Origin of the sequence: Enterobacter sp. BWH52 (assembly GCF_001037565.1) — a bacterium.
Taxonomy (GTDB): domain Bacteria; phylum Pseudomonadota; class Gammaproteobacteria; order Enterobacterales; family Enterobacteriaceae; genus Enterobacter; species Enterobacter hormaechei_C.
In genome coordinates this window covers 2286236-2341956 of record NZ_KQ089854.1, presented here as the reverse complement: position 1 = coordinate 2341956, position 55721 = coordinate 2286236, and the positions used below count along the sequence as shown (strand labels likewise).

The window sequence follows — 55721 nt, the reverse complement described above, 5'->3', positions numbered from 1 at the left end:
TTAACTGCGCCAACTATGATTGATCGTTTTCAACGATCAATTTTGGATAATTGATCTACCAAATCAATTATATCCCATTGATTCATATTGTTATTGTGTAACCTTATGAATGCCCTGGGATATAACCACGATGAAAAACATGATTCTTTGCCTGGCGGTGGCGGTTTTGCTCTCCGGTTGCGCTGGCGTTATTGAGAAACAGCAACCTGTTTGTTCTGGTACAGCCCTTATCGGCGGGCAGGAAAACAGTGTCCAGATTTACGGAGTGCGTAAACAAAACAATCAGACCCAGTACCGCGCCGGTTATCCCTTTAACTGGACCTGGGTTAGTGCCAACACGTTCATCAGCACCACCTGCCAATAACTCATTCTGTTTCAAAACAAACCTCGCTCCGGCGGGGTTTTTTATTGCCTGGAGAAAATATGCTTTATAACACCGGCACCATCGCCATTAACGGAAATACCGCAACCGGCACCGGCACGAACTGGACGGCACCCGCCAGTCAGGTCCGCGCTGGCCAGACGATTATTGTCATGTCTAACCCGGCTCAGATGTTCCAGATTTCATCCGTGAACAGCGCCACGTCAATGACGGTAACGCCTGCTGCATCACCGGCGCTGAGCGGCCAGAAGTACGGCATTCTGGTATCAGACAATATCTCGGTTGATGGGCTGGCGCAGGCCATGTCTCAGCTCATCAAAGAGTATGACGAGAACATTGGCGCGTGGGAGACGTTCGCCACCACCTCAGCAAACCAGAGCATCACAGTTACCATCAACGGCACCGCCGTAACCATCCCAGGCATCGGTAAACTGGCGCAGAAAGGGAGCAATGGTGCGCTTGCAATCGCTGACGGCGGGACCGGGGCAACAAAGGCAGAAGACGCTCGCACAAACCTCGGTTTAGGAAGTAGCGCGACAAAAGACGTTGGAACCTCCACAGGAAATATTATGGAAGTGGGTGCCTTCGGGTTTGGCGGGAAAGGGATGTCGATACCAAACAGCGTATCAACGGTGGCCGCACTGTGGGGGCAATTACTGGACAATGGCTCTCGAGTTTTCCGGCATGACAGCGCAATAAATTCTCAAGCCTCATATTCACCGTCGCTATATTTCGCTGCAGCTGATACGCATGCAATCATCAGCGTTGCTTACAGCACAGCGGTAGTGGGGGTATTAGCTAGAAACACCGCAGGAACCTCAGGAAACTCAACGTTTAACATGCTTTACGGTACCGCCAATACGACCCGAGCCAGCGACGGTACGCTTAAAGCAGCATCACCTGTGGTGAAAGTATTTTCGAACGGCTCATACCAGACTAATGAGGAATCAGAAGGCTGCACTGTAACCCGTCTGGCCACAGGTGAATATCTGGTGGAAGGCTGTGAGGGGCTGAACTCCGACGCTGCATGGGGCGGCATTGACGGCGGTTTTGACATCCCCACCGACCGCAACAAGCAGCCGCTCATTTGGCTGGACTATGAGGTTCATGCTGATGGTTCGGTACTGGTGAAAACCTATCACCGTGTGCATCCAGAAGCGCCAGCGTTCGCCAGGAACGAACTACAGGGTATCAATGAGGGCGATCCGGCCGACATTCCTCACGACCAGTATATTTCTGTACGTGTCCAGATGCCGCAAAACAGCATCTGGAATCAGCGTGCTGCTATTTCTGAGGCTCCTGATTCATCCACTGGTTAAACAGTGAATCTGCGGGCATATCCAGGCGAACATCGATCCAGCTGTTCGCCGGGACATCCATCAGCTCTCCTTTCGTTTTGATGATCTCTCCGTCATCGCCCAGCATGTATTTGCGCTTAAACAGGCGGATTGTCAGCTCGCCGTTGTCGGCTTGCTCTGCCTCAACCACACCCAACTCCCCCATACCGCCAGGGTCCATTGGGGGCAGTAGTTGCCATCCCTCAGACGCCAGGCCTGCCGAACCGGCGAGCACGTAAATACCTACGTCGAGGCGAGAAAGAGTTACTCCCTCGGCCTCAGAGTTCGCCGTTCCACAGCCGCACCAGGAGAAACCATCCTCTGCTATATCGGCGCGCTGGCAGGCTTCCTGGTTCGCTACGATTCGGGCAACCGGAGACGCAGCTTTCAGTGTGCCATCGCTCGCCTTTGTGGTATTGCCCGTGGTGTAAGCCTCCTGATATGACCATGACGAGCCACCGTAATACGAAAACCACGTTCTCCTCAGAATGTAAGCCTGATGAATGCGTGTCGGACGGCTTCCCCGGTTGACGACTATTGATGTAATACCCGTATTTGCAGTTAACCCAAGCTGGGTAAGACCATCATTGGAGTGAGAGGTGAAACAGGTAGGTGTGAATGCATCCATAGCGTCCAGTAGTGGTCCGTCGCCGTGGATAGACCCAATACCGAATGCGCCTACCTGCATCACGTTATTTGCGGCGGTACCTACGTCCTTTGTCGCGCTACTTCCTAAACCGACGTTTTATAGATTGCTCTTGAGCGGCCTGGCCGATAACTTCACCTGATTTTTTTGCAGAATTTATTGGGTGAAAAATATGCAAATTGGCTATGTAAGGGTGTCAACAAATGACCAAAATACGGATCTTCAGCGGCAAGCACTGGAACGGGCAGGATGTGAACAGATTTTCGAAGAAAAAATGAGCGGGACAGTGGCGAACAGGCCAGCACTCAAAAAACTTCTCAGGGCACTGAATGAGGGGGATACGCTGGTGGTCTGGAAGCTGGATCGCCTTGGGCGCAGCATGCGTAATTTGGTTCTTCTGGTGGACGAGCTCCGGCAGCGCGGTATCCACTTTAAGAGCCTCACGGACAGTATTGATACATCAAGCCCGATGGGGCGCTTCATCTTTCATATCATGTCAGCCCTGGCGGAAATGGAGAGGGAGTTGATTGTGGAGCGCACCCGGGCAGGTCTGGCTGCCGCTCGTGAGAAAGGACGAATCGGCGGCAGGCGTCCAAAGCTTACCCAGGAACAATGGGACCAGGCGGGCCGACTTATTGCGAACGGCCTGGACAGGAAGCAGGTAGCGATAATTTATGACGTTGCCGTATGCACGCTTTATAAAAAATTCCCTGCTTCAAAACAGGCTTAAATCTGCTCACATAGAGTTGCGGCAATAAAATTTACAAAACTCATAATCCGAAGCGACGTAGAAACTTAGAAACGAAACGGCGAAGCTTTAAACAGTCAGGGTAGGTCCTCTGTCTTGCATGCATACCCAAATGAAACTACTGTATATAAAAACAGTATACGAGGTGTGCACTATGGAATTTATTAGGCCTGCAGAACTGCGAGAAATTATTGCTCTTCCGCTTTTCAGTGACTTAGTGCAGTGTGGTTTCCCAAGCCCAGCGGCTGATTACGTTGAACAGCGCATCGATCTCAATGAGTTACTTGTTGCTCACCCGAGCTCAACCTATTTCGTCAAAGCCGCGGGCGAATCTATGATCGAAGCCGGGATCAGCGATGGTGATCTGCTGGTAGTGGACAGCTCCAGGACTGCTGAGCATGGTGACATTGTCATCGCTGCGGTGGAAGGGGAGTTCACTGTTAAACGCCTGCAGCTGCGCCCGACCGTGCAACTCAATCCTATGAATAGCGCCTACAGCCCGATTGTTGTTGGCAGCGAAGACACGCTGGACGTTTTCGGCGTCGTGACTTTCATCGTTAAATCTGCGAGCTGAACATGTTTGCTCTCTGTGATGTGAATTCGTTCTACGCATCATGCGAGACTGTATTCAGGCCGGACCTGAGAGGGCGACCAGTTGTCGTTCTCTCAAATAACGATGGCTGCGTGATCGCGCGCAGCGCAGAGGCAAAAGCCGCAGGGATAGCAATGGGCGAGCCTTTCTTCAAGCAAAAGGAGCTTTTCCGGCGTGCTGGCGTTGTTTGCTTCAGCAGTAACTATGAGCTGTATGCTGATATGTCGAACCGGGTAATGACGACGCTTGAGGAAATGAGCCCCCGCGTCGAAATTTACAGTATCGATGAAGCTTTTTGTGATCTTACTGGAGTGCGAAACTGCCGGGACCTGACTGAGTTCGGCAACGAGATCCGCGCTACGGTTCTGAAGCGTACGCACCTCACCGTTGGCGTTGGCATTGCCCAGACAAAAACACTCGCTAAACTCGCCAACCACGCCGCAAAGAAATGGCAGCGGCAGACTGGCGGAGTAGTTGATTTATCGAATATCGATCGCCAGCGCCGACTCCTTGCCCTGGTACCCGTAGAGGACGTTTGGGGCGTTGGCCGCCGCATAAGTAAGAAGCTTAACGCCATGGGCATTAAAACGGCTCTGGACCTCTCAGAACAAAGCACATGGATTATCCGTAAACACTTTAACGTGGTACTCGAGCGAACGGTCCGGGAGTTGCGCGGTGAGCCTTGTCTTGATCTGGAGGAGTTTGCGCCAGCAAAGCAGGAAATCGTCTGCAGTCGGTCATTCGGCGAACGCGTCACGGACTATGAGCAGATGCGCCAGGCTATTTGCAGCTATGCGGCCCGTAGCGCTGAAAAACTTCGGGGTGAGCATCAGTACTGCCGCTTTATCTCTGCGTTCGTGAAAACCTCTCCCTTTGCGCTTAACGAGCCCTATTACGGTAACAGTGCGTCCATGAAGCTTCTCACACCCACTCAGGATTCCCGCGACATCATCAACGCCGCGGTAAAGTGCCTGGACAAAATCTGGCAGGATGGCCATCGCTATCAAAAGGCTGGAATCTTGCTGGGAGATTTTTTCAGCCAAGGCGTGGCTCAGTTGAACCTGTTCGACGAAAACGCGCCGCGTGCTGGTAGCGAAAGGTTGATGGAAGTTCTGGATTATCTGAACGCGAAAGATGGAAAGGGAACGCTTTATTTTGCCGGGCAGGGCATACAGCAGCAGTGGCAGATGAAACGGGATATGTTATCTCCACGATATACTACGAGGTATTCAGACCTAATAAAAGTTAGATGATTCTTTAATCGGTCCATTCATCCGAACCTAATTACCGGCTATGAGTATTAACAATAATATGTCTACGACTATGCTTTTGTAATGTAAATAAGCCCCTGCAATTATACAGGGGCTCACGGATATGATGCCGGGTGCCTCCCGGTGAGTCATTGAACTAACCACTCGTGACTCGCTGCTTCAGAAATTCACGATGAGCCGATTGATATACAAATCATCAGGTTAATTAGCCCTGCCGCTGAGGAGGATTCATCATTAAACCGAATGTAACAGCAATGCTTAGCAAATGATACAGTATTTACTGATGTGTCTCATGATTTTTCGCAGTTTGCACGGTCAAAGTATTTTCAGATGGTGAAGGTTAAAACATCGATGTTCATTTTTTTACTTTAAGTCTTGAAACAAAGGTTAATGTTTTATCTTCTGGGCAAATCATTAGAAAAATTGCTGTGGGACATTCTTCTAAACGTATAATTCGATGCAGCATCTGGTAGAGTCTTTTTTTTAGTTTTTCTGCTCCATCTTTTTCAGACTCCCACTCTAAAACTGCCTGACCCTCTGAACCAACGAATGCATGGGGTGGAAGTTTAACGCCTCGGTTTGACTTACTTGAATAGTTTCGGTCATGCAAGAAATCCAAGATGAGAGGGTTGATATTATTATCTGAGGATTGGGCTTCAGCAACTATTAATACTGTGTAATGTAGGATTTTCATGGAAACCTTATGGTTGCTTCAGCAATAGAGTGATATTGCCATGGTGTTGAATGTCCATATCTTAATTATAAATGTCTGTATGGGGGTAAAAAAAAGCCTGCATTAAACAGGCTATAAAAATGAAACGTAGTTATAATAATTATTTCATGAATGTTGGTGTTGAATCCCTAGCGTCAAAGATACTTTTGCGCCGCATCTAATATTTCCTGAGAGGTAAGCTCTCGATCTGATGCCACATAAACCACTTCATGGTCACCTGTTAAAGAGGGAAAACCTGCTGACATTATCTGAAGGTTTATCACTTCTCCATTAGGATATTCTTCGCGTATTGATGTCACACCTTTAAGCACAGTGATAACTTTACTTGGCTTACCATTAAAAAAAATGATTACTTTTTTCATATATCACCATGTATTTTTAGGGTTTCTAGCCCCTGCAGGTGGTCGAAAGGGTTCTGTTTGTTCATTTTTTTTGCCTCTTTCGAAATAAAAACAAGCATTATACTGTCTTAACGTGTACTGTAACGGTCCATTTGAACTGGAGATGTCTATGTCTGCACGTAAAAACACTCAATTCCGCCGAAGTTATTTAGTAAAATGTCTTTGTCCAAACTGCTCAAAGGATTCCGAACATAGTTACAGTCGTGTACAAAAGGGGGCTCAGTTGGTGTGCCCATACTGCAGTGCTTTATTCAAATCTTCCCAGCGCTTCTAAAAAAATTATAAAAAAAATAAGAAGTGATGCTTTTGGAGGCTGCCTAACCTCTTACGCACTTTAGTATTTTATAAGCAGTTAGCTTCTGCTTTGAGACTGTTCATGCAGCAGTCCTGCATTTCATCACATCGGTCAGCAAACTTGATGGTAAGTAAATATGCTGGCCTGTTGTAATGATGTGAGTAACCGAACATCACCTTTCACTGATAAAGTCATGCTGCCTTAAGTAAACCATCTAAAAATTATCTATCGCAAAGTGTTACATTGGCAGCGATTGGACCTTTAGTTCCAGCTATGATAGCGAATTTGACTTTTTGTCCTTCAAATAGAGTATTAAATGTTTCTCCCAGCAGGGAAGAAGTGTGAACAAGAACATCTTTACTTCCATCGAGTGGGGAGATAAAGCCAAACCCCTTATCTTCGTTAAACCACTTAACAAGACCTATGATTCTAGATGACATACAAACTCCGTTTGAACATTTCAAACTGACAAGCAAGCTCATGATAAGAAACGTATGCTGGTATATGTATGGACTCAAGAGGAGGGATATCAGAGATAACACCTAGTTATGAGAACGGTTTTTGGAAAAGTTAGATTCATCATCGCAACGAATCAGCCAAACCATTAAGGCACGTGTTGAATGATTAAGCAAATTTTATTTTAGCCTTCTAGAGGTCCGTTAAAATAAGGTTAGCTATTATCAACTAATCCTGTATAGTCAAATCTGGATTACCATTAGGAAAATATTTGTCTCGTAAAATGACAGGAATTGTCAAAAGTTTTGACTTCAAGAGCGGAAAGGGATTGATTATCCCATCAGATGGCAGAAAAGATGTTTTTTTGCATGTTTCTGCATTAAGTAATAGTGAAAGCCAAACGTTAAACCCAGGTGTTCGTGTTGAATTTTATCGTATAAATGGACTTAGTGGTCCGATGGCTGCAAATATATTTCTTTCTTAAAGTAAGATAATATTGAGCTAAATATAAAGTGCACATCAAAAGTACGGCAGATTATATATCTGTTTGTTCTATCAATTTTCTCCCCTGATTTTTTACATTTCCAACATCACGGGCCACCGCATGCCAGATAAACATCTCAGCTGGCACAGTGCCGTCGGCGACAATCTCTTCTGCTTCTTTGCCCCCGACGTTCTGTCGCATCCATTCGCGCGCCGCTTCAGGTGACAGAACCAGCGGCCTGCGGTCATGGATATCGACCAAGCCTTTATCGGCTGCAGACGTCACGATGAGAAAACCCTCAGCTTCATCGCCGCGCTCGAATGGTGTGCTGCCGATCGCTGCCATGAATATCGGCTTGCCATCGGAACGGTGAATAAAGTAGGGCTGTTTCTTGTCACCTTCCTTCTTCCATTCAAACCATCCGTCGGCAAAGCAGATCGCCCGGCCATGCTGCCATAACGGCTTGAACATCCGGCTCGTGGCCGCAGTTTCGACGCGCGCGTTTGTCAAAGGTGCTTTATCCCACCACCCTGGCGCGTAACCCCACAAAACAGGATCGAGGTGCAATTGCTCGTCGCGTTCGCTCAGCAGCAACACCTTTGTGCTGGGTGCCACGTTGTAACGTCCGATTGGCTCAGGGTCGTATGCGATGTCGCGATCGGCTTCATCGGCCAGGTAAGCCAGATATTCTTCACGCGTTTGAGCTTGTGCAAAGCGTCCACACATAGAAACCTCGAACCAGATGTCAGACTTAAAGTATAGGGCAGGGAGAATAAGGGTGGCGCACTGGCTAAAGTTAGGGGCAAATTTAGGGGCAAAAATGCGAAATAGGGGCAAAAAAAGGGCACTAAAATTGTAGTTCTGGGTATCTTTAGGGAGAAACTATTATGCTATAACTAATTGATTTAAATGAAAAATCAAATGATATCAATGGGTTGGCAAAATCAGCGTAGCTTATTCAGGTTGTACTGTTCTTTCTTGTTAATCTCTTGATTTTCTTGCATCTATTCGTTACTCAGATCTCAAATGGGGCACAGGGTGAGGAAAACGATTTCAAAGCGTCAGCTTCGTGTTCATCTCTTCTATCCATGTAGCATAGATTTCATACACCATCTGCGCATTTACGTGCCCCATCTGGTTAGCGATAAAAGACGGGTTTGCGGCTACCGGTAAAAACCAGCATGCGAAAGTGTGTCGTGTATGGTACGGATTGCAGCGCCGAATGCCAGCACGATTTACAAATGAGCCCCACAGGAGAAGTTTGGTTAAGACTGAAGGGTTGTCTACACTTACAGCTTACGCAGTAAAAACGGAGGTGAAAATGACTGACCGTCCCGTTCAAGGTGACCATCCTGATTATAATCCCAGCCCGGATAACCCGGAAAAGGATGGAAGAAAACCGAAAGATGATCCTGGCTCAGCGCCTGAATCAGGCGATAAAGATCCAGAGTAATGACCAACCGCCTTTACGAAGGCGGTTTTAACACCCATTACGGCCTCTCTACGCGCACCGCTATTCACGTTATCCTCATCAACGTCGTCTGATAACCGCTCAGAATCCATCCCTTTTTTGCCGGATGAACGGGTGAGATAAAGCACGGATTTCATTCCCGCGTACCAGCGCGTTTTACAGTTCTCCTGCTACGCTTTTGAGGGGGACAAGGGAGCGCTTCTATGAAAAATAAAGACGAGCAGACAGGATTAGTTGGGCTGGCGATTGGTGCCGCCGTTATCGGGCTGGTTTCATCCCAGAAGATCATCAACCGTGAAAGCATTGTCGATGAACTGGTAAGGCTCGGCAGGCAGAAGGGGGATGGTGTCGAAGATGAGGTCTTTTTAAAAGCGGCTGAGTTAGTGAGAAAAGGGGTATAAGCGATGGCTGACATTCGTCATGCACAGTGTCATTGTGGGGCGGTGAAATTTACGGTTGAGCTGACGGACGGCCTGAATACCGCACGTCGATGTAGCTGCTCGTTTTGCAGGATGCGTGGGGCGGTCGTGGTTTCAGCGCCTTTGACGGGCATTAAGGTGACGCAGGGCGCGGACACGCTCACAGAGTACCGTTTCAACACCGGCACGGCGCGCCATTTCTTCTGTTCGATTTGCGGTATTTACACGTTCCACCAACGACGTTCCAATCCCAATGAATATGGTGTGAATGTCGCCTGTCTGGAAAATGTCACGCCATTCGACTTCCCGGAAGTGGCGGTAATGGATGGAGTAAATCACCCTATGGATGGCGACAGCGGGGTATTTGGCTATCTCTCTTTCCGTAAAGAACAGACGAAACAGCGATGAAAACTAGCCCGCAGATCGCTGCGGGCTAACGGGATTAGAACTGGTAAACCAGACCTAACGCTACAATGTCATCCGTACCGATGCCATTGTTCTTGTAGAATGAATCATCTTCATCCAGCAGGTTGATTTTGTAATCAACATAGGTGGACATGTTTTTGTTGAAATAATAGGTAGCACCGACGTCAGCATATTTTACCAGGTCTTTATCGTCCTGGCCATTGCCCAGGTCTTTACCTTTAGACTGTAAATAGGAAATGGCCGGACGCAGACCGAAATCGAACTGATATTGTGCGGTGACTTCGAAGTTCTGGGTTTTGTTTGCCACCGCATCTGCATTGTCGCCGTACGGCGTCATATTGCGGGTTTCGGAATACATTGCCGCCAGATAAATGTTGTTGGCATCGTATTTCAGACCTGCGGTCCATGCATCCGCAGTATCGCCGCCCGCAGTAGTGTAATTTACCTGATCGTTGGTACGGTCAGATGAAGTATATGCTGCACCTGCGCTGAAGCCCATGCCGAAATCGTAGGTTGCGGATATACCGTAACCGTCACCATTTTCATGACGTGTATCACGACCGTTGTTGGTCCCTTCATTGGTAGAGCAGAAATTCTCGTCGCAGTTATTACCTTCATTATTACCCTGATACTGCACCGCGAAGTTCAGACCCTGCACCAGACCAAAGAAGTCGGTGTTACGGTAGGTCGCCACGCCGTTTGCACGACCGGTCATAAAGTTATCGGCATAAGTATAAGAGTCGCCACCAAATTCTGGCAGCATATCGGTCCAGCCTTCAACGTCGTACAGGACGCCATAGTTGCGGCCGTAATCGAAGGAGCCGTAATCGCCCACCTTCACGCCCGCGAAGGCCAGACGCGTCCAGGACTGATTGTCAGAACCTTCGGTGTTGTTTGCCTGAATGTTATATTCCCATTGGGCGAAGCCGGTCATCATGTCGTTGATTTGGGTTTCACCTTTAAAACCCAGACGCATATAGGTTTGATCGCCATCTTTAGACGCGTCGTCAGAGAAATAATGCAGACCATCTACTTTGCCATACAGATCCAGTTTATTGCCGTCTTTATTATAAATTTCAGCTGCGTGAGCGGCTCCAGCCATTAACAAAGCGGGGATCATCAGTGCCAGTACTTTTCTTTGCATTTTGATTATTCCTTTGCAGTTATTTTTTTATTGCTTAGTGAACTTTCCGGGCTGGAAAGGTGTCCCATGCTAAATCACTCTGGCGGCGGATGAATAAAATATAATTGTTACGGGTTAAGTAAAATCTAAACTAAATGATGCGGTTGAAATAATGATAAACGTCATGAATGGATTATTATAATCAATACAAAATAAAAATTATTAATTACGCGGAAAACAAGGTAATCTCCACGCCGTTATATGCCTTTAAGATTATTTCATCCATAATTCACGTGAATATTGTTCAGAACATTGAGGCAATTTTCACCGATCTTCTGGATTCGCCCGGTGCACGTGCATCGGGCTTTTTTATAGCAAAAAAATGCCCGGACAAGCCGGGCATACAGGTTATTCACTGGTCGATTTTTCGGCTTTTCCTGCCAGTTGCGCCAGAAAGTCATAACGCTTCTGAAGATCCGCTGCCGCATCCTTCCATAGCTGCTCTGCTACTTCAGGCTGCTGGGCGTTCAGCCTGCGGAAACGCTGCTCCTGAAGTAAGGTTTCGGCAAGGGCGTCTGACGGCGGACGCGAATCCAGCGCCAGCGGCAATTTCCCTTCATCGGCACGGCGCGGGTCAAAGCGGTACAGTGGCCAGAAGCCGGTTGCGGTGAGCTGACGCATCTGGTCGTGGCTGAGTGCCAGATCGTAGCCATGCTCCTCACACGGACTGTAGGCGATGATCAGCGACGGGCCTGGATACGCTTCCGCTTCCTGAATGGCTTTCACCGTCTGGTTGAGCTGCGCCCCAAGCGAAATTTGCGCGACGTAGACGTGCCCATACATCATCATGCTGACGCCCAAATCTTTACGCGCCTTGCGCTTGCCGTGCTCACCAAATTTCGTGACCGCTCCCAATGGCGTTGCTTTCGAGGCCTGTCCGCCGGTGTTGGAATAACACTGAGTATCGAGCACCAGAATATTGACGTTTTCGGTCAGGCTCAGGACATGATCAAGACCACCGAAACCAATATCGTAGGCCCACCCGTCGCCGCCGATCAGCCAGATAGATTTTTCAACCAACGCGTCAGCATCAGTCAGGAGTTGTTCAGCCCCTTCAACACCCTGAAGCGCGTGGCGCAGTTCAGCAACCTGCGCGCGACGAACGTCAGGTGTGGCCTCCGCATGCAGGGCATCATTCAGTTCTGCCGGGATCTTATCGGCAAACTGTGCCAGCAGACGCATTACGCGGGCGCGGTGCTGATCGACCGTCAGACGGAATCCCAGACCAAATTCTGCGTTGTCCTCGAAAAGCGAGTTTGCCCACGCCGGGCCGCGACCGTTTGCGTCGGTAGTGTACGGCGTGGACGGCAGGTTACCTCCGTAGATCGACGAGCAGCCCGTCGCGTTGGCAATCAGCATCCGGTCGCCGTAAAGCTGGGTAAGCAGTTTGATATACGGTGTTTCGCCGCAGCCGGAGCACGCCCCGGAGTACTCGAAGAGCGGGGTGATGAGCTGCGAGGTACGAATGTCAATGCGTTCCAGCTTGTTGCGATCGATTTCGGGCAGGTCGAGGAAGAAATCATAATTCACTTTCTCTTCTTCAACATGTTCAAGACGCGACATCATATTGATGGCTTTGATTGACGGGTCCTGACGATCTTTCGCCGGGCACACCTCGACGCACAGGTTACAGCCGGTACAGTCTTCCGGCGCCACCTGAAGAACATATTTCTGACCACGCATATCGCGGGATTTTACATCCAGCGAGTGCAAACTTTCCGGTGCGCCATCTAACGCTTCTGGTGACACCACTTTGGCGCGAATAGCCGAGTGCGGGCAGGCCGCCACGCAGTGGTTGCACTGGGTGCACAGCTCTTCTTTCCAGATAGGGATCGCTTCGGCAATGTTGCGTTTTTCCCAGCGGGTCGTGCCCATCGGCCAGGTGCCGTCAGGCGGAAGCGCAGAGACGGGAAGGGTATCTCCCAGTCCGGCAAGCATCGCCGCCGTGACGGTTTTGACGAAATCCGGGGCGGCGTCAGACACCACTGGCGGCCGGTTGGGACTGCTGGCATTGACCGGCTGCAACGGCACCTCGAACAGCGATTCGCGGGCCAGCGCCAGCGCCTGCCAGTTGCGCTCAACCAGTTCCTGACCTTTGCTGCTGTAGCTTTTGGCGATCGCCCCCTGGAGTTCCATCAGCGCGCTGTCGCCCGGCAGAATATTGGTCAGGTGGAAGAACGCCATCTGCATAACCGTATTGATGCGCGCCGCCAGGCCGCATTCGCGGGCGATCTTCGCGGCGTTAATGACATACAGGCGCGCCTGTTTCTGGTTAAGCACTGCCTGCACTTCCTGGGGCAGGCGTGCCCAGACCTCGTCGGCGCTGTAAGGGGTGTTGATCAGGAAAATACCGCCGGGCTTCAGGCGCTCGGCCATCTGATATTTATCAATGAACTGGAGCTGGTGACAGCCAACAAAATCCGCCTGAGAAATCAGGTATGCCGAGCGGATCGGGTGTTCGCTGACGCGCAGGTGGGAGACGGTCAGTCCGCCCGCTTTTTTGGAGTCGTAGACGAAATATCCTTGCGCATACCACGGCGTAGAGTTGCCGATAATTTTGATGTTGTTCTTGGTCGCCGAGACGCTGCCGTCGCTGCCCAGACCGTAGAAAAGCGCTTCCAGTTTCGCATTCGAGGGCAGGGTGTTTTCCGGCAAAGGGAGAGAAAGGTTAGTCACGTCATCATAAATGCCGACCGTAAAGCGCGGCTTCGGTTTTGCCTCGCGCAGTTCAGCAAATACCGCAAGGACGCACTCCGGCCCGAACTCTTTTGAAGACAATCCATAACGCCCGCCAATGACGCGCGGCAGCGTTTCGCGCTCACCGCGGTTAAACGCCTCAGCCAGAGCGGTCATCACATCCAGATAAAGTGGCTCAGCCTGTGCGCCAGGTTCTTTGGTGCGGTCCAGTACTGCCACGGCATGCGCGCTGTCCGGCAGGGCTGCGAGCAGGTGTTTCGCTGAGAAGGGACGGTAGAGGCGAACTTTGAGCACGCCAACTTTTTCACCACGCGTCAGCAGCTCATCGACCACCTCTTCGCAGGTGCCGATGGCAGAGCCCATCAGGACGATCACGCGCTCGGCCTGCGGATGACCGTAATATTCAAACGGCTTATATTCGCGGCCCGTCGCAGCGGCAAAATCGTCCATCGCCTGTTCAACGTGCTCATACACCGCGTTGTACCACGGGTTTGTCGCCTCGCGGGACTGGAAATAGGTATCCGGGTTCGCAGAGGTACCCCGGATCACCGGATGTTCCGGATTGAGGGCGCGAGCGCGATGCGCATCGATGTCAGCCTGCGGCAGCAGATTCAGAATGGTGTCGTCCGGCAGTGGAACGATTTTGTTGATCTCGTGGGACGTGCGAAAACCATCGAAGAAATGAATAAATGGCACTCGGCTTTTCAGCGTAGCGATATGCGATATCAGCGCGAAGTCCTGTGCTTCCTGTACGCTGCTGGCGCAGAGCATAGCGCAGCCGGTCTGACGCACGGCCATCACGTCTGAGTGGTCGCCAAAAATAGAGAGAGCGTGAGTGGCTACGGTGCGTGCGGCAACGTGCAACACAAACGGCGTTAATTGCCCTGCCAGCTTGTAAAGCGTGGGGATCATCAACAGCAGCCCCTGAGACGACGTAAACGAGGTCGACAGGGCACCGGTCTGCAACGCACCATGCACGGTGGCAATGGCCCCGGCTTCGGACTGCATCTCAACAACCCGCGGGACATCGCCCCAGACGTTTTTTATCCCATTACCAGCCCAGGCGTCAGCCTGTTCAGCCATCGTGGAGCTGGGAGTGATGGGGTAGATGGCGATCACTTCGCTGGTACGAAACGCAACAGACGCGACTGCACCATTGCCGTCAATAGTTTGCATAGGACAACACCCTTACATTGCGCAAAAAGAGGGGTCTGTAAAACGACGACAGACCCTGAATATTATCTGTGTATTTTAGCAAAGCTCAGGTTTTACGATTTTCGCTTTTGTGTCCTTGGTATGCGCTGTATCAATGACTCGAAGGCTATTCGCGTTAAAAAATTGCGAGAAATTGTTACCAGGGCGCATAAATACGCACATCCGCTCTCGACGATGCGGCGCGTGATGCCTATTATGCATAGGTTTCGCGTTAATTATGGGGAGGAAGGTATGCGTTCAGCATTTTGGGTCGGATGTGCCGCGTTACTGTTGTCGGCATGTAGCAATGAACCAGTACAGCAGGCGACAGCGGCACACGTTACGCCGGGTATGCGAGCGGCTATGTCCAGTTCAGGTCAGGCCAACTGCGCAATGATCGGCGGTTCACTCTCCGTTGCCCGTCAGCTCGACGGCTCAGCCATCGGCATGTGCGCGTTGCCAAATGGCAAACGCTGTAGTGAGCAGTCGCTTGCCGTTGGTTCGTGCGGAAGCTACTGAGTTATTCAACTCGCTTAAACATCAATGTCTTATTGGCTGTCGCCAGCGTTAACTGGTCTTCGGTCAGGTCTACCTGTGCGCCTGTGCGTAGCATATCGGCGATGGTCTGATCCAGTTCATTTAGCTGCGACTCGGTGCAGAGTTTCCGCGTCATTGCCAGCGTTTTGACCGTCAACTCTCCTTCGGACAGTTTACCCTGGCCGTTGAAGCCGTTGCACATTGTGCCGGAGACGACAATGTTGTTAATCAGGCTGATATTGGGTTGCGCACTGAAGCGAATTTCAGGCTGCGTTTTCCCGCCTTTGACTGCTTTGCCATCCATATTTTCAAGAACGAAACGGTGATTCTCTAACTGATCGGTCTGAACGGAGGCTTTACCAGGATTAACGCATCCAGCCAGTACAAGGCTGATTAAACTTACTGCCGCGAGCTTTTTCATTTTTCTTCTCAAACTATCAATGCTGTAAATATTTTTTCAGTGTAACCATACCCTCCTGGGTGTTAATGGGGTTTATCTGAAAGTGCGGGAAGGGACCGGGCGGCGGCGCGCCCGGTCAGCGAGTTAGTGCGATTTAAATCCAGCTGCGGCCATCAGCATTTTAAAGAGCATACTTACGCAGGCCAGCGCCAGGACGCTGCCGCCCCAGATGATGGCAAGCCACATCAAACGTTTCCATACAGGTTGTTGCATCAGTGATAACCCTCCCCATGCTGTACTTTTCCTCGAAAAACGTAATAACTCCAGAAGGTGTAGACCAGAATCACGGGAATGATCAACAGTGCACCCACTAACATAAAGCCCTGGCTTTGGGCTGGCGCAGCGGCCTGCCAGAGGGTAATGTCCGGCGGGATGATATGCGGCCAGATGCTGATCCCAAGCCCGCTAAAGCCAAGAAAAACCAGCCCTAACGTCATGATAAACGGCAGGGTATGGCTCGCAGGATCGTGCAGGCAGCGCCACTGGCACAGACTCAGGATCGCAACCAGCGCAGGAACAGGCAGCAGATAAAACAGATTCGGCAGAGTAAACCAGCGCGCAGCAATGGCTGGTTGGGCGAGAGGGGTCCAGATACTGATTATCGCAATGAATACCAGAAGCAGGGGCAGAAGCACTTTCGATAGCTGACGCATCCGCTTTTGCAGGGCATTTTCGCTTTTCATTACCAGCCACGTTGAACCTAGCAGCGCGTAAGCCGCTACAAGACCCGCACCGCAGAAAAAATTGAACGCGGTAAACCAGTCAAACGGACCACCGCTGTAAGCTCGACCGGTGACGCTGAACCCCTGGATGACCGCACCGACGGTGATGCCCTGGCTGAAGGTCGCCACAATTGACCCGCCAATAAAGGCCTTATCCCAGAACGGGCGGTGCGCCGGTGTGGCCTTGAAGCGAAATTCGAAGGCGACCCCACGAAATATAAGCCCGATCAGCATTATTGTCAGTGGAATGGTTAGCGCGTCGATGATAACCGCATAGGCGAGAGGAAAGGCGCCAAACAGGGCCGCACCGCCAAGCACCAGCCAGGTTTCGTTGCCATCCCAGACGGGAGCCACGCTGTTGACCATCACGTCGCGGTCGTCCGCATTCGGCGTTGCCGGAAACAGGATGCCTATCCCCAGATCAAAACCGTCCATCACGATATACATCAACGTGGCGAAAACGATAATCACGAACCAGATAATGGAAAGATCGATACCCATTACGGTTACTCCTTAAATTCAGTGGTGACGGCAGAAAGCGGACGAGCAGGGCGGCCATCGGATTCAGTCGCGAAGAATTCATGGGGCTGCGGCCCTTTTTTAATCAGACGCACCATATAGCTGTAACCCACGCCGAATACCGCGGTATAAACCACGAAGAAGGCCAGCAAACTGATGCTCATGTGCAGATCGCCATGCGCGGAAACCGCATCCTTCGTACGCTGTAGTCCATAGACGACCCACGGCTGGCGGCCGACCTCCGTTGTTACCCATCCGGCGAGGATCGCGATCAGCCCGGACGGTCCCATCAGCAGGGCAAACCACAGGAAGGAACGTGATGTATAAAGGCGCTGTTTGTAACGCAGCCAGATTGCCGTCACGCCCAGGAGCAGCATCAACATCCCCAGGCCGGCCATGATGCGGAAAGACCAGAAGACAATGGTGGCGTTCGGGCGATCTTCTTTTGGGAACTCCTTCAATGCCGGAACCTGTTTATCGAGACTGTGGGTCAGGATCAGGCTGCCGAGAGCGGGAATTTCCAGGCCAAAACGGGTCCGTTCCTGCTCCATATCCGGCCAGCCAAACAGCAGCAGTGGAGTAGGCTCACCCGGCGGATTCTCCCAGTGACCTTCGATGGCGGCTATTTTCGCTGGCTGGTGTTTTAAGGTATTAAGCCCGTGCATATCCCCCACCAGCGCCTGGACTGGGGCCACGATTAACGTCATCCACAACGCCATGGAGAACATAGTGCGAATAGCGGGGGTATTGTTTCCGCGCAGCAAATGCCAGGCCGCGGAGGCACCAACAAACAGTGCGCTGCTGAGAAATGCCGCTATCGACATGTGCAGCAGGCGGTAAGGGAAGGAGGGGTTAAACACCACGGCAAACCAGTCCACCGGAACGACCTGACCGTTGATGATTTCATACCCTTGCGGTGTCTGCATCCAGCTGTTTGACGAGAGGATCCAGAACGTAGACATGAGGGTCCCGAGGGCGACCATGCAGGTCGAAAAGAAGTGCAGCCCCGGCCCGACCTTATTCCAGCCAAACAACATCACCCCGAGGAACCCCGCCTCAAGGAAGAACGCGGTAAGCACTTCATAGGTCAGCAGGGGGCCGGTAATACTGCCCGCGAACTGCGAAAACCCGCTCCAGTTGGTGCCAAACTGATAAGCCATCACCAGGCCGGAGACCACGCCCATCCCAAAGTTGACGGCGAAGATCTTTGACCAGAAATGGTACAGCGATCGCCAGACGGGATTTTTTGTTCTCAGCCACAGCCCTTCCAGCACGGCGAGATAGCTCGCCAGGCCAATGGTTATCGCCGGAAAAATAATATGAAAGGATACGGTAAAGGCGAACTGTATTCGCGCAAGATGAAACGCATCTGGACCAAACATGCATTGCCTCAATGTTAAACGGTGTACTGTTATGATAAAGAGGGGGGGAATGAGATATCAGAAGCAGAAATTGATAATTTATCTATAACAGTTGTGTGAAAAGGTGAACTTAACCTGGCTGATATAGCTAACAAGTAAGAATAAAAAATTTCTTTTTATGATTATTACGCATTAAACAGCTTGCTTTGTCGCCAGCAACATGCGTTAATGGATTTCTGGTTTTGAATCCAAATAAATATCTGACGTAGTTTTATAAAGCAGTTCTCATCACGTTGTGCCTCTCCGCAGCCTCTCTTGGGTCTTTATCTACATTCCGATTAGTTTTGTATCGAACCATTTTTTGCCTGATCGGCTCATGAGTAATTTACGTTTTTACGTTTACAGGAGAATCCTATGACTTCTTATATCCATTTCCGCTGCCCATGCTGTCATGGCTCGCAGTACCGCACCTCAGCTTTTGATGTGTCTGACAAAAATCCGTTCGGCGCGAAATGCATTTTCTGCAAATCGCCAATGATCACGCTCGACCACCTGGCCGCAGCGCGTTCGGCTCAGAATCACATTACTGAGTACCGCAAGTAATCTGCCGCGTTTCCCATAACAGTTAGCAAAATCTTCTCTTTTTCTCCTGCTGATATACACTGTCAGCAATAAGGAGAATCTGATGAAAAAATACCAGCGTCTGGCGCAACAAATTATCTCGCAGATTGAGCTTGGCGTATGGTTGCCGGGCGATAAGTTACCTTCTCTGCGAGAGCAGGTGGCAAGCAGCGGCATGAGTTTTATGACCGTGGGCCACGCGTATCAGATGCTGGAAAGTCAGGGGCGCATTGTTGCCAGACCGCAGTCAGGCTATTACGTTGCCGCGCGCCCGACCACACACCAGTCTGCACCGCCCGCGCAGGTGATGCGCGATGAAGTGGTCGACATCAACACCTATATCTTCGACGTGCTACAGGCCAGCCGCGACCCCTCCGTTGTCCCTTTTGCCTCGGCGTTTCCCGATCCGCGCCTTTTCCCGCTTCAGCAACTCAACCGATCGCTGGCTAACGTCAGCAAAACGGCTACCGCCATGAGCGTGATCGAAAACCTGCCGCCGGGTAACGTCGACTTACGTCATGCCATTGCCCGTCGCTACGCTCAGCAGGGAATGAATATCTCCCCGGATGAAATTGTGATCACCGCGGGCGCGCTTGAGGCGCTCAACCTCAGTTTGCAGGCTGTGACTGAACCAGGGGACTGGGTTATCGTTGAAAATCCCTGTTTTTATGGCGCACTCCAGGCGCTTGAACGTCTGAAACTGAAAGCGCTGTCGGTTGCCACTGACGTGCGTGAGGGCATCGATCTCAGTGCCCTTGAGCAGGCGTTAAAAGATTATCCGGTGAAAGCCTGCTGGCTGATGACCAACAGTCAGAACCCGCTCGGCTTCACGCTGAGTGCAGAGAAGAAAGCTCAGCTGGTGGCCTTACTCACCCGGCATAACGTCACGCTGATTGAAGACGATGTTTACAGCGAACTCTACTTTGGCCGCGAAAAGCCGCTTCCGGCAAAGGCCTGGGATAAGCAGGATATGACGTTGCACTGCTCCTCATTCTCCAAGTGTCTGGTGGCTGGTTTTCGTATTGGCTGGGTGGCGGCGGGAAAACATGCGCGCCGTATTCAGCAGTTGCAGCTGATGAGTACGTTATCCACCAGTTCTCCCATGCAGCTGGCGCTGGTGGATTACCTGGCGACCAAACGTTATGACGCCCACCTTCGCCGCCTGCGACGCACGCTTGCTGAACGCAAACAGCAGGCCTGGCAATCGCTTTTGCGCCATATGCCTGCCGGCGTCAAAATCCATCATAACGACAGCGGCTACTTTTTATGGCTGGAACTGCCTGAACAGCTGGATGCGGGGCGGTTGAGTGAGAAGGCGTTAACCCATCAAATCAGCATTGCGCCCGGCAAGATGTTTTCCACCTCCAATATCTGGACACCGTTTTTCCGTTTCAATACCTCATGGGGATGGGGCGAGCGGGAGGAGCAGGCGGTCGTCCAGCTGGCGGGGGTAATCCGCGAAATGATGCTGCACCCAGTCACACCTTGATGAAAATTCCTGAAGCGACATGACGCGCGGTCTACCTTTAGTAAGGGAGTGCGGATTGGTGACGTGACGTTGTCACGTACATGTCCGCCAGAACGTGTGCTGACAGCGAAAACAATGTCGATTTCAACAGGACGATGCTATGCAAAATCAATTGCTGATTAATGGTGAACTGGTGGCCGGCGAAGGTGAGAAGCAGGCGGTTTATAATCCTGCCACGGGTGAAGTGCTGCTGGAGATTGCTGAAGCGTCGGAAGCACAGGTGGACGCTGCCGTCCAGGCTGCCGATCGCGCGTTCACAGAGTGGGGACAAACGACGCCGAAAACGCGCGCCGAATGTCTGTTGAAACTGGCTGATGTGATAGAAGCCAACGCTGACGCGTTCGCAAATCTGGAATCCCTTAACTGCGGGAAACCGCTGCACTGTGTCCAGGGGGACGAGATCCCGGCCGTGGTCGATGTGTTTCGCTTCTTTGCCGGGGCCGCCCGCTGCCTGAACGGGCTGGCTGCCGGAGAATACCTCGAAGGACATACTTCGATGATCCGCCGCGACCCGGTTGGCGTTGTCGCCTCTATTGCGCCCTGGAACTATCCTCTGATGATGGCGGCGTGGAAGCTGGCGCCCGCGCTGGCGGCGGGAAATTGTGTCGTCATCAAGCCGTCTGAAATCACCCCGTTGACGGCGCTGAAGCTGGCGGAACTGGCGAAAGATATCTTCCCGCCAGGCGTGTTGAACGTGCTGTTTGGTCGCGGCAAAACCGTAGGAGATCCGCTGACCGGTCACGAAAAAGTCCGTATGGTTTCTCTCACCGGCTCTATTGCTACAGGAGAACATATTATCGGGCATACCGCATCTTCAGTTAAACGTACCCATATGGAATTGGGCGGAAAAGCGCCGGTCATTGTCTTTGACGATGCAGATTTGGATGCCGTGGTTGAAGGCGTGCGTACGTTTGGTTTCTACAATGCTGGTCAGGATTGTACCGCAGCCTGTCGTATCTATGCCCAGAAGGGGATTTACCCCGCGCTGGTCGAAAAGCTGGGCGCAGCCGTTGCCAGCCTGAAAATGGGCGCGCCGGACGATGCTTCAACCGAGCTGGGCCCGCTCAGCTCCGCAGCGCATCTTTCCCGCGTTTGTGCTGCCGTGGACGAGGCCAAAACCCTTGGACATATCCGCGTCGTCACCGGTGGCAGTAAAAAAGAGGGGGCAGGATATTACTTCCAGCCAACGCTGCTGGCCGGGGCGAAGCAGGAAGATGCGATCGTCCAGCGAGAAGTGTTTGGCCCGGTGGTCAGCGTGACAGAATTTGAGGATGAAGCGCAGGTGCTGAACTGGGCTAACGATTCGCAATACGGCCTGGCCTCGTCCGTCTGGACAAAAGACGTCGGACGCGCCCATCGCCTCAGCGCACGGTTGCAGTATGGCTGCACCTGGGTCAATACCCATTTTATGCTGGTGAGCGAAATGCCGCACGGCGGGATGAAGTTATCCGGTTACGGAAAAGATATGTCGGTCTACGGACTTGAGGATTACACGGTAGTCCGACATGTCATGTTTAAACACTAAACCCTCATGCCCGGCGCAGTGCCGGGCGATTCAGCTTACCAGCCACATACCTCGTGTTCATTTTCCGTATCGTAGGCGCGAACGGTGTTCACCAGATCCTTCACGACATCTGCCGCGACGTCCGGGATCAACAGCTCCATTGGCGCTTCTGTTTCATAATCCACTGACACGCCGTTGCTGTTGTTGGTGACGGTCACAGTATAGGTAGCCTTACCCATTATTTACTCCTTATGCGTGTTGACCACTTTACCGATGCCCGCACCGCTGAGCGTGACGGCAGGATCCGCGAAAAAGTCGATATTAAAATAGGTGTCGTCGGTCAGAAGCTCAATGCGGTGCCATTTTTGCGGTGGGGAGATGCCAAAAGAACCGGCCTCAATGACCACTTCCAGATCGGGCTCGGTGGCGTCGCCATCGGCAAAGCCAAAGTAACGCACCGCACCCTGCATGACGGACAACCGACCGTACACGCCGGCTTTGGTGTTGTGATGGGTAAAAAGCGCTTTTGGGGCGGTCTCTTTATTCCAGAACGGCGTCGAGCGGGTATGAACAAAGTTTTCAGGAATACGTAACATCATAGTTTCCTTCATGTTGGCGGGTGCTTAAAGGGACTTAAGCACCTCAGGTTCAACAAAGAATTCAATATTGAACAGGGTGTCGTCGGTCATCACCTCAATGTGGTGCCATCTCTCTGGCGGGAAAACGCCGAAACGACCCGCTTCAATGACGAGCTCGCTGTCAGGCTCAGGTGTAAATTCATCAGCATAGCCCAGATAACGCACTGCGCCACGCATCACCGAAAGGCGAGGGTAAACGCCCGGACGCGTGCCCGTATCAAGGTGACGTTTAAAAATGCCAGCTGGGGCCGTTTCTTTGTTCCAGAAAGGCGTGGAACGGGTGTGAATGCAACTCTGCGGAATGCGTAGCATGTTTCCTCCCTTAAAAGCCTGCTGTTATTAGACTGCTTTCTGCGGGGATGGATTTATCAAAAAGTGCATTTAGTTTGCATGTTATCAATAATAACCGTTTTGCTTTACCCGGCGTTGTTACACAAGGTACTCAGTTGTTATTATCCATAGTATTTAAGTGGTTATGATGTAACGAAAAAACTTGATCTGTGTCAACATATGACGCATATTGCGTGCGGTTATTTTTCGGCTCAGGTAAACAGAATGACGTTGTATCAAAAGATGTTGGTGTTCTACGCAATCATGGCCTCCATCTGCGCATTAATCACCTGGTTCCTGTCTAAAGATCGTAAACGTATTCGCCTGTTGAGCGCATTCCTGGTGGGTTCCACCTGGCCGATGAGCTTTCCTGTTGCCCTGTTGATCTCTCTTTTCTGAAGCACGCTTCCAGAATCGGCATCCAGACATAGCATTCCATACATTGAGGCTGTATAAATATACAGTTTGTCATACATGGAGTGCTTATGAACAGTTTCTATTCGCAGCAAGCAGGCTGCACTGTGCGCTGGCAGGATCTTCCCGGTTTCGGTGACCCGGTTGTGTTTATCCACGGGTTGGGCTGTGCATCGTCGTATGAATATCCTCGTATTGTCTGTGATACCCGTTTCGGGGGGCGCAGAGCCATTCTGATCGATCTTCCCGGTAGCGGTTACAGTGACAAACCTGACATCTACCGTTATCGCACGAGCGAACAGGCGCAGGTGGTGGTTGAACTGTTAAACCATCTCGGCCTGGATAGTCTATGGCTCTATGGTCATAGCATGGGGGGGAGTATCGCGATCTAAACGGCAACGCTGTTAACGTCGCGCGTTAAGGGCCTGATAGTGTCTGAACCCAATTTTCATGCGGGTGGCGGGATGTTCAGCCGGGCAATTGCGGCCCAAACGGAACAATATTTTCTGGCTCAGGGCTATGATGACATGCTGCGGGCGGAAACGTCGCCGTGGACTGGAAGCCTTCAAAGTAATGCCCCCTGGGCCGTCTGGCGCGGCGCAACAAGCCTGGTCGAGGGCGTTAAACCTGACTGGGAACACCTGTTCTTGTCATTGCGCTGCCCGGTAATGTTAGTTTTTGGTGAGCGATCCCTACCTGATGACGATTTTAATCGTCTGCAACAAAACGGCGTTGCTGTAAAAATTATCCCTGATGCGGGCCATTCAATGTCCTGGGAAAACCCGTCAGCGTTGGCTCAGGCTTTGTCTGGCTTCATAAACGGCTCATGAATGGGCAGCCCGCATTGTTGCGGGCTGGAATGATTAAGACAGCAAGGCAGACAAGGCTTTCCGTGCCGCAGGCTGAACGTCATACGGACACTGATAATCCACGTTCTCAATCGCGCGGGTGTAGAGCGCAACCAACCAGTCATAAACATAGGCTGTCGCCGCATGGACAGGCTGCTCGCCAAGTCGGGTAAGACGGGGTGAGGCGCTGCTCACAACGGGCGTCACAAAAATTGGCTCACCTTTGCGGATCCGGCTTGCAGGCCGTTCAGAGACGGGTGTCAGTTCATAGCCAAGCCAGCTAATGAAATTGCCTGTCGCGGCATGCAGCTGCGCGGCGCTGCTTTTATCTTTTTCTGCAATGCGTTGCAGTTGCAGCGGCAGATCCAGCCGATAGCTGGTAACGATCAGCACATCCGCAATCTGCTGTAATACCTCTGCGTCCAGGCCCAGACGGGCAGCCGCCGCGTCGTTGCGACTCCACTGACGAAGATGGTTAACCCACACGTTATGGGCCAGCCGCGCTTTGTCTTTGGTCTGCAACGCGCCTGGATTTTCCTGCGTCTCTTCCGCAAACAGATCGATAACATCGTTAAACAGGCCGTTGACCTGTTCCTCACGAGGCTGGTGGACGGTCAGCAGCGTCTCAAACGCGTTTAACGGCGGCAGAAGCCCCTCAAGCAGTTCACCATGACGAGCGGCACTGCCTTGCAGCGTTCGGACCATTTTTTCGGCCATTGCCCGCCCTGCGCCTGGCTCCTGAGTGAGAGGCGCGACATATGGGCGCATCAGCGTTGACAGCGACTCTAGTAACAGCCTTTTCAGCGCGCGGAGACGCTTCTGGCGCTGTGCCGGCAGGGTAGCCTGCGACAGCCACTCAATCACTCGCTGCATGCTGTGGCTATCGAGCGCCTGAAGCGTGCCCCAGCGCAGACCCGGCTGGCCCAGCAATTGCTGCACCGCTTCGTCCAGATTCTGCTTTGTGGTAAACCGCGCATCATGAGGGGTAATGGCCCAGACCAGCCCCGGCAACGCGGATTCTTCAACCGGCTGCGTCTCTTTGACCCAGTTTTGCAGGAGCCTTGCCGTTTTCGCGGTCTGCTGGTGGTGCGCCGTTGCATTGCAGATAACCAGGACATCCGGCTGAATGTGCTGACGATAATGCTCCAGCAACCACAGGCATTTTGCCTGCATCATCAGCGGCGTGTTTTCCTCAGAAATGGCCGGAATATCAATGACGTCAACGGTATCCAGCACGCAGTTCTCAACGGGCAGCACAACTTCGCGGGTCAGAGATGCCAGTACATCAACTGGCAGGCTAATGGCGTTAAGCAGCTCGCCGTTTTTTACCGGATGAAGCAGTGTTTCCTGTGCTTCCGGCACGGTAAACGCCCCGTGAGTAAGAAAGCCTTCGCAGGGTAGACCAAAGCTGTCCACCAGCAGACTCAACGGCGCCGCAAGTGCGCTGGCATGGCTGGTTTGATGCAGCACCTGGGCGAATTTAAGCCACTGCTGGGTTAACTCCTGCTGCTCACCCCACAGCAGAGACCAGACGCTGGCGCGGGTGCTGAGATCAAGCGACGGAACCAGCAGAGCAAACTGGTGCCACAGGGCATCATCAATATGCTGCTTAGCGCCGGGTACTACGCTTTGCCAGAACCGGGCAATGGTCGCGACTTCCCGCGCCGTCATTCCCGGCACGCTCTGCGGTTGACGCAGCACCCGCCACTTCTCAAGCCGGGCTTCAATCACCGATTTATCCACCGCGCGGATCTGCGGATCCAGCGTGGTGCGCGCGATAAACAGCTGCACCAGCTCGGCCTCCGTTACCAGGCGCAGGCGCAGGGGAAACGCGTCGTCTGCGACCTCGCGGGACGCTCTGCTGAAACGCACGGCCATGTTGGTCGGTGCATGCCCGGGGTTAATATGCGAGAAGTAATCAAAAGTGCGTTGACCCGGCGTTACGTTCAGCCGTTCGTCCCCGCTGCCGCACAGGGCAGCCAGCAGGTGCGCTTTCGCGGCCTGCGAGTGGCCATATAGGCCGATACTGCCCTGGCTGACAAGGGCGCGATCGAGCGCCTCTTCACGCGCGCTTAGTGCGTTAAGGCGGGCAAGCAGGGCGTCGGCTTCGTTATCCAGCATCGGGGCGTGCTGTCGCGTCTCGTTGATCCACCCGATTAAGGCCTGAGTGGTGGCAGTCGTCGCAGTCATTTGAGGTATACGCTCCCGCTGTCGATCCAGTAGTGGCTGCCGCTGTGTCGGCGATCGGCCAGAGTATTCAGTTTAAAGGTCAGGGCATCCGGCGGCACTGGCGTGCCGTCCTGTAGCCAGGCATCACTCAGCTCGAAAGATTCCGGACCTTCCTGCTTAGTGCCGCCACGCAGCTTCAGGCGCACGTTCAGTACGCCGTCGCCCGCAATGGCTTTCGCCAGCTCGGCAGAGTTGATGCTCAGGGTATAGAGCGGTGTCGCGGGCCAGCGGGCATTGGCCAGCTGCCGGAAGCCGAGCGTAACGTTGCCGCGCAGCGGGAAGTGCAGACGGGCGTCCAGTTTCGCGCCGGGTTTATCGAGGTCGATATCGTGATACCAGACGTTCTCGTCCCGCAGGGTATTGATCGTGTTATCCAGCACGCCCAGATAGCGCACCGTAGAGTACGCGCCGATATCCGCTGCTTTAAAGTTAAAACGCGGCAGACGAAGATCCAGCGCCAGGCTACAGAGCATCGCTCCTACCGCAGCGGTGGATTTCGGGTTGCCGATCCGTCCCTGCTGGCTGAACGGATACCATTCATGAACCTGATATTTATCCAGCCAGACGATGCGGTTGACGGGCACCGGTTGCAGGTGGCGAATCAGGGCCTGAACGCCCGGCAGGCAGCCCGGCCGTCCCGTGATCAGCAGGATATCGCAGCTGTAGTGAGAGATCGCCTCACATACCGCATGAAGCGGGGCGGCAAGCGTGAACTGACCCGCCAGCATGGCGTCCCGCATCTCCCGAAAGCTGACGTGCAGCGGTACGCTGAACAGATCAAAGTGTTCTGAGCCGGCAGGCAACGCATGGTCAATCGCCTGCTGGAGATAATTCATCACGTTGCGCGTCGGTTTTTGCGTAAGCAGGTCGCCAAAGGTGGCATGCAGCCCGGCCAGCGGATCGTCAACATCGCTCGATTCCCACGCCGCCAGGATCGCGTGACCTATCGGCATAAAAAGCTGAAGCGCCGTCTGCTGGCGCAGGACCGCCTGGGTATCGATCCGCCCGGAATCACCGAACAGGGATGCCATCAGTTGGGAGGCATCGGCTATGCCGGATTTCTGAAGCTGGGTTTGCAGCGCGGGCAGAACGTAGCGCTGGATCACGTCCAGCAGCGTATCATCGCCAGCGACCTTGAACCCTTCGCGGAACAGCAGCTGCGGGGTGATTTTGACGTTATTTCCGGAACCATCATCTAACTGATAGTGCGTGATGGCCATATCCGTCGTGCCGCCGCCGATATCAATCGAGGCCACGCGCAGCGCACGCCCCGGCAGGACGCCAGGCTCAGGCGCGCGATCCGGACGGGCGAGGGAGGCGAAAAAGGCCTCGGTCTGGCCACCGAAATGGGAAATGGCTTCGTTATACAGCCACACCAGCTGGCCGCAGCTGGCCTCGTCCCACTCCATCTGGATCTCAGGGACCGGCACCACGCTTTTTTCCTGCTGCTTGCGGCTGGCAAAATCTTCATCCTGCGGGTGCCAGCCCATCGCTTTCCAGACGATGGCGATGGCTTCGAACATGCGGCGACGGAAAATCTCGCGCTCCTGTTTCGGCATTGCCGAAGGCAGGGTGAGGATCAGCGTCCGCAGCTGGCGGGGAGAGGCCGGGAAGCCGAGCCGCAAGCGGGTGGCCACGCTGTTAATCTGGCCAAGCGCCTGAGCCAGCAGCTCGCAGAGCATGTGCGTCATCAGGGTGCTGCGGCTGTACTGCGGAGAGAACACCGGCAGACGCTCATCCTGCGGCAGCGTAAAGAGTGGTTCCCCGTCGTCGTTCATCAGGTTCATCAGCGGAAACGCAGTTGCCAGCGGTTCGCGCTGGGTTTTGCTGTTCATCTGGCTAAAGCGCCAGTCCTGCACTACCGGCGTCTCGTCCCACAGATAGCGACGCGGGCTGGAAATTCCACTGTTGCCTTCCGTGCCCAGACGCTGCATTGCCAGCTTACGCGCTTCATCACCCACGCGGACAATGGACGGCCAGACGAATGCATCCTCCCGGCCGCTTTCCACCGAGAAGTGCTGCTTGCCAAAACGCGCTTCGGAAAATTCAAGACGGCTGGTAAACAGCGGCTCATTCAGGAACTGTGGCTCACTCAGAGATCGTACCTGAAGTTCAGCCGTCTGGCGCAGGCCGTCGTTGGCATCACCATGATCTTCAATAATCACGCCGCAGGTGTGGGTGTTGCCTACGTCAAGGATCAGATCGACAGGAATAGCAGGGGTGCTCAGGGTATGGGTGACAAACTTCACTTCCGGCACGGTGAGTTGTTCCCCGAGCATGGAGAGCAGGTTGAGCCAGTGTGCCTGATATTCAAAGCTGCGCATGGCCTGATGCAGCTCCCGCTCGGAGCGTTTTTCAACCCCGTCGGCAAACTGCGTAAAGGCTTCGCGCAGCCAGCCGTCAATCCAGGTCTGGTCAAGGAAACTCTCAACCTCACTGTCGCGCCAGGCGAGCGCGAAACGCGTGCCGTTAAGGATATCGTTTTCAACCGGCGACAGCGCAGACGTCGCATGCTCTGCAATCTGGCTGTCGAGCGCGACGGTGACCCGGTGCGTATTGCCAGCCGCGTCGGGCGTGGAAAGCTTTCGTACCTGGACGCGCGCCCAGTTATCCGGGCCATCAACAAACGTCCGCGGCGGGTTAAAGCGCAGGAAAGGGAGCGGCAGCCAGACGCCGTCCAGCACGTTCAGGGAGTTATGCAGTGGAATGGTGCTTTCAGGCTTGACCACTTCCGGCTGCCCGCCATCGGTGGCAGGCAGCGTGTACCGGCCGTTAACCAGATCAAAATCCAGGCGCAACAGCGGGCCATTTGCCGTTTTACGCACGAAACGCCCGTTGCTGGCAGTGTCCTGCGGAGTCAAGCCAAAATCGAGAAACTGCACGCCGCTGTTAGCAATCAGCGTCACGCTCTGTTTATAGTCGCAAAGATTAACCAGCATAGGATCAGACACCTGCTTTCTTGAACGTCAGAGGAACGATGGTGTTGGCATCGTAACGTGCGGTGCATTCCGCCACGTCGCTGGCACCTGCCTTACAGGTCACTTCCGGCATCGGATAGCGTGAACCGTCGGTGCAACGAGCGTTTCCGCGCGTTTTGATCAACAGCTCGCCGTTGCTGTGTAATCCGGAAAAGACGTCTACCCGGCAGACAATGTTGTCGCCATGCACAACCCGGGCGAAACCTTTATTGTTCTGGATCTGGTAGCGCAGCGACGGCGGTTTGCCGGTGAGCGGATCCTGCACATCGAGAAACGCGCGCCAGGTGCCATTCAGGAAGCGCGTTAACCCCGCTTTGACCTGGTTTGCCTCCATCACCATCGCATCTTTCGGTATCGCGGTAATGACCACTGGTTCGGCTGCCGGTGCAGGCGTTTTCACCTTCGGCTCTACCACTTCGGCCTGGTGCAGCGGGAGTTTCAGCTCAAGCGGCTCGACCGTCTTTACGGGGGCCGGAGCAATGGCAACAGGCACTGGCGCTGGTGTGGCAACAGGCGCTGCGGTCAGGGCCTGTTTTGGCCAAAGCAGCGGGGTGGCAATGGCCGCAATAATGACGGCGGCAACCGGCAGCAACCACAGGGGGGAGCGACGTTTTTTCTGCATGGCCGCCGGTGCGGGCTCTGGCGGCGCGGCGTTCATGCGCACCGGCTCTGGCGTATACAGTTCATCTTCGGTGATACGGACGGTAGCCACAGGCGTGATAAGCGGCGCGTCGGCCTGCTCAAAGGTCACTACCGGGGCCGGTTCTTGCTCCTGTTCAGGTTCAGGCTCGTTAATCACCACTGGCTCAGGTTCAGGGACCAACGATTCGCGCAGGCAGTCCAGCACGTCGTCGCGCGCGTTCTCGTTAAGATTGACGAAACCCCAGAAGCAGATCACCGGTTTGCCATCCACCAGGAAAACAAAGTTTTCACCGGGAAACTGAAAGGCTTTTGAGAGCAGAGAGCCAAACAGTTGCTGCGCCGTTTTCGGTGACTGAAGGCATTTTTTACTCAGAGACTCCACGCTGGCGAGCGTGTTTTCCAGATAGCGTAGGGCGCGATAACGATCATCTTCATCCGCCGCCTTCCAGCTGGAGACGGTTCCCTCAACCGGGGAGTACCAGTCAACGCGATCGCCGCCGTCGTAGACCTGGGGGATGGCCAGACAATCGACGATAGCCTGTTGTTTGCGCAACCGAAGCGCTTCGCGGATTTGCAGCGCTGATTCAAAAACGGCCTGTCCGCCGCCACCAACGGCCTGAAAATCATCCAGATTACCGCTGCGTAAAAGTGTTTTTGCCACGATTTGGTCCTGTAGACTTCTTCACGCCATTACTTTAACGAAACAGCTAAGCAAGCAAACGGCGGAGGAGACGATAAAAGGGACGATTTCTTGCGGCATTGATCGTGATGGTTGTGCTTGACGAATAATGAACCTTAAGGCAAATCGGTTTCTGCGGGGTGATGCTAAAACCAGCGAAATGTACGGCTTTAGAATAACCTGATAGTGATTCGTTATTTGTCAGGCCAATACGTCTGTGCTGTTATTACTGTTCACTATAATAAAACCGAAAGGGTAATAACCATGTCTACAGGGAAAACCGTGCTCGCCCTCGCGCTGAGCGCGCTGCTACCGGCAAGCGCCGCATGGGCGGCAAATAAAGACACCATTATCTACTGCTCCGAGGCGTCGCCGGAGTCGTTTAACCCGCAGATCGCCAGCTCTGGACCTTCGTTTGTCGCCAGCTCGCAAACGCTGTATAACCGTCTGATTAACTTCGACCCGGTAAAAAACACGCCGGTGCCTTCTCTGGCCGAGTCGTGGACCATTTCGCCAGACGGCAAAACATACACGTTTACCCTGCGTAAAGGGGTAAAATTCAACAGCAATAAATACTTCAAACCTACCCGTGATTTTAACGCTGATGACGTTATTTTCTCCGTTATGCGTCAGAAAGACCCTAAGCATCCCTATCACAATGTTTCCCAGGGTAATTACGAATACTTTAATGACGTGGGCCTCGACAAGCTCATTCAGGATGTGAAAAAGATCGACGATTATCACGTCCAGTTCACGCTGAGCGAACCCAACGCGGCGTTCCTGGCCGACTGGGGAATGGACTTCGCCTCGATCCTCTCTGCCGAGTACGCGGACGCGATGCTGAAAAAGGGGACACCTGAAAATGTGGACACCTGGCCAATCGGCACCGGCCCGTATGTGCTTCAGCAGTACAAGGTGGATTCGCTGATCCGCTACGTCGCCAATCCGAACTACTGGGACGGTGAGGTGCCGACCAAACACCTGATCTTCTCCATCACGCCAAACGTTGAGACGCGTCTGGCGAAGCTGCAAACGAACGAGTGTCAGATCATTCCTGCGCCGTCGCCGGTGCAGTTTGAAGCGATCAAGAAAAACAAAGACCTGACCCTGCACTCGGTGGATGCGCTGAACGTGGGGTACCTGGCGTTCAACACGGAGAAAAAACCGTTTGATAACGTGCTGGTGCGCCAGGCTCTGAATTACGCGACGGACAAAAAGGCCATTGTGAACGCGGTCTTTATGGGGTCTGGTACGGTCGCTAAATCGCCGATCCCGCCGAACATGCTCGGCTTTAATAAAGACCTGAAGGATTACGGCTACGATCCGGAAAAAGCGAAAGCGCTGCTGAAGCAGGCGGGTCTGGAAAAGGGCGCGGAAGTGACCCTCTGGTCCATGCCGGTTCAGCGTCCGTACAACCCGAACTCACGACGCATTGCGGAGATGATCCAGGCTGACTGGGCGAAAGTGGGTGTGAAGGCGAAAATCGTCTCTTACGAGTGGGGTGAGTACCTCTCCGGCATGCGTAAAGGCGAGCATGATTCCGCGCTGTTCGGCTGGATGTCTGATAATGGCGATCCGGACAACTTCGCCGATGTGCTGCTGGGTTGTAACAGCATCAAAACCGGATCTAACGCCGCGCGCTGGTGTGATAAGGGGTATGATGAGCTGGTGCAAAAGGCCAAACTGACCAGCAACCCGGACGAACGTGCGAAGCTGTATGGACAGGCACAGGAGATTTTCTATCAGCAGGCACCGTGGATTGCGTTAGCTAACGGCAAAACGTTCTACGCGACCCGCAGCAACGTGACCGGGTACAGCGTGAGTCTGATGGGCAGTGACTTCTCGAAAGCGAAGCTGAACTGATCGTATTCTTGCCGGGGGGCGGCTATGCCTTACCCGGCCTACAGTTAGCACCCGGCACGTGATAAGGAGTGACAATGTCACATTTAAACAAAGTTATCGCCCGCGTCGATGCCACCATCGAAGAGAGCGTGATTACCCACATGAACGAACTGCTGATCGAATTAAGCGACGATGCAGAGCTCAGCCGTGAAGATCGTTATACCCAGCAGCAGCGCCTGCGTACCGCGATTGCGCATCATGGCAAGCAACATAAAGAAGAGGCGGAGGCACGCCATGCCCACCTCACGCAGGGTGGGACTATCCTGTAAGGGTTAAAACTGGCGCCGTGCCACCAGCCAGGCGCCAACCACCAGCATCACTGCGCCGCAGACCGGGCCAACCAGCGCGCGCAGGGGAACGCCGTTGCTCTTGAGGATGTCCATCACCAGACCGCCAATCAGCTGGCTTGCCACCAGTACGGCAATGGTCGTTGCCGCGCCCACATTCTGATATCCGCTAATACTGGCAAAGACAAAAAATGACCCCAGCAGGCCGGGGATCAGCGTCCACCAGCGCACCGTTGACGCCAGTTCGTTAAACCCCGCCATGCCATTTTTCACCAGCAACATGCTGACAAACAACACAATCCCCACCAGCGAGTTCAGCAGCATGGCGATAAGAATGGTGGAAGAGGATTGCGTAATGCGCACCATAAGGGTGTTTTGTACCACCAGCCCAATCCCGGCGGCCACCAGAAATGCTAACGTCAACGATTGATTCATGGCAGAGCATCCGGATCGCTGCGCTCATCGAGCTGGAGTTGCATAAAGGTTAAATCCAGCCAGCGACCGAATTTGGTTCCTACCTGCGGCATATTTCCGGTGGTAATAAAGCCCAGGGTTTCATGCAGATGAATCGACGCCTGGTTCTGCGCCTCAATACCGGCAACCATCACATGTTTACCAATCTGGCGGGCTTCCTTAATTAATTCCGTCATTAGCAGTCGACCAATGCCTTTGCCCTGATGATCGGGATGAACGTAAACCGAGTGCTCCACCGTATGGCGAAAACCGTCGAATGCTCGCCAGTCGCCAAATGAGGCGTATCCCGTCACTACACCTTCTTCTTCACTGACCAGCACCGGATAACCCAACAGCGTGCGCGCCTCAAACCATGCAATACGGTTATCGGTATCGACAGTTGTATCGTTCCAGATTGCGGCGGTGTGCAGCACCGCATGGTTATAAATTTCACCGATAGCGGCACAATCTTCTTTGCAGGCATGACGAACAATCATGGTTAACCTCTGGCTGTGTTGTTCACTATAGTAGTATGATTTTCTCACAATATTACACAGTTCATGTATTCCATCGCTACGACAAAATCCCTGTTTTTTTGTCACAAAACTGCCCCGAAAAACCATCCGTACACTATAGTATGACGTCATGAATACAATGACAGACAATATGAATCAACGCATTAGCGCCCGCATACGCCTTGAACGCGAGTCGCGTGGCTGGTCATTAAGCGAACTGGCCGAACGGGCAGGTATCTCACGCGCCATGATCCATAAGATTGAACGGGGTGACAGTAGCCCAACGGCGACGCTGCTTGCGCGGTTATCCGGTGCCTTCGGTATTAGCATGTCTACGCTCATTGCGCGCGCGGAAATGCAGGAGGGCAAACTGTTACGTCTGGCGAACCAGCCCGTCTGGCGCGATCCGCAAACCCACTATTTGCGTCGCCATGTGTCGCCGCGCACCGATATGCCTATCGACCTCGTCCAGGTGGAGCTACCCGCAGGCAGCGATGTGCCGATGCCCGCTTCCTCTTACGCGCTGGCGCGACAGCTGATTTGGTTGCAGGCAGGTGAACTGGTCTTTCTGGAGGGGGATACCCGCCATGAAATGAAGGCCGGAGATTGTCTGGAACTCGGGCCGCCGAACGACTGCCGGTTTATCAACGAAACGGATGAATCGTGCCTCTATCTGGTCGTGCGGCTTAATCAGTCCGGCTCATAATGCAAAGGCGATCCGCTGGATAACGTGCCAGACTTGAATGACATTTTCAGCAGTAAGGAGCGAAGAATGAATCAATCAACTACGCAAAACCGACGCTGGGTACTGGCTTCCCGTCCACACGGCGCGCCGGTTGCCGAAAATTTCCGCCTGGAAGAGCAGCCGATCCCCACGCCCGCAGAGGGACAGGTGTTATTACGCACCGTATGGCTCTCGCTTGATCCGTACATGCGGGGCCGTATGAGCGATGCGCCATCCTATTCACCTCCTGTCGAGATTGGTGCGGTGATGGTGGGCGGCACGGTAAGCCGCGTCGAGACCTCCCGCCATCCGGATTATAAAGAGGGTGAATGGGTGCTGGGTTACAGCGGCTGGCAGGAGTATGAACTGTCCGACGGGCAGGGGCTGGTGAAGCTGGGTGAAAACCCGTCGCATCCTTCATGGGCACTCGGCGTGCTCGGGATGCCGGGCTTCACCGCGTATATGGGGCTGCTCGATATCGGCCAGCCTCAGGCAGGAGAAACCCTCGTCGTGGCGGCGGCCACGGGGCCGGTTGGCGCAACGGTGGGGCAGATCGGAAAAATCAAAGGGTGCCGGGTCATCGGCGTGGCTGGCGGGGAGGAGAAATGCCGTCATGCGGTCGACGTGCTCGGTTTCGACGCCTGTCTGGATCACCATGCGGATGATTTTGCCGAACAGCTGGCGAAAGCCTGCCCGCAGGGCATTGACGTGTATTATGAAAACGTCGGCGGTAAAGTCTTTGACGCCGTGCTGCCGCTCCTGAATACCTCCGCGCGCGTGCCGGTTTGCGGACTGGTCAGCGGCTACAACGCGACCAACCTGCCGGAGGGGCCGGATCGCTTGCCGCTGCTGATGGGGACCGTCCTGAAAAAACGCATCCGCATGCAGGGCTTTATCATCGCTCAGGACTATGGTCATCGTATCGTCGAGTTCCAGCAGGAAATGGGACGCTGGGTGAAGGAAGGCAAAATACACTATCGCGAGCAGGTCACCGAAGGGCTGAACGCGGCGCCGGAGGCGCTGATTGGGCTGCTGGAAGGGAAAAACTTCGGCAAGGTCGTGATCCGCGTGGCGGCGGACTAAACAGAGCATCGGTTATGGCGGGCAAAGTCCGCCATAATTATTTGTGAAGATACGATATATTGTCTTTAATTAATCCATAAGCATTGCGCGCCATCGGCCCAGCTGAGCCAGAAGTGGTAAACGTAATAGTAATTGAACAATTTTTATTTTAACGCGCGCCCTTCATACCAGGCATGACGATACAGGATATATCAAACCGGCGATGTTTTTTTAAACAGTCGCTGAAAATGGCATTTTGTTTTGGCTACGGGAATTAAACATGCTTGATTTGGAAAACCTGGAAAAAGCACAAAGAATCAGTCTGACGATGCAAGTTGAGAACAGTTTAAAGGGAGCGTTAATTACGGGCTCATTAAAACCTGGGGCTCGACTCATCACGAAAGAGATTGCGGATAAATTAGGCACCAGCATCACACCAGTGCGCGAAGCCCTGCTGCGCCTGGTGTCGGCAGGCGCATTACAGGCCACGCCTGCTCAGGCGTTTTTGGTGCCAGAGGTTACGCTGGAGCGTTATAACGAAATTAACGCCATCCGAAAACAGCTTGAGCCGATGGCCGTTGCGGCGGCATGTCAGAATATGACCGAGACCAAACTGGGTGCATTACGCGCGCTGTCAGATAACTTCAGCACCGCCATGCATCAGGGCGACGTGCAGAAGGCGATCCATGCCAACCGCGTGTTCCGGTTTACGCTCTATCAGTATGCCGAAATGCCGACCCTGAACTCGCTGATTGAGCAGCTATGGGTACGGATTGGTCCGTGTATCAACTACCTGCACGAAGAGATGAAAGATATCCCTGCCACGACTTACCATTATGCCGATCTGCTTTCTGCGCTTGAGCAAAGGGACGTGACGGCCAGTCGGGAAGCGATCGACCGAGCCATTGATGAAGCCAATATCCTCCTGCAACGGCAATACTACAGTTAAGGATCGCACTGGCGCACTTATTTTTTTATTCGTTTTAAACTTCCCTGAGTATATTCCCGGCGCTTAAGGCTACCGGGAATGATGTTATTTTTTTACCGGCAACGTGCGCTGCCGGAAAATGTTTTACTCAAAGCGATAAGAGACCGACAGGCCCACGCCATAGTTACGGCCAGGGGCGGGTTCGTAATAGCGATTGTAGCCGGCGTTTACAATCTCTGAACCGACGTACTCTTTATCGAACAGGTTATCGACGCGACCAAAGATGTCCATTCCCCATTTGCCGTAATTGAGTTTATACCCGGTATTCAGACCGACCACGGTATAAGAGGGCGCTTTGGCGGTATTGGTGTCGTTTGCCATCACGTCGCTCATGTAGCGGGCATCTGCCCCCGCGTACCAGCCTTCCTCAGGCTCCCAGCCAAACGACGCATACCCCATATTACGGGCAATCCCCGGCATTCGGTTGCCGCTACAATCTGCTTTATCGCAGACGTTGGTACGGTAGGTCGCATCGAGATAGGTCCACGCCATTTTCAGCTTCCAGTTTTCGGCAAACTGCTGGTCAAGCGCAATTTCCACACCCTGACGGCGCGTTTTCCCCGCATTTTTGTAGGTAGTGCGACCATCTTTGTTTTCGTCCACTACGATCTCGTTGTCGGTATCCGTGCGGAACAGCGCCGCCGTCAGGATGCCATTGCCGATGCGGGTTTTGCTGCCAATCTCATAGGTGTTGTTGGTTGACGGTTGCAGGTTGATATTGAGGCCGCCTTTGCCATCAGAACGGTATGAGAGTTCGTTGATGGTAGGGGTCTCAAATCCCCGTCCCGCCGCGGCATACAGGTTCCAGGCGTCGGTCACGGCGTATTTCACCGCACCAGCCGGGAGCCATTTATGGTAGCTGGCGTCACCGCTGTCATCGCCGTTTTGAGGGGTAATGTAATGATCGTTGGAGTCAAACCAGACGGAGCTGTAACGCACGCCCGCCTCAACGGACAGCTTTTGCGTGAGCTGCCATTGGGTTTGCAGGTAGGGATCAAGGTTCCACATCAGGTTACGTTCGTCACGGCGTTTGTTACCCTTCACGCCAAAATCCGGCACGCCGTTGTTCATCACGAAGTTTTCATACCCGCGGCGATTTTCACTCATATTTTCGTAGTTCAGGCCGGTGGTAAACGTTACCGGCACCAGAAGCTCACCGCGGTGGGTCCAGCGGGTATCAATACCCTGATAGTGGCGCTGCATATCAATTACGCCACCCGAATGCGCAGGATTTTCAGTCTGCGCGGTATCCGGAATGGACTGGTACTGGGTCATTTCACGCTCACCGGCGTACATCATCACGCTGAGGTCGTCCTGTTCGCTCAACTGACGGTCGTAGCGGATCCCGGCCTGGGTCTGCTTAATGGTTTTACGCGTGTTGTACTGATCGCCACGGGGTGACTGGCGTGGGTTGTTCTGCCACTCCTGATAACTCAGTCCGCCCGGATCGTTGGCTTTCATGTCGACGCTGTTAAAAATCAGCGTTAGCTTGCTGACATCATCAATGCGTACGCCCAGTTTCGCATTGGCGAGGTTTTTCCGTGCGCCGCTGTGGTCGCGATAGCCATGGGTGGTGAAGCGGGTTGTGGATACCGCATAGTCCACATCCCCCGCCTGAGTCCCGTCGCCCACCGCACCGGTGGCCTTCATGCCGTAACGCCAGGTGCCGTAACTGCCGTAATAGCTGCTGGCTTCAATTGTGGCTGGCTGTTGTCCGGTCTGGGTGTTGATGTTGATTACGCCGCCGGAGGCATTGCCGTACAGGGCAGAGAAGGGGCCGCGCAGCACGTCGACGCTCTCAATGCTGTTGAGGTCTATGTTTGACGTCTGCCCCTGGCCGTCGGGCATGGTTGCCGGAATGCCGTCCACGTACATGCGGATCCCGCGTACGCCGAAGGTTGAACGCGCGCCGAATCCGCGAACGGAAAGTTGCAGATCCTGAGCATAGTTCTGGCGGTTCTGGATTTGCAGGCCAGGCACGCTCCCAAGGGATTCAGAAAGGTTGATGCGCGGTGTGGCATGTCGCATATCCTCGCCGCTCACCACGCTGACTGCGGCCGGGGTGTCCAGTTCGGAGACAGTTTGCGGCGTGGCGCTGACGATCAGGGTCTGTTCATCCGCGGCCATCGCACTCAGCGGGCCAAAAATGACGGGAGCGAACAGCAGGGGTAGTGATGCCTTGCGGGCAGTAATAATTTTCATGGAGTAAACCGGTTAAGAAAAATTCGAACCAAATCAACTGGAACCTGTGTATATATGTTAAATCCTTTGTAAATGTTATGAAAACTATAACCGCACATTTCGTGAATGTAAGGCTTTGAAGGAAAGAAATACTCCACATTCAACTGATTAATGATTACTATTCTCATTAAAATAACGGCAAAGCGATGACTTTGCCCACCGGAAGTGATGTCAGCGGTAAATCTCCTCATTTAAAAAGGAATTGTTATGTCTTTACGTCATCTGTGCTCGCCGCGCCTGCGTGGGTCTCTGCTGTTGGGCTCTTTACTGTTTGCCGGTACGTTCCAGGTTCATGCCGCTGAAGAGATGTTGCGCAAAGCGGTCGGCAAGGGCGCGTATGAAATGGCCGTCAGCCAGCAGGAAAACGCGCTGTGGGTTGCGACGTCACAAAGCCGCAAAACCGATAAGGGCGGCGTGGTTTATCGTCTGGATCCGGTCACGCTGGAAGTGACGCAGGCGATTCATAACGATCTCAAGCCGTTTGGCGCCACGATCGATAACGCCACCCAGACGCTGTGGTTCGGTAACACCGTCAACAGCGCCGTGACGGCGATTGACGCCAAAACGAGCGAGGTGAAAGGGCGCCTGGTGCTGGACGATCGCAAGCGTAGCGACACGGTGAAGCCGCTTCAGCCGCGCCAGCTGGTGGCCGATGACACGACCAATACGGTGTACATTACCGGCATCGGCAAGGAGAGTGTGATCTGGGTTGTTGATGGCGCAACGCTGAAGCTGAAGGACACTATCACGAACACCGGCACGTTCAGCACCGGACTGGCGCTGGATGCGAAGGCAAAACGCCTGTATACCACCAATGCGGACGGCGAGCTGGTGACCATTGATACGGCAACCAACAAAATCCTCAGCCGTAAAAAAGTGCAGGATGACGGAAAAGAGCACTTCTACCTGAACCTGAGCCTGGACACTGCCGGCCACCGTGCGTTCGTGACGGATTCAAAACAGCCAGAAGTGCTGGTGGTGAATCTGAAAGATGGCAGCGTGATGCAGAAAATCGCCGCGCCAGAATCGCTGGCCGTACTGTTTAACCCGGCGCGTAACGAAGCCTATGTGACGCACCGCGAGGCGGGCAAGGTGAGCGTGATCGACGCCAAAACTTACAAAGTGACCAAGACCTACGATACCCCGGTTTACCCGAACAGCCTGGCGCTGTCCGCGGACGGTAAAACGCTGTACGTAACGGTGAAACAGAAATCAACCCGTCAGCAGGAAGCGACCCAGCCTGACGATGTGATTCGTATCGCGCTCTGATGTGGGATTTGCCCGGTGGTGGTGCGCTTACCGGGCATAAAAAAACCATGAAATGCAGGCCGGGTAAGGCGAAGCCGCCACCCGGCTTTTTTATTAACGCGACGTCTCTTCCACCAGTGGACCGTCCTGTTTGTCATCTCCAGGATGAACCGGTGCGGTACTGTGGATTTCATTCACGCGTTTACGAACGCCAAACCAGCCAGCAATCAACAGCACCGCCAGCAGCGGGATTGTGGCGATGGTGTAGGTACCGTTCGGGTAGTCGAAGGCCATCAGCACCAGCACGCTCAGCAGGAACAGCAGGGTAAGCCAGGAGGTCACCGGTGCGCCCGGCAGCTTGAAGCTGACGTCAGCCGCTTTTCCTTCTTTGATCGCTTTGCGCAGACGCATCTGACACACCACAATAAAGGCCCAGGAGGCAATAATGCCCAGTGCAGCGACGTTCAGCACAATCTCAAACACCTGAGACGGCACCAGATAGTTCAGGAACACGCCAAAGATATACACCACCAGAGTGGCCAGAATACCCGCGTAAGGCACCTGCTGCTTGCTCATCTTCGACATAAACTTCGGCGCAGAGCCCCCCATCGACATGGAGCGCAGGATACGGCCCGTCGAATAGAGTCCGGAGTTCAGGCTGGAGAGCGCGGCGGTCAGTACCACGATGTTCATGATGCTGCCCACGTACGGCACGCCCAGCTTAGAGAAGAAGGTTACAAACGGGCTTTGGCCCGCCTGGTATGCGTTCCACGGCAGCAGCAGAACCAGTAGCACCACGGAGCCCACATAGAACAGGCCGATACGCCAGATCACGCTGTTGATGGCTTTTGGCACCATCGTCTGCGGATCTTTGCATTCACCTGCCGCCGTACCGACCAGTTCGATGGAGGCAAAGGCGAACACCACCCCCTGCACCAGAACCAGCGCTGGCAGCAGGCCGTGCGGGAAGAAACCACCGTTATCGGTAATCAGGTGGAAGCCGGTTGCGTTACCGTCCAGCGGTTTACCGGTGCCGAGGAATACGGTCCCGACCACCAGGAAGATCACAATGGCCAGCACCTTAACCAGCGCGAACCAGAACTCCATTTCGGCGAACCATTTCACGCCGATCATGTTCATGGTCCCGACAATTGCCAGCGCTCCGAGGGCGAACGCCCACTGCGGCACATCGCCAAACGCGCCCCAGTAGTGCATATACAGCGCAACGGCGGTGATATCGACAATACCGGTCATTGCCCAGTTAACGAAGTACATCCAGCCCGCGACATACGCGGCTTTTTCACCAAGAAACTCGCGGGCGTAAGAGACAAAGCTGCCGCTGGAAGGGCGGTGGAGTACCAGTTCGCCGAGCGCACGAAGGATGAAGAAAGAGAAGATCCCGCACACCAGATAGACCAGGGCGAGAGCGGGGCCAGCCATTTGCAGACGTGCGCCTGCACCTAAAAACAGACCTGTACCGATAGCGCCGCCGATGGCGATCATCTGCACCTGACGGTTGCCCATCGCCTTGTGATAGCCCTCTTCATGAGAGTTCAACCAGCGACGTTTCGCAGCATGATGATCGGCTGCGCTTTTATTGCTTGTTTTCATTGAGTTACCTGTTTGCCTGTCTGAACCATTAACGTGATAGTCCTGCCTGGCAGATGCCGAAACAAACGATTGCTTCTGCGCAGACACATGCTGCCTTTCCAGTCATTCTGTGTATGGATAAGGCAAAACATGGCGAGGCATCCTACCCGCAATTGATAAGCGACGCAAAATATAACCGTGCCGAAAGTGATGCACGTCGAAGGAAATCGTGTGGTCAGAGCAGACGGGGATCACAACGCGCTGAATCGTGGCGTTTTTTTAGGCAAAAAGGTCTGCGAATGCTGATTTAATCATCAGGTTTACTTAATAGTTACTTATAGGTAGAGACTATGTATGCCGCAGGGCTGCAATGAGTAATGCAAAGGCGGTAGTGTGCTGGCGGCGGCTCGGATAATACAGATGGTATCCCGTAAAAGCCGGACACCAGGCTTCAAGCACACCCACTAACCGGCCCTTAGCAAGGGCGTCCTGAACCGCATCTTGCGGAACATACGCCAGCCCCAGACCGTTTTCGGCGGCATCGATGCGCTGCGGCAGGCTGTTGAGGATCAGCTGGCCGTCAACCCGCACGCGCAGCTCACGTCCGTCCCGTTCAAATTCCCAGGCATATAATCCGCCGCGTGTGGGCAGGCGCATATTAATGCAGCGGTGCTGATCGAGCTGCTCCGGCGTTTTCGGTATGCCGAAACGTTGCAAATACTCTGCTGACCCGACAACCGCCATGCGCATGTCCGGCGCAATACGTACCGGTCTTTTAACATGGCGGCTTACTCGATTTATGAATTGAACTCATGGTTCCTTTCTGATTATGCACTCTAATGCTCCCCATGGCTTTACGCTACTGTTAACGCAACAGCAAACGAGGAGTAAATCATGAAAATTATCCGTAGCGGTTCGTTACCTTCCGTTCGGGGTCCAGAGGCCTGGTTTACCGGCAGCGTGCGCATTGACGCGCCTTTCCAGGCGACTGAACCGGCAAAAGTCGGTGGCGCGACCGTCACCTTTGAACCCGGCGCACGTACCGCCTGGCATACGCATCCTCTTGGACAAACGCTGATCGTGACGCAGGGGCGCGGCTGGTTACAGGAGTGGGGGAAAGAGGCGGAACCGCTGAATCAGGGGGATATCGCCTGGATCCCACCCGGCGTGAAGCACTGGCACGGCGCAAGCGCGCAGACGGCGATGACTCATATCGCCATCGCAGAAGCGGTCGACGGGAGTCCGGTGGCGTGGCTGGAGAAGGTCACCGACGAGCAGTATCCGAACGAGTAGTCTGGCGTTTCGTAAACAAATTATTAACGTTATGATTCGATCCGTTTTCTTCAGCATTTGCAGGCGGAACGGTGAAAATCAATATCATAGGTACCAGCGGAAGTGGGAAAAGCACGTTTGGCAGGCGAATCGCGGAGGCGCTGGCTATCCCTTACATTGAGATGGACAGGCTTTACTGGCGAGCGAACTGGCAGGGAACACCGGACGATGAGTTTCTTGCAACCCTGGAAAAAGCGCTCGCCGCCTCGCCTGACTGGGTCCTGGACGGGAATTACAACCGCACACGCGACGTTAAGTGGCGCGACGTCGATCTGGTGGTGTGGATAGATCGTGGGTTTATCCGCACGCTCTGGCAAGCGGTGACGCGGGCCTCCAGACGCGCCTGGCACAAACAGGAGCTCTGGCCCGGCACGGGGAACCGCGAAAGCTTTCGTCGGTCGTTCCTTAGCAAGGACTCTATTATCATCTGGACGATCAAAACCTGGCGCAGCAACCGCAAACGCTATCAAGCGGATATGCAAAACCCGCAGTACAAACACATTCGCTTTCTCCGCATTACCCGACGGCAGGATGCCGAAAGACTCATTGCCTCGCTTAAATCACGCCGATGACAGACTCTCTATTGCCGTTTTCCGGCAATCCAAATGTAAATTAATTGTTTCTCAGAGGTGAAATCCGCCTTTAATAATGACGACATGTTAAGTCAAACGAGAACGCAACATGTCATGGCGAATCAGCATTCTGGATAAAAGCCCCGTCGCAGAACACGAAACAGCCGCCGATGCGCTGGCGCGAACCTTAGCACTGGCGCAGCAGGCAGAAACGCTGGGTTATCACCGCTTCTGGATTGCCGAACACCACAATACCCCGCAGCTTGCCAGCCCCTCGCCGGAGCTGCTGATTGCCTGGATCCTCGGGCAAACAAAGCGTATTCGCGTGGGCTCAGGCGGCGTCATGCTGCAACATTACAGCCCCTACAAAGTCGCCGAAAATTTTAACGTACTGGCCGCCATTGCGCCGGGCCGGGTTGATCTGGGCGTTGGCAAAGCGCCCGGCGGTCTGCCGCTCTCTACCCGCGCCTTGCAGTACGGCCTAAATCCGCAGGAGAAAGGCAGCTTTGCGGACCAACTGACGCAGCTTGATCGCTGGATCCGCCCTGAAAATCAGTCAGCGGAGGAGGACGTTCGCGCCACGCCGCTGCCACCGGCGCCTGCCCGGGGATTCCTGCTGGGCGCCAGTACCGAAAGCGTGCTGCTGGCGGCCTCCCTCGACTGGCATTTTGTCTTTGCCGCCCATCTGAATGGTGATCCTGAGCTGCTGCGCGAGGTCGTCACAGCCTGGCGTCAACACAGCGTCCGGGAGGTGATTGTGGCCGTGCAGGTCATTGTTGCCCCAACCCAGGCTGAGGCCGATGCGCTGGCGCAGAAGGTTGAAGTGTGGGGTGTGGAGCTGGCAAACGGACAGCGCGTCACCGTCGCCAGCGAAGAACAGGCCTACGCCTTTGCGCGGCAGGCGGGGAGTGAACCGGTGCGCATTGCGCGTCGGGCGCAGTCTCTGCTGGCCGGAACGGCGGCGTCGGTGCTTGAACAGCTCAACGCGCTGCATCAGCAGTGGGGGATTGACGAATTTATCATCGACACGCCGGTCGCTGATGGCGCAACGCGCGTGCAGTCCCTGCGACTGCTGGCCGAGGCGCGTCTTAACAGGGAGGTTACCGTATGAGCTTTAGCGAACAACTGATTGCCTGGCGCCGTGAGCTGCACCAGAACCCTGAACTCTCCGGTCAGGAGGTCGAAACAACGGCCCGCCTGCGCGAGTGGCTGACGGCAGCCGGGATTGCGCCGCTGCCTTACGATCTCCAGACCGGGCTGGTTGCGGAGATCGGCACGGGCAACGCACTGGTTGCGCTGCGCGCCGATATCGACGCGTTACCCATCGACGAGCGCAGCGGGGTGCCGTTTAGCTCCCGGCGTGCCGGGGTGATGCATGCCTGCGGACACGACATTCACACCAGCGTGATCCTAGGCGCCGCGCTAAAGCTGAAAGAGCGGGAAGCCTCGCTTAACGGTCGCGTGCGGATCCTGTTCCAGCCTGCGGAAGAAAATTTCGGCGGAGCGAAAAGCATGGTGCGGGCCGGGGCGTTACGCGACGTACGCGCGATTTTCGGGATGCATAACGAGCCGTCACTGCCGGTCGGCGAGTTTGCCACGCGCGGCGGCCCGTTCTATGCCAACGTCGATCGCTTCGTTATTCACGTGACCGGCAAAGGCGCGCATGCCGCACGTCCCCATGAAGGCAACGACGCCATCGTGCTGGCAAGCCAGCTGGTAACCGCGCTGCAAAGCGTAGCCAGCCGTAACGTCAATACGCTGGATTCGGTTGTTCTGAGCGTGACGCGCATCGCCGGGGGGAATACCTGGAATGTGCTGCCGGAAAGCGTTGAGCTGGAGGGCACGCTGCGCACGCACCGCACGGAAGTGCAGCAGAACGTGAAAGCGCGCGTCGGTGAAATCGCCGCCGGATTTGCCAGCGCCTTTAGCGCGCAGATCAACATCACCTGGTACGCCGGGCCCACCGCGCTGGTGAACGATGAGCACTGGGCCGTGTTTGCCACCTCGGTCGCGCGCGAAGCGGGATATGAAACCCGGCATGCGGAACTGCACATGGGCGGGGAGGATTTCGCGGTCTATCTGCAAAACATACCCGGCGCGTTTGTCAGCATTGGCAGCAACAGTCCGTTTGGGTTACATCACCCGGCATTTAACCCGGACGAAGCATTAATCGAACCCGCTGCCCGCTATTTTGCTCAGCTCGCGGAAAAAGCCCTGCAACACTTTTAATTAATTTGAGGTGAATATGACTGCACATCGTCAATTGCGGCTGGGGACCATTTTGCATGGTGCATCCGGTAATATGTCTGCCTGGCGCCATCCCGCGGCGGTCGCGGATGCCAGCATTAATTTTGATTTCGTTAAAGAAACGGCTTTAAAAGCAGAAGAGGGCAAGCTCGACTTTATATTTGTGGCCGACGGCCTTTATATTAACGAGAAATCCATTCCGCATTTTTTAAACCGCTTTGAGCCGCTGACGGTGTTGTCCGCGCTGGCGAGTATCACCTCGCGCCTGGGGCTGGTCGGCACGTTGTCCACCTCCTACAGCGAGCCCTTCACCGTTGCACGCCAGTTCGCCAGCCTCGATCACCTGAGCAACGGACGCGCGGGCTGGAACGTGGTGACGTCACCGCTGGAAGGGTCAGCCAGGAACTTCTCACGTGAAAAACACCCGGAGCATGCGCTGCGCTACCGCATTGCCGATGAGTATCTCGACGTGGTGAAAGGACTGTGGGATTCCTGGGAAGGGGATGCCTTTATCCGCAATAAAGAGAGCGGACAGTTCTTTGATGCGTCGAAACTGCATACTCTGGATCACCACGGTGATTTCTTCCAGGTTTCCGGCCCGCTGAATATTGGCCGCACGCCGCAGGGACGTCCGATTGTCTGTCAGGCTGGCGCGTCCGACGACGGTAAAAAGCTGGCGGCAAAACACGCTGACGCCATCTTTACCCACCATGACACGCGGGAAGAAGCCCAGGCTTTTTACCGCGATGTTAAACAGCAGCTGGAAAGTCACGGCCGTCGCGCAGGGGATTTACATATATTCCAGGGCGTCAGCGTGATTGTTGGAAACGACGCCGATGACGTAGAAAACCAGTATCAAACTACGGCGGCACTGGTCTCCATTAATGATGCGCTGAATTACCTCGGACGATATTTCGAGCATCACGACTTCAGCCAGTATCCCCTCGACGCGCCGTTCCCGGATATTGGCGATTTGGGCAAAAACAGCTTTCGCAGCACCACCGATGAAATCAAGCGTAACGCCCGTGAGCGCAACTTAACTCTGCGTCAGGTCGCGCTGGAAGCCGCATCGCCGCGCCCGCGTTTTTCCGGCACACCGGAGCAGGTGGCCGATGGTTTACAGGCCTGGTTCGAAGAGAAGGCGGCGGATGGCTTCATCATTCAGGGCGGCACGCCGGACACCTTCCCGCGCTTTGTTGACCAGGTGGTGCCCGTTTTACAGGCGCGTGGCCTGTTCCGCACCGACTATCCCGGCACCACGCTGCGCGAAAGTCTGGGCTTAGACGAGCCCAAAAATCAGTTCACACAACAATAAAAGAGAAAAACGCTATGCAGAAATCATCGCTTATTCTGGCGCTTGCGCTGGCCTTTACCCCTGCCGTCTGGGCAGAGAACGTCAATATTAACGGCACCGGCGTGAGCATTGAGGCCAATAAAACGCCGATCAATACCGCCAAAAACAGCGATGCGATCGCGCAACTGCCGAAAGACTATCGTTTTGCCGTGCCGGGGAAATTTACCGTGGCGGTGGCGGGACTGAATCAACCGCCACTGACGGTCTTTTCCGACGACAACAAAACTCTGCTGGGAAGTGAGGTCGACATCGCGCGTCTGGTAGCGGACAGCCTCGGACTGGAGCTGAACGTGGTGCCCACCTCTTGGGAGGACTGGCCGTTGGGGGTTGCCTCCGGGAAATACGACGCGGCTATCAGCAACATCACCGTCACTAAAGCGCGCAAAGAGAAGTTCGACTTCGCCACCTACCGCAAGGATTCACTTGGCTTCTACGTGAAATCCACCAGTCCGATCAACTCGCTTGTGAAGGCAGAGGATATCGCCGGGCTGCGCATCATCGTGGGTTCCGGCACCAACCAGGAGGCCATCCTGCTGGCATGGAACGAAGAGAACCTCAAAAAAGGGCTTAAACCCTTTACGCCGATCTACACCAAAGACGACGCGGCCCAAACACTGGCGCTTCAGTCCGGACGCGCGGACGCCTACTTTGGCCCGAACGTGATCGGTGCCTGGAAAGCGGCGCTTAACGGTAAAACCAAACTGGTCGGCAGCGTCGATGGCGGCTGGCCGAAGGCAGCGCATATCGCGGTGACGCTGAAAAAAGGCAGCGGCCTGGCCGAACCGGTTCAAACCGCGCTGAATGGCGCGATCAAGAACGGAGATTACGACAAGGTGCTGAACCGCTGGGGGGAAGGCGTGGAGCGTATCCCCAGTTCCGAAGTTAACCCGGCGGGTCTGGGCGATTAAGGAGGCGCTATGCGCGAACAATTTCGTGACGTTTCGCCAGAAGATACCGATCTTCAGCCTATTATCGAGGGGCTTTTTGGTGAATACGCTGCTCGTTACGGCGACTACTTTTCAAAGGATGCGGAAGTCGAGCTGACAGAGTGGTACCTGGCGCCGCAGGGGCTGTTTATCGTACTGGAGCGCGATGGCGAGATCATCGCCACCGGGGCGTATAAGCCCTTCGACGAACATACCGCAGAGATCAAACGTATCTGGACGAATAAAACGCTGCGCCAGCAGGGGCTGGCCGCGCGCGTGGTACAGGAGCTGGAGCGCCGGGCGGTGCTGGCGGGCTACAGCCACATCTACCTGACCACGGGGTTTCGTCAGCCGGAGGCGGTGCGGCTCTATCTCAGCCAGGGGTATCAGCCGCAGTTCGATCTCAACCGCGACCCGGAAGAGTACAGCCAGCCGCCGTTCGACGGTCGGCTGCGTTTCACCAAGACGCTGATCCGCGAAGCGCTCAGCAAAACCGCATAAGGAGCGACGATGAGCAACGTTGAAACCATAAAAGTGGTCCCGGCACGTTATCCGCTGCGCGCTGCTGGCGCCGTGGTGGCGCTGTTTGTGCTGGCGGTCGTGATCCAGTCCGTGGCCTTTAATCCGCGCTGGGAGTGGGCGGTATTTGCCCGCTGGTTCTTCGACCCGGTGATCCTCGAAGGCGTCGGCCAGACGCTGCTGCTGACGTTGATAAGCACCGTACTGAGCGTGGTGATTGGCGGCATGCTGGCGCTGGCGCGGCTCTCGTCATCATGGCTGTTGAGCAGCCTGGCGTGGGGTTACATCTGGCTGTTCCGATCGCTGCCGCTGATCGTGGTGCTGATTATCCTCTATAACTTCTCCTATCTCTACGACACGCTCTCTCTCGGCGTGCCTTTTACCGACATTACCTGGGGCAGCTTTGAAACCATCAACGTTCTCGGGCAGTTTTCTACCGCCATCGTGGGGCTGACGCTGGTGCAGAGCGCCTATACTGCGGAGATCATTCGCGGGGGCTTCCTTGGGGTCGACCACGGTCAGTATGAGGCGGCCGCTGCGCTAGGTCTGCCGGCGTGGCGTCGCACCGTGCGCATAATTCTCCCGCAGGCGCTGCGCACCATCCTGCCGTCCGGGTTTAACGAAATTATCAGCCTCGCAAAAGGGACGGCGATGGTGTACGTGCTGGCGATGCCGGAACTGTTCTACACGATCCAGATGATCTACAACCGCACCCAGGAGGTGATCCCGCTGTTGATGGTGGGGGCCGTCTGGTATCTGGTGATCACCACCGTACTGTCTGCCATCCAGCATGTTATTGAGCGTGGACTCGCCCGCAGCGAGCGCCGCTCCGCCGTAAACCAGAACCGGGCGGCGAGTCGCTCGCGTTCGGTCACCACTTCGCCAGCACAGGAGCCTGTTCATGCAAGCCTCTCCTGAAGGACACATTTCCATTACCGGCGTCAGTAAGTTTTTTGGCCGACATAAAGCGCTCGATAACGTCACGCTTGAGATCCCGCCGGGCTCCGTGACGGTGATCCTCGGCCCCTCTGGATCGGGAAAATCGACGCTGCTGCGCGCCATTAACCATCTGGAGCGCGTAGACGAAGGCTTTATTCAGATTGACGGGGATTACATCGGCTATCGCCGTCAGGGTGACAAACTCTACGAACTAAAAGAGAGAGAGATCCTCAAACAGCGCGTCAACGTTGGGTACGTGTTTCAGAACTTCAATCTTTTTCCGCATCTCACGGTGCTGGAAAACCTGATTGAAGCACCCATCGCGCATAAAAAGTTCAGTAAAAAAGAGGCTGTTGAAAACGCCTACAGCCTGCTGGATGTGGTAGGACTGCGCGATAAAGCCGATGCCTGGTCGCGTCACCTCTCCGGCGGCCAGCAGCAGCGTATCGCCATTGCCCGCGCGCTGGCGCTGCGCCCGCGCGTGATGCTGTTTGATGAACCAACCTCGGCGCTGGATCCGGAACTGGTTGGCGAAGTGCTGGACGTAATTAAAAAACTCGCCCGTTCCGGCACTACGCTGGTGGTGGTCACCCATGAGATCGGCTTTGCCCGGGAAGTGGCGGACCAGGTGGTATTTATGGTCGACGGTAAAATTGTGGAGCAGGGCAGCAGCGATGACGTTTTAAACCGACCGTCTCATCCGCGAACGCGCCAGTTCCTCTCAAAAGTGCTGTAAGGAGCGCAGATGAAATATGGACTCCTGGCGGGGCTGGTCTTCACGACGGCGAGCCACGCCAGCATTGATTTAAAGGCCAACGAACAGCCGCTGCCGGTGACGGTTGATCAACAGGCAGTGGCGAAAATCCCGGCGAACTATAAATTTGTTGAGCCGGGTACCCTCACGGTGGCGATTTCAGCCCTGAATTCTCCGCCGCTGGCGCTGCTGGCCAGTGATAACCGCACCCGTATTGGCAGCGACCCGGATATCGCCCGGTTGCTGGCGGGCAGTCTGGGGCTGAAGCTGAAGCTGGTGCCAACGGCGTGGGAAGACTGGCCGCTGGGGATCACTTCCGGGCGCTATGACGTGGCGTTGGTGAATATCGCCGTCACCGAGCAACGTAATGAGAAGTTCGATTTTGCGACCTATCGCGTCGATTCCCTGGCCTTCTCGGTGAAATCCACCAGCAACGTACAGTCGATCACCAGTGCGAAAGATCTGGCCGGGAAAAAGGTGATTGTCGGGTCTGGCACCAATCAGGAGCGTATTCTGCTGGGCTGGAACGAAGAGAATAAAAAGGCCGGGCGCGAGCCTGCGTTGCCGGTTTACCTGACCGACGACGCCTCAGGCAATCTTTATATTCAGTCCGGCAGGGCGGATGTGTTCTTTGGACCGCAGTCCGTTTCGGCCTACAAAGCCGCGTTAACCGGCAAAACCCGCGTCGTGGGTTTAGGCCCGAAGAAAGCCTATGTCGCCACCACAACCAAAAAAGGTAATGGGCTGGTGTATGCGTTGCAGGCTGCGCTGGACGGTGCGATTAAGCGCGGGGAGTATCAAAAGGTGCTGGCGCGCTGGGGGGAAGCGGGCGAAGCGGTGACGTCTTCAGACGTTAATCCGCCCGGGATAACCTACTAATGGTGCTCTATACCCTAAATAATTCGAGTTACAGGAAGGCGGCAAGGGAACGAATCCCCGGGAGCGTACATAAGTACGTGACTGGGGTGAGTGAATGCAGCCAACGCACCTGCAACTTGAAGTATGACGGGTATACACTTAGGGTTTTCATCCCTGAGGGGGCAACATGATCAAACTCTATGGCGTACCTGGCTGGGGATCGGCAATCAGTGAAGTGATGCTGACTCTGGCAGACATCCCGTATCAGTTCGTCAACGTGGACGGGTTTGACCAGCCCGGCCCGCAGCGCGAATTGCTGTTGAAACTGAACCCGCTGTGCCAGGTGCCGACGCTGGAGCTGGAAAACGGGGCGATCGTGACGGAAACCGCGGCGATCGCCCTGATGGTGCTCGACAGACGTCCCGACCTCGCGCCGCCCGTTGGGCAGGCCGAGCGCCAGCAGTTTCAGCGCCTGCTCATCTGGTTTGTGGCGAACGTCTATCCCACCTTTACGTATGCAGATTACCCGGAACGCTGGGTGCCTGATGCCCCGGAACAGTTGAAGAAAAACTGCATTGAGTACCGAAAATCGCTTTATCTGTGGTTCGACAGCCAGCTCAGCGCCTCGCCGTTTGCGTTTGGCAAACAGCTGACGCTGCTTGACGTCTATATTGCCGTTGCGCGTACCTGGGGTCCACGCCATGAGTGGTTTGCCACCAACACGCCTAATATTACCGCCGTCGCGGATGCCGTCTGCGCGCTGCCGGAACTGCACAAGGTGCTAAAAGCTAACGATATAATCTGATAACGTGGAACGCTCACCTATAAAAGGAGCCCTGCCCATGCCACATGTTGATATCAAATGTTTTCCACGCGATCTGACTGACGAACAAAAAACGGCCCTGGCGGCGGATATCGCCGAAGCGATCGCCCGTCATCTGAACAGCAAAGATCGCTCAATCTCCGTGGCGCTTCAGGAGATTCAGGAAGCTGACTGGAAGGTGCAGGTCTGGGATACCGAGATCGGCCCGAAACTGGATGAACTGATTAAGAAGCCCGGCTATTCGATGTAACTTGCCTGCCGGGTGGTGCAATATCACCCGGCGATCCCCATTTTTATTCCCTTTCGCAAAAATCGATAATAAAAACCATAACGATTCCGCTACAATTCATCCTTCCGAACAATATTCGTTAAATCAGCAGGTAAGCACTGCAACTGCACCAGATTAAGTACAAATTAGTAAAAGGATAATTTTTCCATGACAAAATTACCTCAGTTTTCACTCGCCTTTATTCATCCTCGTTACTGGCTCAGCTGGGCAGGCATTGCCGCGCTCTGGTGCACGGTTCAGCTTCCGTACCCGCTGCTGTTGAAAACAGGTCACAGGCTTGGGCGTCTGGCTATGCGCCTGCTTCCACGCCGCGTGGAGATCGCCAGACGAAATCTTGAGCTTTGCTTTCCTGATATGAAAGAGGACGAGCGCGAGCGTTTACTTGAGCGTAATTTTGAATCGGTTGGAATGGGCGTCATCGAAACCGGGATAGCGTGGTTCTGGCCTAACTGGCGCGTGCGGAAACACTTCAGCGTGACCGGCTACGAACATATGGAACAGGCGCGGGCGCAAGGTAGGGGCGTGGTGCTCATTGGCATGCATTTTCTCACGCTGGAATTAGGCGCACGCATCTTTGGCATGCTCAACGCGGGTATTGGTGTGTATCGTCCCAACAATAATGCGTTGCTCGACTGGCTGCAAACGCGCGGTCGTCTGCGTTCCAATAAAACCATGCTTGACCGCTATGACCTGAAGGGCATGATCCGCGCACTGAAGCAAAACGAGATCCTGTGGTATGCCCCGGACCACGACTATGGCAAAACGAATAGCGTGTTTGTGCCGTTTTTTGCCGTCCCGGACGCCGCGACAACTGCCGGGAGCTACATGCTGGTGAAAAGTGCCAGACCGGCCGTGATCCCGTTTGTACCGCGCCGAAAAGCAGATGGCACAGGATATGAACTGCTTATTCTGGAAGATATCAGCGATACGTTGCAGGGAGGCGATAAAGCGTCGGTGGCCACGCAAATGAACAGAGCGATTGAGCGCGCCGTGATGATGGCGCCTGAGCAATATATGTGGCTGCATCGCCGGTTCAAAACCCGCCCTGAAGGCCAGCCGGACCGGTATAAACGCAAAAAACAGGTCGCGTCTACTGCAAGAACCTTATCTGCCAGCGATATTTCGGACCGGTCGAGTATCCAGCAGTAGTCGGTCAGGGCGGATGCCGGTGCGCTCCGCCCTTTATAAATCCTGCCGCGCTGGATAGAATTACCGCATCCACATTGACGGGATGCCCCACATGACCGGAAGAGTCGATTATCATCTAGAAAAATACCTCCTCACCGAAGCCGGCGAGCCGGAACGGCTGACGCGCCAGTGGGCCGAGGTGATGCGCGAGTGTCATGACCAGAAATCCGGGGCAGAAGAGCGGCTGCGTCTCGCGCTGCTGAACGTGGATTATGTGACCAGCTTTGAGCTTCCCTTCCGGTTACTTCTTACCCGTGCACCGCAGCTGATTGATGGCATCAGAAATGAGTTCCAGCTCAGTCAAAAAAATGTCCTGTTCAACGGCAAGCGGTTTGGCTGCGTTTACAGCCTTAAACAGGATTTGAAGGGCATTCCAGATGAATTTACCTACCACCTGAAGACCCGTATTCAGCGGATCGATGCCTCCGGCGGTTCGGAAGTGCCTTACCGGCAAATCGCTCAGCAGGTGAAAGCCCCCCGCGAGCGCCTCCAGCTGGCGCTGGAACAGGGGCTTGCGGTCACCGCGCTTGACGGGCTTTTCTGGTTTGGCCTCCAGCGCATAGCCGCCGACGTGCAGCGGTTAAGGAAGACCGGGATGAGAATAGTGACGTCCGATACGGAGGTGTTCGACACCTTTACCGGAACAACACGGCGCATTCCGGTTTATCGTCTTGAGGACGCTGCCGCTACTTAGCCTGGAGCAGGATCGCCAGCAGTCCCGGAAAGCGGGCGTCCAGATCCTCTCTTCTCAGTGAGATCATATTCTCGCGCCCCTGCGGGCGCTGCCAGATCACGCCGCTGTCGCGCAGCACGCGCCAGTGGTGAGTCATAGTGGATTTCACCACCTCTTCCGGGCGCAGCGCGTTACAGCTCAGTTCGCTGCCGTCGGCCAGCCTGCGAATAATCGCTAATCGCAGCGGGTTGCCGAGGGCGAACAGCACATTTTCCAACACTATTTGTTCAGGTTCCGGGTGGTTTGGGATCATCGTTTTCCTGCGTCTCGCGTGAGATTGAGCTATATCAACAATAGGTCAACCGTTAAAAAATAGTTCGATAATACTCGTACAATGGGACTATTATAACAAACGAACGAATACGCGACCATCCCGGTCGTCACAAACCAGTCTTGAAGACTTAAGGAAATAACATGCCCCGACCCATTCCACTCGAACGTTATCGCAACATCGGTATCTCCGCGCATATCGATGCGGGCAAAACAACCACCACTGAGCGCATCCTGTTTTACACCGGGATGAGCCACAAGCTGGGTGAAGTACACGATGGCGCGGCAACCACCGACTGGATGGCGCAGGAGCAGGAGCGCGGGATCACCATTACGTCGGCGGCGGTAAGCTGTTTCTGGCCTGGTATGGACAGAGGCTTTGAACCGCACCGCATCAATATTATCGACACCCCCGGGCACGTGGATTTCACCATTGAGGTGGAACGTTCCATGCGTGTGCTCGACGGCGCGGTAATGGTCTATGACTCCGTCGGTGGCGTGCAGCCGCAGTCGGAAACCGTCTGGCGTCAGGCGAATAAATACCATGTTCCGCGTCTGGCATTCGTCAACAAAATGGACCGCCCGGGCGCAGATTTCTTCCGCGTGGTGCGGATGATGCAGGAGCGGCTGAAAGCCAATCCTGTCCCGATTGTGATCCCCGTGGGGGCAGAAGAACACTTCACCGGCGTGGTGGATCTCATCAAGATGCGCACCATTCTGTGGGACGATGCGACGCAGGGCATGGCATTTAGCTACGCGCCGGTGCCTGACGATCTGCTGAGTACCGCCCAGACGTGGCGAGAAAAAATGGTCTCGTCTGCGGCAGAAGCCAGCGATGAGCTTATGGATAAGTACCTTGAGACGGGCGAACTGGATGAAGCGGAAATCATCAAAGGACTGCGGATCCGGACTATCTCCGGTGAAATACAGCCCATGCTGTGCGGCAGCGCTTTCAAGAACAAGGGCGTGCAGCGCATGCTCGACGCGGTGATTGAATTGATGCCGTCTCCACTGGACGTGCCCGCTATTGATGGGGTAGACGAAGACGGACAGCACGCCGAGCGCCACCCAAGCGATGATGAACCGTTCTCGGCGCTGGCCTTCAAGCTGATGAGCGATCCGTACGTCGGCCAGCTGACCTTCATCCGCGTCTATTCCGGCA

57 protein-coding genes and 4 pseudogenes (2 of these 61 running past the window's edge) are annotated in these 55721 nt (G+C 54.4%); 37 read left to right on the top strand and 24 right to left on the bottom strand.

The window, feature by feature from the left end; translation table 11 throughout:
* The 3 genes from SK47_RS11030 to SK47_RS11020 all read left to right on the top strand — a co-directional run.
* Positions 1–23, top strand: the final stretch of a protein-coding gene (locus SK47_RS11030) for a hypothetical protein (RefSeq protein ID WP_048244173.1). Its footprint begins 649 nt before the window's first position; the window shows 23 of its 672 coding nt (coding positions 650–672); its start codon lies beyond the left edge, outside the window; it ends in the stop codon at positions 21–23.
* 107 nt (positions 24–130) lie between these two features.
* Entirely contained in the window at positions 131–364 is a 234-nt protein-coding gene (locus SK47_RS11025; RefSeq protein ID WP_010429924.1) for a phage exclusion lipoprotein Cor, read from the top strand.
* A gap of 59 nt (positions 365–423) precedes the next feature.
* A complete protein-coding gene (locus SK47_RS11020) occupies positions 424–1701 on the top strand; it encodes a phage tail fiber protein (protein ID WP_048244169.1) in 1278 nt (425 codons plus the stop codon).
* Here SK47_RS11020 and SK47_RS11015 read toward each other — a convergent pair.
* Positions 1667–2347: a phage tail fiber protein gene (locus tag SK47_RS11015; RefSeq protein ID WP_255353997.1), complete on the bottom strand. Its 681-nt coding sequence runs from the start codon at positions 2345–2347 to the stop codon at positions 1667–1669. The two genes, SK47_RS11020 and SK47_RS11015, sit on opposite strands and share 35 nt — an antisense overlap.
* Before the next feature lie 190 nt (positions 2348–2537).
* On the opposite strand from SK47_RS11015, the gene SK47_RS11010 reads away from it, so the two are divergent.
* The 3 genes from SK47_RS11010 (at position 2538) to SK47_RS11000 (ending at position 4958) form a co-directional block, all read left to right on the top strand.
* Positions 2538–3095: a recombinase family protein gene (locus SK47_RS11010; protein ID WP_048245067.1), complete on the top strand. Its 558-nt coding sequence runs from the start codon at positions 2538–2540 to the stop codon at positions 3093–3095.
* A 172-nt stretch (positions 3096–3267) separates the two neighbouring features.
* A complete protein-coding gene (locus SK47_RS11005; protein WP_048244164.1) occupies positions 3268–3687 on the top strand; it encodes a translesion error-prone DNA polymerase V autoproteolytic subunit in 420 nt (139 codons plus the stop codon).
* 2 nt (positions 3688–3689) lie between these two features.
* Complete coding sequence (locus tag SK47_RS11000; RefSeq protein WP_048244162.1) at positions 3690–4958, top strand: Y-family DNA polymerase; 1269 nt, start codon at positions 3690–3692, stop codon at positions 4956–4958.
* 373 nt (positions 4959–5331) lie between these two features.
* Here SK47_RS11000 and SK47_RS23915 read toward each other — a convergent pair whose 3' ends face one another.
* Together SK47_RS23915 and SK47_RS10995 are read right to left on the bottom strand one after the other, a co-directional pair.
* On the bottom strand, positions 5332–5670 hold the full coding sequence (locus SK47_RS23915; protein ID WP_127353687.1) for a hypothetical protein: 339 nt from the start codon (positions 5668–5670) through the stop codon (positions 5332–5334).
* A gap of 173 nt (positions 5671–5843) precedes the next feature.
* The gene (locus SK47_RS10995) at positions 5844–6071 is read right to left on the bottom strand and encodes a hypothetical protein (protein WP_025910815.1); all 228 of its coding nucleotides are present in this window, start codon (positions 6069–6071) and stop codon (positions 5844–5846) included.
* A gap of 142 nt (positions 6072–6213) precedes the next feature.
* Here SK47_RS10995 and SK47_RS24205 point away from each other — a divergent pair, with 142 nt between their 5' ends.
* A complete protein-coding gene (locus tag SK47_RS24205) occupies positions 6214–6384 on the top strand; it encodes a YnfU family zinc-binding protein (RefSeq protein ID WP_338149825.1) in 171 nt (56 codons plus the stop codon).
* Between the two features lie 242 nt (positions 6385–6626).
* Here SK47_RS24205 and SK47_RS10990 read toward each other — a convergent pair whose 3' ends face one another.
* A complete protein-coding gene (locus SK47_RS10990; protein ID WP_048244159.1) occupies positions 6627–6845 on the bottom strand; it encodes a cold shock domain-containing protein in 219 nt (72 codons plus the stop codon).
* Between the two features lie 287 nt (positions 6846–7132).
* Here SK47_RS10990 and cspF point away from each other — a divergent pair, with 287 nt between their 5' ends.
* Positions 7133–7345: a cold shock-like protein CspF gene (gene cspF / locus SK47_RS23170; RefSeq protein WP_072015539.1), complete on the top strand. Its 213-nt coding sequence runs from the start codon at positions 7133–7135 to the stop codon at positions 7343–7345.
* Positions 7346–7396: 51 nt separating this feature from the next.
* Here the strand turns inward: cspF and SK47_RS10985 are convergent, their stop codons facing one another.
* A complete protein-coding gene (locus SK47_RS10985) occupies positions 7397–8071 on the bottom strand; it encodes an SOS response-associated peptidase (protein ID WP_048245065.1) in 675 nt (224 codons plus the stop codon).
* A gap of 327 nt (positions 8072–8398) precedes the next feature.
* A pseudogene (locus tag SK47_RS23165) lies at positions 8399–8596 on the bottom strand (tyrosine-type recombinase/integrase); the annotation flags it as partial.
* A 70-nt stretch (positions 8597–8666) separates the two neighbouring features.
* Between SK47_RS23165 and SK47_RS24295 the strand changes: the two are divergent.
* The 3 genes from SK47_RS24295 to SK47_RS10975 all read left to right on the top strand — a co-directional run bounded on the left by SK47_RS24295 (position 8667) and on the right by SK47_RS10975 (position 9643).
* A complete protein-coding gene (locus SK47_RS24295; RefSeq protein ID WP_255353996.1) occupies positions 8667–8798 on the top strand; it encodes a hypothetical protein in 132 nt (43 codons plus the stop codon).
* 221 nt (positions 8799–9019) lie between these two features.
* The gene (locus SK47_RS10980) at positions 9020–9217 is read left to right on the top strand and encodes a hypothetical protein (protein ID WP_003856931.1); all 198 of its coding nucleotides are present in this window, start codon (positions 9020–9022) and stop codon (positions 9215–9217) included.
* A gap of 3 nt (positions 9218–9220) precedes the next feature.
* Positions 9221–9643 (top strand): GFA family protein, encoded by a 423-nt coding sequence (locus SK47_RS10975; protein ID WP_022651250.1) that lies wholly within the window; start codon positions 9221–9223, stop codon positions 9641–9643.
* Positions 9644–9677: 34 nt separating this feature from the next.
* Here the strand turns inward: SK47_RS10975 and ompC are convergent, their stop codons facing one another.
* Both ompC and nifJ read right to left on the bottom strand, forming a co-directional pair.
* A complete protein-coding gene (gene ompC, locus SK47_RS10970; protein ID WP_017382260.1) occupies positions 9678–10805 on the bottom strand; it encodes a porin OmpC in 1128 nt (375 codons plus the stop codon).
* Positions 10806–11192: 387 nt separating this feature from the next.
* On the bottom strand, positions 11193–14717 hold the full coding sequence (gene nifJ, locus SK47_RS10965) for a pyruvate:ferredoxin (flavodoxin) oxidoreductase (RefSeq protein ID WP_048240712.1): 3525 nt from the start codon (positions 14715–14717) through the stop codon (positions 11193–11195).
* 270 nt (positions 14718–14987) lie between these two features.
* Between nifJ and SK47_RS10960 the strand changes: the two genes are divergently transcribed.
* Complete coding sequence (locus SK47_RS10960) at positions 14988–15254, top strand: putative hemolysin (protein WP_003856935.1); 267 nt, start codon at positions 14988–14990, stop codon at positions 15252–15254.
* 1 nt (position 15255) lies between these two features.
* On the opposite strand, the gene hslJ is transcribed toward SK47_RS10960, so the two are convergent.
* From hslJ to SK47_RS10940, 4 genes are all read right to left on the bottom strand, one after another.
* Complete coding sequence (gene hslJ, locus SK47_RS10955; RefSeq protein WP_048244157.1) at positions 15256–15693, bottom strand: heat shock protein HslJ; 438 nt, start codon at positions 15691–15693, stop codon at positions 15256–15258.
* A gap of 123 nt (positions 15694–15816) precedes the next feature.
* Positions 15817–15945, bottom strand: coding sequence for a DUF2474 domain-containing protein (locus SK47_RS10950; RefSeq protein ID WP_017693358.1), 129 nt, complete (start codon positions 15943–15945; stop codon positions 15817–15819).
* Complete coding sequence (cydB, locus tag SK47_RS10945; RefSeq protein WP_048240716.1) at positions 15945–16955, bottom strand: cytochrome d ubiquinol oxidase subunit II; 1011 nt, start codon at positions 16953–16955, stop codon at positions 15945–15947. The genes SK47_RS10950 and cydB overlap by 1 nt, the downstream gene beginning before the upstream one ends.
* A gap of 5 nt (positions 16956–16960) precedes the next feature.
* Positions 16961–18355 carry a cytochrome ubiquinol oxidase subunit I gene (locus SK47_RS10940; protein ID WP_048244154.1) on the bottom strand — a complete coding sequence of 465 codons (1395 nt, stop codon included), beginning with the start codon at positions 18353–18355 and terminating at the stop codon, positions 16961–16963.
* A gap of 393 nt (positions 18356–18748) precedes the next feature.
* Here SK47_RS10940 and SK47_RS10935 point away from each other — a divergent pair, with 393 nt between their 5' ends.
* From SK47_RS10935 to patD, 3 genes are all read left to right on the top strand, one after another.
* A complete protein-coding gene (locus SK47_RS10935; protein ID WP_003856945.1) occupies positions 18749–18937 on the top strand; it encodes a cold shock small protein YmcF in 189 nt (62 codons plus the stop codon).
* Positions 18938–19019: 82 nt separating this feature from the next.
* Positions 19020–20444 carry an aminotransferase-like domain-containing protein gene (locus SK47_RS10930; RefSeq protein ID WP_048244151.1) on the top strand — a complete coding sequence of 475 codons (1425 nt, stop codon included), beginning with the start codon at positions 19020–19022 and terminating at the stop codon, positions 20442–20444.
* A 139-nt stretch (positions 20445–20583) separates the two neighbouring features.
* Complete coding sequence (gene patD / locus SK47_RS10925) at positions 20584–22008, top strand: aminobutyraldehyde dehydrogenase (protein ID WP_003856950.1); 1425 nt, start codon at positions 20584–20586, stop codon at positions 22006–22008.
* Positions 22009–22043: 35 nt separating this feature from the next.
* Here patD and SK47_RS10920 read toward each other — a convergent pair whose 3' ends face one another.
* From SK47_RS10920 to SK47_RS10910, 3 genes are read right to left on the bottom strand one after another with little or no spacing between them, the layout of a single operon-like run.
* On the bottom strand, positions 22044–22226 hold the full coding sequence (locus tag SK47_RS10920) for a DUF1869 domain-containing protein (RefSeq protein WP_003856955.1): 183 nt from the start codon (positions 22224–22226) through the stop codon (positions 22044–22046).
* Positions 22227–22229: 3 nt separating this feature from the next.
* The gene (locus SK47_RS10915; protein ID WP_003856958.1) at positions 22230–22583 is read right to left on the bottom strand and encodes a TehB family protein; all 354 of its coding nucleotides are present in this window, start codon (positions 22581–22583) and stop codon (positions 22230–22232) included.
* 27 nt (positions 22584–22610) lie between these two features.
* Positions 22611–22937 carry a TehB family protein gene (locus tag SK47_RS10910; RefSeq protein WP_015570441.1) on the bottom strand — a complete coding sequence of 109 codons (327 nt, stop codon included), beginning with the start codon at positions 22935–22937 and terminating at the stop codon, positions 22611–22613.
* Positions 22938–23180: 243 nt separating this feature from the next.
* On the opposite strand from SK47_RS10910, the gene SK47_RS10905 reads away from it, so the two are divergent.
* On the top strand, positions 23181–23354 hold the full coding sequence (locus tag SK47_RS10905; RefSeq protein ID WP_003856960.1) for a GhoT/OrtT family toxin: 174 nt from the start codon (positions 23181–23183) through the stop codon (positions 23352–23354).
* An 86-nt stretch (positions 23355–23440) separates the two neighbouring features.
* Positions 23441–24199 (top strand): annotated as a pseudogene (locus tag SK47_RS10900) (alpha/beta fold hydrolase).
* Between the two features lie 33 nt (positions 24200–24232).
* Here SK47_RS10900 and SK47_RS10895 read toward each other — a convergent pair.
* From SK47_RS10895 to SK47_RS10885, 3 genes are read right to left on the bottom strand one after another with little or no spacing between them, the layout of a single operon-like run.
* Positions 24233–26407 (bottom strand): virulence factor SrfC family protein, encoded by a 2175-nt coding sequence (locus tag SK47_RS10895; RefSeq protein WP_048244150.1) that lies wholly within the window; start codon positions 26405–26407, stop codon positions 24233–24235.
* Complete coding sequence (locus SK47_RS10890) at positions 26404–29385, bottom strand: virulence factor SrfB (RefSeq protein ID WP_003856965.1); 2982 nt, start codon at positions 29383–29385, stop codon at positions 26404–26406. The genes SK47_RS10895 and SK47_RS10890 overlap by 4 nt, the downstream gene beginning before the upstream one ends.
* 4 nt (positions 29386–29389) lie before the next feature.
* Positions 29390–30727: an SrfA family protein gene (locus tag SK47_RS10885; RefSeq protein WP_048244148.1), complete on the bottom strand. Its 1338-nt coding sequence runs from the start codon at positions 30725–30727 to the stop codon at positions 29390–29392.
* A gap of 282 nt (positions 30728–31009) precedes the next feature.
* On the opposite strand from SK47_RS10885, the gene SK47_RS10880 reads away from it, so the two are divergent.
* Together SK47_RS10880 and SK47_RS10875 are read left to right on the top strand one after the other, a co-directional pair.
* A complete protein-coding gene (locus tag SK47_RS10880) occupies positions 31010–32608 on the top strand; it encodes an ABC transporter substrate-binding protein (RefSeq protein ID WP_003856968.1) in 1599 nt (532 codons plus the stop codon).
* Between the two features lie 74 nt (positions 32609–32682).
* Positions 32683–32916 (top strand): YdcY family protein, encoded by a 234-nt coding sequence (locus tag SK47_RS10875; RefSeq protein ID WP_003856971.1) that lies wholly within the window; start codon positions 32683–32685, stop codon positions 32914–32916.
* Between the two features lie 3 nt (positions 32917–32919).
* Here the strand turns inward: SK47_RS10875 and SK47_RS10870 are convergent, their stop codons facing one another.
* Positions 32920–33369 (bottom strand): DMT family transporter, encoded by a 450-nt coding sequence (locus SK47_RS10870; protein WP_003856973.1) that lies wholly within the window; start codon positions 33367–33369, stop codon positions 32920–32922.
* Positions 33366–33884: a GNAT family N-acetyltransferase gene (locus tag SK47_RS10865; RefSeq protein WP_003856975.1), complete on the bottom strand. Its 519-nt coding sequence runs from the start codon at positions 33882–33884 to the stop codon at positions 33366–33368. Before SK47_RS10865 ends, SK47_RS10870 begins: the two co-directional genes overlap by 4 nt.
* Before the next feature lie 148 nt (positions 33885–34032).
* Here SK47_RS10865 and SK47_RS10860 point away from each other — a divergent pair, with 148 nt between their 5' ends.
* From SK47_RS10860 to SK47_RS10850, 3 genes are all read left to right on the top strand, one after another.
* Positions 34033–34608 (top strand): helix-turn-helix domain-containing protein, encoded by a 576-nt coding sequence (locus tag SK47_RS10860; protein WP_003856978.1) that lies wholly within the window; start codon positions 34033–34035, stop codon positions 34606–34608.
* 66 nt (positions 34609–34674) lie between these two features.
* On the top strand, positions 34675–35709 hold the full coding sequence (locus tag SK47_RS10855) for an NADP-dependent oxidoreductase (protein ID WP_048244146.1): 1035 nt from the start codon (positions 34675–34677) through the stop codon (positions 35707–35709).
* A gap of 259 nt (positions 35710–35968) precedes the next feature.
* The gene (locus SK47_RS10850) at positions 35969–36637 is read left to right on the top strand and encodes a GntR family transcriptional regulator (protein ID WP_032658540.1); all 669 of its coding nucleotides are present in this window, start codon (positions 35969–35971) and stop codon (positions 36635–36637) included.
* A gap of 123 nt (positions 36638–36760) precedes the next feature.
* On the opposite strand, the gene pqqU is transcribed toward SK47_RS10850, so the two are convergent.
* Positions 36761–38878 carry a TonB-dependent receptor PqqU gene (gene pqqU / locus SK47_RS10845; RefSeq protein ID WP_023314203.1) on the bottom strand — a complete coding sequence of 706 codons (2118 nt, stop codon included), beginning with the start codon at positions 38876–38878 and terminating at the stop codon, positions 36761–36763.
* Positions 38879–39124: 246 nt separating this feature from the next.
* Here pqqU and SK47_RS10840 point away from each other — a divergent pair, with 246 nt between their 5' ends.
* The gene (locus tag SK47_RS10840; RefSeq protein ID WP_032658537.1) at positions 39125–40186 is read left to right on the top strand and encodes a 7-bladed beta-propeller protein YncE; all 1062 of its coding nucleotides are present in this window, start codon (positions 39125–39127) and stop codon (positions 40184–40186) included.
* A gap of 93 nt (positions 40187–40279) precedes the next feature.
* Here the strand turns inward: SK47_RS10840 and ansP are convergent, their stop codons facing one another.
* Both ansP and SK47_RS10830 read right to left on the bottom strand, forming a co-directional pair.
* Complete coding sequence (gene ansP / locus SK47_RS10835; protein ID WP_048244144.1) at positions 40280–41776, bottom strand: L-asparagine permease; 1497 nt, start codon at positions 41774–41776, stop codon at positions 40280–40282.
* Positions 41777–42103: 327 nt separating this feature from the next.
* A pseudogene (locus SK47_RS10830) lies at positions 42104–42523 on the bottom strand (LysR substrate-binding domain-containing protein); the annotation flags it as partial.
* Positions 42524–42649: 126 nt separating this feature from the next.
* Here SK47_RS10830 and SK47_RS10825 point away from each other — a divergent pair.
* The 13 genes and pseudogenes from SK47_RS10825 to SK47_RS10760 all read left to right on the top strand — a co-directional run bounded on the left by SK47_RS10825 (position 42650) and on the right by SK47_RS10760 (position 54250).
* Positions 42650–43048, top strand: a complete 399-nt coding sequence (locus SK47_RS10825) for a (R)-mandelonitrile lyase (RefSeq protein ID WP_048244142.1) — start codon at positions 42650–42652, stop codon at positions 43046–43048.
* A 71-nt stretch (positions 43049–43119) separates the two neighbouring features.
* Complete coding sequence (locus SK47_RS10820; protein WP_003856993.1) at positions 43120–43659, top strand: shikimate kinase; 540 nt, start codon at positions 43120–43122, stop codon at positions 43657–43659.
* A gap of 109 nt (positions 43660–43768) precedes the next feature.
* On the top strand, positions 43769–44770 hold the full coding sequence (locus tag SK47_RS10815; RefSeq protein ID WP_045342988.1) for an MsnO8 family LLM class oxidoreductase: 1002 nt from the start codon (positions 43769–43771) through the stop codon (positions 44768–44770).
* Entirely contained in the window at positions 44767–45888 is a 1122-nt protein-coding gene (locus SK47_RS10810) for an amidohydrolase (protein WP_045346240.1), read from the top strand. Before SK47_RS10815 ends, SK47_RS10810 begins: the two co-directional genes overlap by 4 nt.
* Positions 45889–45904: 16 nt before the next feature.
* Positions 45905–48168 (top strand): annotated as a pseudogene (locus SK47_RS24290) (NtaA/DmoA family FMN-dependent monooxygenase).
* Positions 48169–48177: 9 nt separating this feature from the next.
* Positions 48178–48687 carry a GNAT family N-acetyltransferase gene (locus tag SK47_RS10795; RefSeq protein ID WP_022651238.1) on the top strand — a complete coding sequence of 170 codons (510 nt, stop codon included), beginning with the start codon at positions 48178–48180 and terminating at the stop codon, positions 48685–48687.
* A 9-nt stretch (positions 48688–48696) separates the two neighbouring features.
* Positions 48697–49623, top strand: a complete 927-nt coding sequence (locus tag SK47_RS10790) for an amino acid ABC transporter permease (RefSeq protein ID WP_023324689.1) — start codon at positions 48697–48699, stop codon at positions 49621–49623.
* Complete coding sequence (locus tag SK47_RS10785; RefSeq protein ID WP_003857007.1) at positions 49607–50380, top strand: amino acid ABC transporter ATP-binding protein; 774 nt, start codon at positions 49607–49609, stop codon at positions 50378–50380. The genes SK47_RS10790 and SK47_RS10785 overlap by 17 nt, the downstream gene beginning before the upstream one ends.
* Before the next feature lie 9 nt (positions 50381–50389).
* A complete protein-coding gene (locus SK47_RS10780; protein WP_048244138.1) occupies positions 50390–51277 on the top strand; it encodes a transporter substrate-binding domain-containing protein in 888 nt (295 codons plus the stop codon).
* A gap of 166 nt (positions 51278–51443) precedes the next feature.
* A complete protein-coding gene (locus SK47_RS10775; protein WP_006810732.1) occupies positions 51444–52061 on the top strand; it encodes a glutathione S-transferase family protein in 618 nt (205 codons plus the stop codon).
* A gap of 37 nt (positions 52062–52098) precedes the next feature.
* Positions 52099–52329, top strand: coding sequence for a tautomerase PptA (gene pptA / locus SK47_RS10770; protein ID WP_023314195.1), 231 nt, complete (start codon positions 52099–52101; stop codon positions 52327–52329).
* A 186-nt stretch (positions 52330–52515) separates the two neighbouring features.
* Entirely contained in the window at positions 52516–53517 is a 1002-nt protein-coding gene (locus SK47_RS10765; RefSeq protein ID WP_023314194.1) for a Kdo(2)-lipid IV(A) acyltransferase, read from the top strand.
* Between the two features lie 91 nt (positions 53518–53608).
* A complete protein-coding gene (locus SK47_RS10760; RefSeq protein ID WP_048244136.1) occupies positions 53609–54250 on the top strand; it encodes an ECs1377 family protein in 642 nt (213 codons plus the stop codon).
* Here SK47_RS10760 and SK47_RS10755 read toward each other — a convergent pair.
* On the bottom strand, positions 54243–54542 hold the full coding sequence (locus tag SK47_RS10755) for an ArsR/SmtB family transcription factor (protein WP_000612740.1): 300 nt from the start codon (positions 54540–54542) through the stop codon (positions 54243–54245). The genes SK47_RS10760 and SK47_RS10755 overlap by 8 nt on opposite strands.
* Before the next feature lie 161 nt (positions 54543–54703).
* Between SK47_RS10755 and fusA the strand changes: the two genes are divergently transcribed.
* A protein-coding gene (gene fusA, locus SK47_RS10750; RefSeq protein WP_003857019.1) for an elongation factor G crosses the window boundary here: on the top strand, positions 54704–55721 show its 5' end (the start). 1085 nt of this gene lie beyond the right edge of the window; 1018 of the gene's 2103 nt are visible here — the first part of the coding sequence; it begins with the start codon at positions 54704–54706; the stop codon falls past the right edge of the window.

Excerpts from the sequence above, each read along its gene's own strand:
- SK47_RS11025 (WP_010429924.1), top strand. The coding sequence starts at position 131 with ATGAAAAACATGATTCTTTGCCTGGCGGTGGCGGTTTTGCTCTCCGGT.
- SK47_RS11020 (WP_048244169.1), top strand. The coding sequence starts at position 424 with ATGCTTTATAACACCGGCACCATCGCCATTAACGGAAATACCGCAACC.
- SK47_RS11015 (WP_255353997.1), bottom strand. The coding sequence starts at position 2,347 with ATGGATGCATTCACACCTACCTGTTTCACCTCTCACTCCAATGATGGT.
- SK47_RS11010 (WP_048245067.1), top strand. The coding sequence starts at position 2,538 with ATGCAAATTGGCTATGTAAGGGTGTCAACAAATGACCAAAATACGGAT.
- SK47_RS11005 (WP_048244164.1), top strand. The coding sequence starts at position 3,268 with ATGGAATTTATTAGGCCTGCAGAACTGCGAGAAATTATTGCTCTTCCG.
- SK47_RS11000 (WP_048244162.1), top strand. The coding sequence starts at position 3,690 with ATGTTTGCTCTCTGTGATGTGAATTCGTTCTACGCATCATGCGAGACT.
- SK47_RS23915 (WP_127353687.1), bottom strand. The coding sequence starts at position 5,670 with ATGAAAATCCTACATTACACAGTATTAATAGTTGCTGAAGCCCAATCC.
- SK47_RS10995 (WP_025910815.1), bottom strand. The coding sequence starts at position 6,071 with ATGAAAAAAGTAATCATTTTTTTTAATGGTAAGCCAAGTAAAGTTATC.
- SK47_RS24205 (WP_338149825.1), top strand. The coding sequence starts at position 6,214 with ATGTCTATGTCTGCACGTAAAAACACTCAATTCCGCCGAAGTTATTTA.
- SK47_RS10990 (WP_048244159.1), bottom strand. The coding sequence starts at position 6,845 with ATGTCATCTAGAATCATAGGTCTTGTTAAGTGGTTTAACGAAGATAAG.
- SK47_RS10985 (WP_048245065.1), bottom strand. The coding sequence starts at position 8,071 with ATGTGTGGACGCTTTGCACAAGCTCAAACGCGTGAAGAATATCTGGCT.
- SK47_RS24295 (WP_255353996.1), top strand. The coding sequence starts at position 8,667 with ATGACTGACCGTCCCGTTCAAGGTGACCATCCTGATTATAATCCCAGC.
- SK47_RS10980 (WP_003856931.1), top strand. The coding sequence starts at position 9,020 with ATGAAAAATAAAGACGAGCAGACAGGATTAGTTGGGCTGGCGATTGGT.
- SK47_RS10975 (WP_022651250.1), top strand. The coding sequence starts at position 9,221 with ATGGCTGACATTCGTCATGCACAGTGTCATTGTGGGGCGGTGAAATTT.
- ompC (WP_017382260.1), bottom strand. The coding sequence starts at position 10,805 with ATGCAAAGAAAAGTACTGGCACTGATGATCCCCGCTTTGTTAATGGCT.
- nifJ (WP_048240712.1), bottom strand. The coding sequence starts at position 14,717 with ATGCAAACTATTGACGGCAATGGTGCAGTCGCGTCTGTTGCGTTTCGT.
- SK47_RS10960 (WP_003856935.1), top strand. The coding sequence starts at position 14,988 with ATGCGTTCAGCATTTTGGGTCGGATGTGCCGCGTTACTGTTGTCGGCA.
- hslJ (WP_048244157.1), bottom strand. The coding sequence starts at position 15,693 with ATGAAAAAGCTCGCGGCAGTAAGTTTAATCAGCCTTGTACTGGCTGGA.
- SK47_RS10950 (WP_017693358.1), bottom strand. The coding sequence starts at position 15,945 with ATGCAACAACCTGTATGGAAACGTTTGATGTGGCTTGCCATCATCTGG.
- cydB (WP_048240716.1), bottom strand. The coding sequence starts at position 16,955 with ATGGGTATCGATCTTTCCATTATCTGGTTCGTGATTATCGTTTTCGCC.
- SK47_RS10940 (WP_048244154.1), bottom strand. The coding sequence starts at position 18,355 with ATGTTTGGTCCAGATGCGTTTCATCTTGCGCGAATACAGTTCGCCTTT.
- SK47_RS10935 (WP_003856945.1), top strand. The coding sequence starts at position 18,749 with ATGACTTCTTATATCCATTTCCGCTGCCCATGCTGTCATGGCTCGCAG.
- SK47_RS10930 (WP_048244151.1), top strand. The coding sequence starts at position 19,020 with ATGAAAAAATACCAGCGTCTGGCGCAACAAATTATCTCGCAGATTGAG.
- patD (WP_003856950.1), top strand. The coding sequence starts at position 20,584 with ATGCAAAATCAATTGCTGATTAATGGTGAACTGGTGGCCGGCGAAGGT.
- SK47_RS10920 (WP_003856955.1), bottom strand. The coding sequence starts at position 22,226 with ATGGGTAAGGCTACCTATACTGTGACCGTCACCAACAACAGCAACGGC.
- SK47_RS10915 (WP_003856958.1), bottom strand. The coding sequence starts at position 22,583 with ATGTTACGTATTCCTGAAAACTTTGTTCATACCCGCTCGACGCCGTTC.
- SK47_RS10910 (WP_015570441.1), bottom strand. The coding sequence starts at position 22,937 with ATGCTACGCATTCCGCAGAGTTGCATTCACACCCGTTCCACGCCTTTC.
- SK47_RS10905 (WP_003856960.1), top strand. The coding sequence starts at position 23,181 with ATGACGTTGTATCAAAAGATGTTGGTGTTCTACGCAATCATGGCCTCC.
- SK47_RS10895 (WP_048244150.1), bottom strand. The coding sequence starts at position 26,407 with ATGACTGCGACGACTGCCACCACTCAGGCCTTAATCGGGTGGATCAAC.
- SK47_RS10890 (WP_003856965.1), bottom strand. The coding sequence starts at position 29,385 with ATGCTGGTTAATCTTTGCGACTATAAACAGAGCGTGACGCTGATTGCT.
- SK47_RS10880 (WP_003856968.1), top strand. The coding sequence starts at position 31,010 with ATGTCTACAGGGAAAACCGTGCTCGCCCTCGCGCTGAGCGCGCTGCTA.
- SK47_RS10875 (WP_003856971.1), top strand. The coding sequence starts at position 32,683 with ATGTCACATTTAAACAAAGTTATCGCCCGCGTCGATGCCACCATCGAA.
- SK47_RS10870 (WP_003856973.1), bottom strand. The coding sequence starts at position 33,369 with ATGAATCAATCGTTGACGTTAGCATTTCTGGTGGCCGCCGGGATTGGG.
- SK47_RS10865 (WP_003856975.1), bottom strand. The coding sequence starts at position 33,884 with ATGATTGTTCGTCATGCCTGCAAAGAAGATTGTGCCGCTATCGGTGAA.
- SK47_RS10860 (WP_003856978.1), top strand. The coding sequence starts at position 34,033 with ATGAATACAATGACAGACAATATGAATCAACGCATTAGCGCCCGCATA.
- SK47_RS10855 (WP_048244146.1), top strand. The coding sequence starts at position 34,675 with ATGAATCAATCAACTACGCAAAACCGACGCTGGGTACTGGCTTCCCGT.
- SK47_RS10850 (WP_032658540.1), top strand. The coding sequence starts at position 35,969 with ATGCTTGATTTGGAAAACCTGGAAAAAGCACAAAGAATCAGTCTGACG.
- pqqU (WP_023314203.1), bottom strand. The coding sequence starts at position 38,878 with ATGAAAATTATTACTGCCCGCAAGGCATCACTACCCCTGCTGTTCGCT.
- SK47_RS10840 (WP_032658537.1), top strand. The coding sequence starts at position 39,125 with ATGTCTTTACGTCATCTGTGCTCGCCGCGCCTGCGTGGGTCTCTGCTG.
- ansP (WP_048244144.1), bottom strand. The coding sequence starts at position 41,776 with ATGAAAACAAGCAATAAAAGCGCAGCCGATCATCATGCTGCGAAACGT.
- SK47_RS10825 (WP_048244142.1), top strand. The coding sequence starts at position 42,650 with ATGAAAATTATCCGTAGCGGTTCGTTACCTTCCGTTCGGGGTCCAGAG.
- SK47_RS10815 (WP_045342988.1), top strand. The coding sequence starts at position 43,769 with ATGTCATGGCGAATCAGCATTCTGGATAAAAGCCCCGTCGCAGAACAC.
- SK47_RS10810 (WP_045346240.1), top strand. The coding sequence starts at position 44,767 with ATGAGCTTTAGCGAACAACTGATTGCCTGGCGCCGTGAGCTGCACCAG.
- SK47_RS10795 (WP_022651238.1), top strand. The coding sequence starts at position 48,178 with ATGCGCGAACAATTTCGTGACGTTTCGCCAGAAGATACCGATCTTCAG.
- SK47_RS10790 (WP_023324689.1), top strand. The coding sequence starts at position 48,697 with ATGAGCAACGTTGAAACCATAAAAGTGGTCCCGGCACGTTATCCGCTG.
- SK47_RS10785 (WP_003857007.1), top strand. The coding sequence starts at position 49,607 with ATGCAAGCCTCTCCTGAAGGACACATTTCCATTACCGGCGTCAGTAAG.
- SK47_RS10780 (WP_048244138.1), top strand. The coding sequence starts at position 50,390 with ATGAAATATGGACTCCTGGCGGGGCTGGTCTTCACGACGGCGAGCCAC.
- SK47_RS10775 (WP_006810732.1), top strand. The coding sequence starts at position 51,444 with ATGATCAAACTCTATGGCGTACCTGGCTGGGGATCGGCAATCAGTGAA.
- pptA (WP_023314195.1), top strand. The coding sequence starts at position 52,099 with ATGCCACATGTTGATATCAAATGTTTTCCACGCGATCTGACTGACGAA.
- SK47_RS10765 (WP_023314194.1), top strand. The coding sequence starts at position 52,516 with ATGACAAAATTACCTCAGTTTTCACTCGCCTTTATTCATCCTCGTTAC.
- SK47_RS10760 (WP_048244136.1), top strand. The coding sequence starts at position 53,609 with ATGACCGGAAGAGTCGATTATCATCTAGAAAAATACCTCCTCACCGAA.
- SK47_RS10755 (WP_000612740.1), bottom strand. The coding sequence starts at position 54,542 with ATGATCCCAAACCACCCGGAACCTGAACAAATAGTGTTGGAAAATGTG.